Source organism: Alkalibacterium sp. AK22 (assembly GCF_000585255.1).
GTDB lineage: Bacteria > Bacillota > Bacilli > Lactobacillales > Carnobacteriaceae_A > Alkalibacterium.
Window position 1 is genome coordinate 1 of sequence record NZ_JANL01000024.1, and the last position, 57671, is coordinate 57671.

General features: G+C 46.0%; 46 protein-coding genes and 1 other annotated feature. Of the genes, 5 read left to right on the top strand and 41 right to left on the bottom strand.

Annotation, left to right across the window (positions count from 1 at the left end):
• Positions 1 to 433: 433 nt before the first annotated feature.
• The 14 genes from ADIAL_RS05080 to ADIAL_RS05145 form a co-directional block, all read right to left on the bottom strand.
• Complete coding sequence (locus ADIAL_RS05080; RefSeq protein ID WP_081757677.1) at positions 434 to 1729, bottom strand: AI-2E family transporter; 1296 nt, start codon at positions 1727 to 1729, stop codon at positions 434 to 436.
• A gap of 227 nt (positions 1730 to 1956) precedes the next feature.
• A complete protein-coding gene (gene lysS / locus ADIAL_RS05085) occupies positions 1957 to 3462 on the bottom strand; it encodes a lysine--tRNA ligase (protein WP_034300849.1) in 1506 nt (501 codons plus the stop codon).
• Positions 3463 to 3587: 125 nt separating this feature from the next.
• Complete coding sequence (hslO, locus tag ADIAL_RS05090) at positions 3588 to 4466, bottom strand: Hsp33 family molecular chaperone HslO (RefSeq protein ID WP_034300852.1); 879 nt, start codon at positions 4464 to 4466, stop codon at positions 3588 to 3590.
• A gap of 93 nt (positions 4467 to 4559) precedes the next feature.
• A complete protein-coding gene (gene ftsH / locus ADIAL_RS05095) occupies positions 4560 to 6677 on the bottom strand; it encodes an ATP-dependent zinc metalloprotease FtsH (RefSeq protein WP_034300854.1) in 2118 nt (705 codons plus the stop codon).
• A gap of 177 nt (positions 6678 to 6854) precedes the next feature.
• Positions 6855 to 7391: a hypoxanthine phosphoribosyltransferase gene (gene hpt / locus ADIAL_RS05100; RefSeq protein ID WP_034300857.1), complete on the bottom strand. Its 537-nt coding sequence runs from the start codon at positions 7389 to 7391 to the stop codon at positions 6855 to 6857.
• 29 nt (positions 7392 to 7420) lie between these two features.
• Positions 7421 to 8845 (bottom strand): tRNA lysidine(34) synthetase TilS, encoded by a 1425-nt coding sequence (tilS, locus tag ADIAL_RS05105; RefSeq protein WP_034300860.1) that lies wholly within the window; start codon positions 8843 to 8845, stop codon positions 7421 to 7423.
• A 98-nt stretch (positions 8846 to 8943) separates the two neighbouring features.
• Positions 8944 to 9384: a S1 domain-containing RNA-binding protein gene (locus ADIAL_RS05110; RefSeq protein WP_034300863.1), complete on the bottom strand. Its 441-nt coding sequence runs from the start codon at positions 9382 to 9384 to the stop codon at positions 8944 to 8946.
• A 92-nt stretch (positions 9385 to 9476) separates the two neighbouring features.
• Positions 9477 to 9947, bottom strand: a complete 471-nt coding sequence (locus tag ADIAL_RS05115; protein ID WP_051503730.1) for an FtsB family cell division protein — start codon at positions 9945 to 9947, stop codon at positions 9477 to 9479.
• A gap of 178 nt (positions 9948 to 10125) precedes the next feature.
• A complete protein-coding gene (locus ADIAL_RS05120) occupies positions 10126 to 10392 on the bottom strand; it encodes an RNA-binding S4 domain-containing protein (RefSeq protein ID WP_034300866.1) in 267 nt (88 codons plus the stop codon).
• Positions 10382 to 11440 carry a MazG nucleotide pyrophosphohydrolase domain-containing protein gene (locus ADIAL_RS05125; RefSeq protein ID WP_034300869.1) on the bottom strand — a complete coding sequence of 353 codons (1059 nt, stop codon included), beginning with the start codon at positions 11438 to 11440 and terminating at the stop codon, positions 10382 to 10384. Before ADIAL_RS05125 ends, ADIAL_RS05120 begins: the two co-directional genes overlap by 11 nt.
• A 77-nt stretch (positions 11441 to 11517) precedes the next feature.
• Positions 11518 to 15030, bottom strand: a complete 3513-nt coding sequence (gene mfd, locus ADIAL_RS05130) for a transcription-repair coupling factor (RefSeq protein WP_155849182.1) — start codon at positions 15028 to 15030, stop codon at positions 11518 to 11520.
• 87 nt (positions 15031 to 15117) lie between these two features.
• Positions 15118 to 15678: an aminoacyl-tRNA hydrolase gene (gene pth, locus ADIAL_RS05135; protein ID WP_034300871.1), complete on the bottom strand. Its 561-nt coding sequence runs from the start codon at positions 15676 to 15678 to the stop codon at positions 15118 to 15120.
• Positions 15679 to 15798: 120 nt separating this feature from the next.
• Positions 15799 to 16197, bottom strand: coding sequence for a hypothetical protein (locus ADIAL_RS05140; protein ID WP_051503732.1), 399 nt, complete (start codon positions 16195 to 16197; stop codon positions 15799 to 15801).
• Positions 16198 to 16321: 124 nt separating this feature from the next.
• Positions 16322 to 16876 carry a hypothetical protein gene (locus ADIAL_RS05145; protein ID WP_034300877.1) on the bottom strand — a complete coding sequence of 185 codons (555 nt, stop codon included), beginning with the start codon at positions 16874 to 16876 and terminating at the stop codon, positions 16322 to 16324.
• A 420-nt stretch (positions 16877 to 17296) separates the two neighbouring features.
• Here ADIAL_RS05145 and glmS point away from each other — a divergent pair, with 420 nt between their 5' ends.
• Positions 17297 to 19105 carry a glutamine--fructose-6-phosphate transaminase (isomerizing) gene (gene glmS, locus ADIAL_RS05150; protein ID WP_034300881.1) on the top strand — a complete coding sequence of 603 codons (1809 nt, stop codon included), beginning with the start codon at positions 17297 to 17299 and terminating at the stop codon, positions 19103 to 19105.
• A 274-nt stretch (positions 19106 to 19379) separates the two neighbouring features.
• Positions 19380 to 19862 (top strand): glutathione peroxidase, encoded by a 483-nt coding sequence (locus ADIAL_RS05155; RefSeq protein ID WP_034300884.1) that lies wholly within the window; start codon positions 19380 to 19382, stop codon positions 19860 to 19862.
• Positions 19863 to 19977: 115 nt separating this feature from the next.
• Here the strand turns inward: ADIAL_RS05155 and aspD are convergent, their stop codons facing one another.
• Complete coding sequence (gene aspD, locus ADIAL_RS05160; RefSeq protein ID WP_034300886.1) at positions 19978 to 21564, bottom strand: aspartate 4-decarboxylase; 1587 nt, start codon at positions 21562 to 21564, stop codon at positions 19978 to 19980.
• Between the two features lie 250 nt (positions 21565 to 21814).
• Positions 21815 to 23800, bottom strand: coding sequence for an alpha/beta hydrolase family protein (locus tag ADIAL_RS05165; RefSeq protein ID WP_034300888.1), 1986 nt, complete (start codon positions 23798 to 23800; stop codon positions 21815 to 21817).
• Positions 23801 to 23972: 172 nt separating this feature from the next.
• Between ADIAL_RS05165 and ADIAL_RS05170 the strand changes: the two genes are divergently transcribed.
• Complete coding sequence (locus ADIAL_RS05170; RefSeq protein WP_034300890.1) at positions 23973 to 24962, top strand: L-lactate dehydrogenase; 990 nt, start codon at positions 23973 to 23975, stop codon at positions 24960 to 24962.
• A gap of 99 nt (positions 24963 to 25061) precedes the next feature.
• On the opposite strand, the gene ADIAL_RS05175 is transcribed toward ADIAL_RS05170, so the two are convergent.
• From ADIAL_RS05175 to glmU, 3 genes are all read right to left on the bottom strand, one after another.
• Complete coding sequence (locus ADIAL_RS05175) at positions 25062 to 25505, bottom strand: NusG domain II-containing protein (protein WP_034300892.1); 444 nt, start codon at positions 25503 to 25505, stop codon at positions 25062 to 25064.
• 115 nt (positions 25506 to 25620) lie between these two features.
• Positions 25621 to 26595 (bottom strand): ribose-phosphate diphosphokinase, encoded by a 975-nt coding sequence (locus ADIAL_RS05180; protein ID WP_034300894.1) that lies wholly within the window; start codon positions 26593 to 26595, stop codon positions 25621 to 25623.
• Positions 26596 to 26703: 108 nt separating this feature from the next.
• Positions 26704 to 28077 carry a bifunctional UDP-N-acetylglucosamine diphosphorylase/glucosamine-1-phosphate N-acetyltransferase GlmU gene (glmU, locus tag ADIAL_RS05185; protein ID WP_034300896.1) on the bottom strand — a complete coding sequence of 458 codons (1374 nt, stop codon included), beginning with the start codon at positions 28075 to 28077 and terminating at the stop codon, positions 26704 to 26706.
• Between the two features lie 236 nt (positions 28078 to 28313).
• On the opposite strand from glmU, the gene ADIAL_RS05190 reads away from it, so the two are divergent.
• Complete coding sequence (locus ADIAL_RS05190; RefSeq protein WP_034300899.1) at positions 28314 to 28949, top strand: general stress protein; 636 nt, start codon at positions 28314 to 28316, stop codon at positions 28947 to 28949.
• A 113-nt stretch (positions 28950 to 29062) separates the two neighbouring features.
• Here ADIAL_RS05190 and purR read toward each other — a convergent pair whose 3' ends face one another.
• The 16 genes from purR to ADIAL_RS05270 form a co-directional block, all read right to left on the bottom strand.
• Positions 29063 to 29884 (bottom strand): pur operon repressor, encoded by an 822-nt coding sequence (purR, locus tag ADIAL_RS05195; protein ID WP_034300901.1) that lies wholly within the window; start codon positions 29882 to 29884, stop codon positions 29063 to 29065.
• A 187-nt stretch (positions 29885 to 30071) separates the two neighbouring features.
• On the bottom strand, positions 30072 to 33503 hold the full coding sequence (locus tag ADIAL_RS05200; protein WP_034300902.1) for a pyruvate carboxylase: 3432 nt from the start codon (positions 33501 to 33503) through the stop codon (positions 30072 to 30074).
• A gap of 143 nt (positions 33504 to 33646) precedes the next feature.
• On the bottom strand, positions 33647 to 34732 hold the full coding sequence (locus ADIAL_RS05205) for a GGDEF domain-containing protein (protein WP_051503733.1): 1086 nt from the start codon (positions 34730 to 34732) through the stop codon (positions 33647 to 33649).
• A gap of 173 nt (positions 34733 to 34905) precedes the next feature.
• On the bottom strand, positions 34906 to 35772 hold the full coding sequence (locus ADIAL_RS05210; RefSeq protein WP_051503734.1) for a metal ABC transporter permease: 867 nt from the start codon (positions 35770 to 35772) through the stop codon (positions 34906 to 34908).
• Positions 35709 to 36425, bottom strand: a complete 717-nt coding sequence (locus ADIAL_RS05215) for a metal ABC transporter ATP-binding protein (RefSeq protein ID WP_034300906.1) — start codon at positions 36423 to 36425, stop codon at positions 35709 to 35711. Before ADIAL_RS05215 ends, ADIAL_RS05210 begins: the two co-directional genes overlap by 64 nt.
• 120 nt (positions 36426 to 36545) lie before the next feature.
• Entirely contained in the window at positions 36546 to 37769 is a 1224-nt protein-coding gene (locus ADIAL_RS05220) for a metal ABC transporter solute-binding protein, Zn/Mn family (protein WP_051503735.1), read from the bottom strand.
• 167 nt (positions 37770 to 37936) lie between these two features.
• Positions 37937 to 38518: a hypothetical protein gene (locus ADIAL_RS11035; RefSeq protein ID WP_051503736.1), complete on the bottom strand. Its 582-nt coding sequence runs from the start codon at positions 38516 to 38518 to the stop codon at positions 37937 to 37939.
• A gap of 235 nt (positions 38519 to 38753) precedes the next feature.
• The gene (locus ADIAL_RS05230; RefSeq protein WP_034300910.1) at positions 38754 to 38987 is read right to left on the bottom strand and encodes a GHMP family kinase ATP-binding protein; all 234 of its coding nucleotides are present in this window, start codon (positions 38985 to 38987) and stop codon (positions 38754 to 38756) included.
• Positions 38988 to 39166: 179 nt separating this feature from the next.
• Entirely contained in the window at positions 39167 to 39424 is a 258-nt protein-coding gene (locus ADIAL_RS05235) for a Veg family protein (RefSeq protein WP_034300913.1), read from the bottom strand.
• 228 nt (positions 39425 to 39652) lie between these two features.
• Positions 39653 to 40159, bottom strand: coding sequence for an energy coupling factor transporter S component ThiW (gene thiW / locus ADIAL_RS05240; RefSeq protein ID WP_034300915.1), 507 nt, complete (start codon positions 40157 to 40159; stop codon positions 39653 to 39655).
• Positions 40160 to 40447: 288 nt separating this feature from the next.
• The gene (gene rsmA / locus ADIAL_RS05245; RefSeq protein ID WP_034300918.1) at positions 40448 to 41347 is read right to left on the bottom strand and encodes a 16S rRNA (adenine(1518)-N(6)/adenine(1519)-N(6))-dimethyltransferase RsmA; all 900 of its coding nucleotides are present in this window, start codon (positions 41345 to 41347) and stop codon (positions 40448 to 40450) included.
• Positions 41334 to 41909, bottom strand: coding sequence for a ribonuclease M5 (gene rnmV, locus ADIAL_RS05250; protein WP_034300920.1), 576 nt, complete (start codon positions 41907 to 41909; stop codon positions 41334 to 41336). Before rnmV ends, rsmA begins: the two co-directional genes overlap by 14 nt.
• A 5-nt stretch (positions 41910 to 41914) precedes the next feature.
• The gene (locus tag ADIAL_RS05255) at positions 41915 to 42685 is read right to left on the bottom strand and encodes a TatD family hydrolase (protein ID WP_034301000.1); all 771 of its coding nucleotides are present in this window, start codon (positions 42683 to 42685) and stop codon (positions 41915 to 41917) included.
• A gap of 129 nt (positions 42686 to 42814) precedes the next feature.
• Positions 42815 to 44854, bottom strand: a complete 2040-nt coding sequence (gene metG, locus ADIAL_RS05260) for a methionine--tRNA ligase (RefSeq protein WP_034300922.1) — start codon at positions 44852 to 44854, stop codon at positions 42815 to 42817.
• Between the two features lie 109 nt (positions 44855 to 44963).
• Entirely contained in the window at positions 44964 to 45788 is an 825-nt protein-coding gene (locus ADIAL_RS05265) for a Cof-type HAD-IIB family hydrolase (protein ID WP_034300924.1), read from the bottom strand.
• A 170-nt stretch (positions 45789 to 45958) separates the two neighbouring features.
• Positions 45959 to 48376 carry a glycoside hydrolase family 31 protein gene (locus ADIAL_RS05270; RefSeq protein ID WP_034300926.1) on the bottom strand — a complete coding sequence of 806 codons (2418 nt, stop codon included), beginning with the start codon at positions 48374 to 48376 and terminating at the stop codon, positions 45959 to 45961.
• Between the two features lie 190 nt (positions 48377 to 48566).
• Positions 48567 to 48763: a binding site (T-box leader), on the top strand.
• A gap of 134 nt (positions 48764 to 48897) precedes the next feature.
• Here ADIAL_RS05270 and tyrS point away from each other — a divergent pair.
• Positions 48898 to 50163 (top strand): tyrosine--tRNA ligase, encoded by a 1266-nt coding sequence (gene tyrS / locus ADIAL_RS05280; protein WP_034300932.1) that lies wholly within the window; start codon positions 48898 to 48900, stop codon positions 50161 to 50163.
• Positions 50164 to 50254: 91 nt separating this feature from the next.
• Here tyrS and ADIAL_RS05285 read toward each other — a convergent pair whose 3' ends face one another.
• The 6 genes from ADIAL_RS05285 to ADIAL_RS05310 all read right to left on the bottom strand — a co-directional run bounded on the left by ADIAL_RS05285 (position 50255) and on the right by ADIAL_RS05310 (position 57556).
• A complete protein-coding gene (locus ADIAL_RS05285; RefSeq protein ID WP_034300934.1) occupies positions 50255 to 51220 on the bottom strand; it encodes a DUF1002 domain-containing protein in 966 nt (321 codons plus the stop codon).
• A 197-nt stretch (positions 51221 to 51417) separates the two neighbouring features.
• Complete coding sequence (locus ADIAL_RS05290; RefSeq protein WP_034300937.1) at positions 51418 to 52071, bottom strand: SDR family oxidoreductase; 654 nt, start codon at positions 52069 to 52071, stop codon at positions 51418 to 51420.
• Between the two features lie 100 nt (positions 52072 to 52171).
• On the bottom strand, positions 52172 to 54463 hold the full coding sequence (locus tag ADIAL_RS05295) for a glycoside hydrolase family 65 protein (RefSeq protein ID WP_051503737.1): 2292 nt from the start codon (positions 54461 to 54463) through the stop codon (positions 52172 to 52174).
• A 341-nt stretch (positions 54464 to 54804) separates the two neighbouring features.
• Positions 54805 to 56499 carry a DUF2207 domain-containing protein gene (locus ADIAL_RS05300; RefSeq protein WP_034300939.1) on the bottom strand — a complete coding sequence of 565 codons (1695 nt, stop codon included), beginning with the start codon at positions 56497 to 56499 and terminating at the stop codon, positions 54805 to 54807.
• 150 nt (positions 56500 to 56649) lie between these two features.
• Entirely contained in the window at positions 56650 to 56832 is a 183-nt protein-coding gene (locus tag ADIAL_RS05305) for a hypothetical protein (protein ID WP_034300941.1), read from the bottom strand.
• Between the two features lie 19 nt (positions 56833 to 56851).
• Positions 56852 to 57556, bottom strand: a complete 705-nt coding sequence (locus ADIAL_RS05310) for an NAD(P)H-dependent oxidoreductase (RefSeq protein ID WP_034300943.1) — start codon at positions 57554 to 57556, stop codon at positions 56852 to 56854.
• Positions 57557 to 57671: the final 115 nt, after the last annotated feature.

Sequence of the window (57671 nt, forward strand, 5' to 3'; positions counted from 1 at the left end):
ACTTCAAACGGAGTTAAAAAGCTGTTTAGCAGCAACTTTTATATCATACCATCGTCTCGATTGATTGTCAACAACTTTTTAAAAGTTTTTTAACTCCGTTTGAAGTTGGAAGCGTTACCTTGACTCGTATGACAGCTATTTAATTATAGCTCATTGCTTTATAGAAGTCAACACTAAATTTGATTTTATGTAAATCAATTTTATCGGCGTGTCTGTTCTATGTTTTGCAGCAACGAGATTAATAATATCAGATTTCTGACATGCCGTCAACAGTTTAGAGAAACTTTATTGAAAAAGGGAACGTAGTGAGATTGTTGACCGTCTTCACAAGTAAATATTCTTTTGAAACTGAGCATAAAAAAGTGGCCGGACTGTCCTCAACAACAGACAGTCCGGCCTTTTCATTCATTTCTGCTATATACTTTCCATTTGATTAATCTGCTTCATCAGTTTTTTCTTCTTTGTCTTTTTTGTCATCCTGCATGGCCTTTTTCTTTTCCTGCCTATTTTTCAGCCTAGCAATCTGAACACTTCTTTTCAGTTCTTCACTGGCTTCACCCTTGCCACTAACTGCAATTTCAATAGGCTTCACCTCGTATTCGCCGGATATATCCCCATAGTAACGGTTATAACGTTTTTTAAACTGCTGGAAAAAGTGCACAACAATTACTTTGAAAATGGCATAAATCGGCACACCGAATATCAGACCAAACAGTCCCAGGAGATCTCCCATGACCAGCAAAACGATAATGATTGTTAGCGGGTGGACATTCAGCTGGCGTCCCATAACGTTAGGTTCGATCAAATTACCGTCAATAAACTGGACCACTGCCCACACAAGCAACAGCTGAAGCACCATCCACCAGGAATCAATCAGTGCAATCACCAGTGCCGGAATAAAAGCAAGGGTAGGACCGATGTAGGGAATAATGGAAGTAAAACCAGCAATGATAGCTAGTACTCCACTGTATTCTAGGTTGATAACAGTAAAACCGATAAACATCATGACGCCAATGGACGTAGCAATGATCAACTGACCTTTGACGTAAGCCCCTACTTGACTGTTGACCTCGTAGGAAACTCTGATTAAGTCTTCCCTCCATTTAGGAGGGACCACACTCAGCACAGCATAAAAGAAGCGTTTTTCGTCCTTTAGCAAGAAGAAAAGGATAATTGGAAAAGTCACAATCGTTACGACAACATTGGTCAGACTCGACATCACCGAAGATAAGCCACTGAAGCCGTCAGTCATGTAACGGTCAATATTATCGGGTATTGAAGCGATAAAACTTTCTCCCTCTTCAATGAAGCCTTCAATTTCATCGCCAAAGGGTAGATTCTCGATCCATTCAGTCACTGAAGCAATGATAGCGTTGATAAATGCAGGAAAATTTTCTACAAATCCTGTAACCTGATCACGTAGCAAGGGGTAAAGCAGGCCAATCCCCAGAACAATCAGGCCAATTAGCAGTATAAATAAAATAGCGACTCCATATATCCTTTTGACTTTTCTTTTTTCCAGAAAATCGACAAAGGGGCTGAATAAGTAATAGAGAAGCAGCGCAATAACAAATGGCATCAGAATATTTGATACCAGCACCAGAATCGGCGTAAATAAATAGTCCACTTGATTGAAAAGGAGGAAAACAACCCCAAATAAAATTAAAGCCACTAGCGTAAAGAGGAGATCACTTCCTCCCATAAAATTAATCCATCTCGTTTTTTTCATATAACATACCCACTTTCTTATTCATTCACTTGTATCTTACAGTCTATATTATATAAAACTGAAGCTATTTACGAGAATTATGCGTCATACCTGCTAATTATTTCTGCCATAATGTACATTATTTTGAAAAAAGCCTGACCAGTCTATAGTAAGCCCAAAAAAGTTAGATTTTTTAGGTCTAACTTTTTTGGGCTCAGCTCAGACTGGTCAGGCTCTCTTTTTTCCCTTTAGTGTTCGATGTTTTTCATCGTTGGAAACAGCAGTACATCACGGATTGTGTGAGAATCTGTCAGCAGCATGACTAGGCGGTCTATACCGATTCCCAGTCCCCCTGTAGGTGGCATACCGTGCTCAAGCGCTTCGATAAAGTCCTCATCAATGTCGTGCGCTTCATCATTTCCTTGGGCCTTCTCTTCCACTTGGGACTCAAATCGTTCCCTCTGATCGATAGGATCGTTAAGCTCACTGAAGGCATTGGCGTATTCGTGTTTTGCAATAAACAGTTCGAACCGATCGGTAAAGCGCGGATCCTCCGTGTTTTTCTTGGCTAGAGGCGAAATTTCAACCGGATGACCGTATACAAAGGTCGGCTGAATCAGTTTCTCTTCTACGAAAGTCTCGAAGAACTCGTTAACAACATGGCCAAAAGTGGCATAGTCATCGATGTCGACATCATGCTTGTCAGCCAACTGACGCGCCTCTTCATCTGTATACTGCTTAAAGAAATCGATACCTGTTTCTTCTTTAATCAGATCCACCATGTGACGGCGTTCCCACTTCTGACCAATCTGAATCATGTCTTCGCCGTAAGGAATCTCAGTGGATCCGAGCACTTTTTCCGTTACAGACCGGATCAGGTCTTCAGTCAAATCCATGACATCGATATAATCATGATAGGCTGTGTAAAGTTCCATCATAGTGAATTCAGGGTTATGGGTCGTATCAATTCCTTCATTACGGAATACTCGTCCAATTTCGTAAACTTTTTCCATCCCTCCTACAATCAGGCGCTTGAGATGCAGCTCGATGGCTATGCGCAGGTACAGTTCCATATCCAAAGCATTGTGATGGGTCGTAAATGGACGAGCAGCTGCTCCACCGGCCAAGTTGTGCAGTAGCGGGGTCTCCACTTCAAGGTAGTCTCTTGCATTCAAGTAGTTCCTGATTTCCTGAATGATCTGGCTGCGCTTGGTAAAGCGGTCGTAGCTTTCATCATTAGCGATAAGATCCAGGTAGCGCTGTCGGTACTTCTGCTCCACGTTAGTCAAACCGTGGTATTTATCCGGCAAAGGTCTTAAAGCTTTAGACAAATAGGTTAGTTCCGTTGCTCGAATCGTCACTTCACCAGTATTGGTTTTCATGACCGCCCCTTCTATACCGAGAAAATCTCCAAGATCAGCTGTCTTGAAGCTTTCATACTGTTCGTCTCCTACTTCGTCTTTACGGATATAGATCTGGATTCTGCCTTCTTTGTCTTTCAGATGGGCAAAACCAGCCTTCCCCTTTCCACGCTTAGTCATGAGACGGCCGGCTACTTTTGCTGTCTGTCCAGCTTCCTCCAGCTCTTGCTTTGTTTTTTCATCATAGGCTTCATGCAGTTCCCGAGAAAAATGTGTACGTTCATAACGCCCACCAAAAGGGTCGACCCCACGGTCTTTCAAATCGTTCATTTTATCCCGACGAACAATCAGCTGGTCTGTCAATGTTTCCTGATTCTGTGCTTCTTGAGACACTCGCGCCACTCCATTCTTGTTCTGATAGTTATTTTTTCAGGTGTTATTCATTTTATTCTGCATTATATTACCATATCTTCACTCAGTCTTAAAGGTCCATCCTTGCCTCAGTTGACAGCTTTAAATCAACTTGCCTCAGAAACCAGCTGCTCAAGTTCACTCTCGTTAAAGTGATACTTTGTCCGGCAAAACTGGCAGACTGCTTCCGCTCCCTGGTCTTCATCAATCATTTGCTGAAGTTCTTCTGTGCCCAGAGTAACGAGCGCATTTTTGAACCGGTCCCTGGAACAGTCGCAGGTGAACGCTACCGGCAAGGTTTCAAGTACACGGGCAGACTCTCCACCAACCAGCCTGTCAAGAATCTGCTCCGGCGTTTCCCCTTGATCCATCAGCTTAGAAATCATAGGCAGGCTGCGAATGGTTTCTTCCAGTTTCAAAATGGTTTCCTCCGAAGCTTCAGGCAGTACTTGGATCATAAAACCACCCGCAGTTTTAACTGATTCATCCGGATTCACCAGTACGGACACCCCAATTGCTGAAGGTACCTGTTCGGAATTCGCCATGTAATAGGTGAAGTCGTCACCGAGCTCACCACTGACCAGTGGCACCTGGCCAACAAAGGGTTCCTTCATTCCAAGATCTTTACTTACTGTCAACATGCCCTCTGTTCCAACTGCTCCCTTGACATCAAGCTTACCTTGCGCATTCAATGGCAAGCTGACGTGTGGATTTTTGATGTAGCCCTTTGTTTCTCCCTTACCATTACTGTCCACTAGCAAGTATCCTACAGGCCCCTGTCCATCTATACGGACTGTCAGTTTTTCCTCGCCCTTTAATGTCGCACCCAGCAAAGTCGTCCCAATCATCGCCCGGCCCAAAGCAGCGGTAGCTGCGGACCAGGTATTGTGTTTCTCTTGCGCTGTCTGAACCATATCCGTTGCGTCCACGACATATATTCTAATCTGATCATCAAATCCCAGTGCTTTTATCAGTTTATCCGTCACTTTATTCACTATCCTTTTTTCAGTCTCTCTCTTTTAAGGGGCACATTACACGGAAAGAAGAGGAGAGCTGATCAGCCTCCTCTTCTTTGTCTGTTACTCTTCGGGTTCTTCAGGATCCGTTTCTGAGGAGGTATAGTCTCCATCAGTCACTTCTTTCTGTTCAAACTGTTTTTCGCGTTCCTTTTCTTTTTGTTCCCTGGCTGCTTTGATTTCCTCAAAGGATTTCCCAATATTTTCTTCCTCAGGGTCTCTCTCTGATTCTTCAACTTCACGCGGGAATTCTGAAGGGCTGGATGCTGACTTGACAGGCATCTCCCCTTCTTCAAACAGAGACTTGATTTGCTTCTCATCCAGTGTTTCAAACTCAAGGAGTTTCTGAGCAATCAGTTCATGCGCTTCTTTATGTTCTTCAATAATACGCTTGGCTTCCGCATGCGCTTCATTGAGGATACGCAGGACTTCCTGGTCGATTTGATAAGCGAACTGCTCTGAGTAGGCTTTGGACTGTGAATAATCTCTTCCCAAGAAGACTTGGCCGCCACCTTCGTACTGAACAGGTCCAAGCAAATCGCTCATTCCATATTCCGTTACCATGCTTCTGGCAATCTGAGTCGCCTGCTGGAAGTCATTTGATGCTCCACTCGACTGGGAGTTGTAAATAATTTCTTCCGCTACACGACCACCTAAAAGGCCAACAATCTGTTCAAACATCTCTTTTTTAGTCATCAAGAAGCGGTCTTCTTTCGGCAGCATAATAGCATAGCCTCCCGCACGTCCACGAGGAACGATTGTCACCTTGTGAACAATACGGGCATCACTTAAAACAAGTCCAACGATTGTATGACCAGCTTCATGATAAGCCACCATGCCCCGCTCTGTTTCAGAAATGACCCGGTCTTTCTTGGCCGGTCCGGCAATCACACGGTCATGCGCTTCATCTAGATCCAGTGCTTCGATTTCTTTGCTGCCTCGTCTAGCTGCTACCAGAGCCGCCTCATTCAGCAGATTCTCCAGATCGGCACCGGCAAATCCTGGCGTTTGTCTCGCAATGATTTTCAAATCAACATCCGGCGACAGCGGTTTGTTTTTGGAGTGTACCTTCAGAATCGCTTCACGGCCTTTAACGTCCGGTCGTCCGACCATGATACGTCGGTCGAATCGGCCCGGTCTCAGAAGCGCTGGATCCAGAACATCCTGACGGTTTGTTGCGGCAATAACAATGATTCCCTCGTTACCGGTGAACCCATCCATTTCGACTAGCAACTGGTTCAGTGTCTGTTCACGTTCATCGTGTCCACCGCCCATACCAGCACCACGCTGACGCCCTACGGCATCAATCTCGTCGATGAATATGATTGCCGGAGCTGTTTTCTTGGCATTCTCAAACAAGTCACGTACTCGGCTTGCTCCTACCCCGACAAACATTTCCACAAATTCGGAACCCGATATAGAGAAGAACGGTACGCCAGCTTCTCCTGCAACTGCTTTGGCCAGCAAGGTCTTACCTGTTCCTGGAGGTCCCTCAAGCAGCACACCGGCGGGTATGCGTGCACCAAGATTTGAAAAGCGTCTTGGATCTTTAAGGAATTCAACAATTTCGACAAGCTCTTCTTTTTCCTCGTCTGCACCCGCTACGTCTGAAAAGCGGACCTTACTTGTCTTAGCATCACTTTCTTTGGCTTTGGACTTCCCGAAGTTCATTACACCACGGCCACCCCCGGCACCGCCGCCTTGTCCAGCTTGTCCCATCATGAAATAAATGAATCCGACAAAAAGGATCAGAGGCAGGAATGAAAAGAGCAGGCTTGTCCAGACACCTGTGGTTGGTTCTTCAACTGATACAATATTGACGTCATTGTCTCTTGCCAGCGTAAATATTTCATCGACGACAATGTCATTTCTAAGAATAAAGGTCGTAAACCGGGTCGTCTGCTGCTGATCCAGTCCACCAAAAAGCGTGACGCTTTCTTCTTCTTCAAGTTCTACTTCCTGTCCTTCACGAAACCGGCCGCGGACTTCGTATACTCCAGCCGTTGGCTGAATTTGAAATTCTTCTATTCGATCATCTTCAAGGAATTCAACAAAATCGGTTGAACTTACGCCTTCTGAAGCCTGATCATTACCGCCACTCGTCGCCCAGCTTGCAATTCCAATAACTGCAAGAAAAACGATGACGTAGAAGAGGCCACTTTTGAAAAATCCGTTTTTCATGTCATCCTCCATCTGTCAATAAACTTTTATTTTATTCATTTTAAGGTCATTATGCTTAAAATAATATACCTCATCATGTTAACATATTTGACTTTTTTTGACTATGAATTTTGTTTGATGATCGGGTATTTGCTGCATATCTTCATATAATATACATAATTTCCTCTTATTTACTGTTTACTGATAGATTTCAGGTTTGAGGATGCCGATGAAAGGTAGGTTCCGGTAATTTTCAGCAAAATCCAGACCGTATCCGACGACAAATTTATGTGGGACTGTAAATCCGACCCAATCCGCCTCTATATCGATTTTTCTCCCTGTTGGCTTGTCCAGCAAGGTAACGATTTTAACAGAAGCTGCTTTTCTGTACTTAAACAAGTCTTTCAGATAGGCGAGTGTACCTCCCGTATCGATAATATCCTCAACAAACAGTACGTGACGCCCCTCAACATTTGTATCAAGGTCTTTAAGAATTTTGACTTCTCCTGAAGAGACAGTTTTGTTTCCATAGCTGGAGACATCCATGAAGTCAATTTCCAGATACATGTCCATCTGCTTGATCAAATCTGCCATGAACGGCAGAGCTCCTTTAAGTACACCAACCAGCAGCGGGTTCTTACCATCATACTCTTCCTTCAGCAGGGTAGCCAGTTCCTTGACTTTCTCCTGCAGCTCTTCTTCTGAGATCAAAATACTTTCCATGTCTTTTTTCATTTTTTCTTCTCCTTTTTATAGAAAACATATCAGACGCCTTTTGATAATGGATCTGTGTAAACAAGTACGTAGCTTATTGTATCAGTTATAGGGTCTAGTGACAATGCAGACTCTTTATAGTCTACGAGCCAGATCAGCTCTCCATGGTGGTCAGTGACCAACCACGCTTGCTCCCTGTCAGCTAAAGGTACTTTTTGGTCTATAAAGATATCCTTAACCTTCTTCGTTCCGTTCATGCCTTTGACTTTTAATCGGTCCCCCTGCTGACGATGTCGGACCTTCAGGGGCAGCTGGTCTGGTTTCAAATCCAAATAAATATGACGGGCTTCTGGCCTTATAGATTCGTTCTGATACTGACTACTTGTGAACAGCTTTATCACTTTGCCTTCAGACAATTCAATGCTTGTGCCTGGTTCCAAATCATAAACCAGGGCATTTCGGCTTTCAAGATAAGCTGATGGCGCTTCTTTTTCTTTAAGGCGAACGATGCAGAAATCATAACTTCTCACAGCTTCCAGTCCAGATGGCAGATTGAGGCTCGAATTAGGCTTGCCTGAATCAAGCCAGTCCCTCAACAGTGTCAAATGCACTCGTTTGATCATAAAGTCTTGTCTGATTGCCCATTCGCTGAATGCTTTCGCCAATACTTTAAGCTGCAGCACAGGGGCGCAGTCCAGCAGCTGGCGACGGCTGATGACCATTTTCTGCTCTTGAAAATCGACAATCTCTTGCATCTGTGATGAAATCAATGGATCGAGCAAATCAAGCAGGCCCTGAAGTTCTTCTGAAAATTGGATTACATGCTCTTCAAGCATAGGGTTCTCTTTTTTAAGCAAGGGAATAATGCTGTGACGGAAACGGTTGCGCGTATACCGGTTTGATGCATTACTTTCATCTTCACACCACTTCAGCCCATTTTGTTCAGCGTAGGCAATCAGCTCATTTTTGGCAAAGGGCAATAACGGCCGGTAAATGTCGAATCCTGCATCCGCCCGGACTGCTTGAATACCGGCAAGTTCGTGAAGTGAGTTGCCGCGGACGAGCCGCATCAGAACGGTCTCCACCTGGTCATCCCGGTGATGGGCAGTCAACAGTTTACTGGCGTGGCAGTTAGCTGCAGCTTCTTTAAAAAAAGCATATCGGATCTTTCGAGCTGCTGCTTCAAAGCCGCTTGTCGGATGATCTTTTTTAGACCAGCGTCGAACCAGGCAGTCTGCTCCGTAACTTGAAGCCAGCTCTCTGACAAAGGCTGCTTCTTCCGTAGACACCTCTCTCAGCCCATGATCCACGTGGAGCACTGTCATGGCTGGCCTGCACCTATCTGGCAAGTGACTAATCAGATCCAGCAAGACGACCGAGTCCACTCCGCCAGATACAGCTACCAAGACATGCTCGCCTTTTATCCAGTAGCCTTTTTCTTCAACATGAGCAGTAAAGGTCCTCAGCAAGTCCATATTCTGCTCCTCCTCACCTGTAGCCTTCTCGTTTTTTTGAATAATGACAATGAAAAAAGGCTCAGGGATTTCCCTAAACCCTTTCACTATTTTAAACTTTAACTTTTTCGTCCGCCTCGTCCGCCTCGCTTACCTTCCGTGTTGCGTTTCAGAGAAGTCAGGCGATCTTCGCTGTCTTTCAGGAATGAACTCATGAGAGAGTCAAAGTCCTGTTTTTTAGGCGCTGGAGAGCTATTTCGTCTGCTGGGAGTATTCGAACGCTCACGACTCTGTGGCTTTGGCTTCGGTGCTGATTCAGCCGGCTTGTCCTGTGCCTTACGAATCGACAGGCCGATTTTGCCATCATCCGCTATGGACAGAACCTTAACAGTAACAGTCTGACCTACTTCCAGTTCTTCGTTGATATTTTCTACGTAACTGTCTGATACTTCACTGATGTGAACCAATCCGGTCTTGTTGTTGCCTAAATCGATAAACGCACCAAAATTAGCAATTCCCGTGATCTTGCCTTCTACTTTACTTCCAACTTCAATTGACATATTTCTATGTTGCCTCCTAAATGATTTGTGACAATTATACCATGCAGTTTTTTAAGAATAAAGGTTTATATTGAAGAATAAAGCACAAATGTCTACTCTTGTTCGGATTTTGCCTCATCTTCATCCTCATTCTGGCCCAAATCTTCGTCCCCTAGATCCGGTCCATCTTCCGTAGCCTCCACATGATCCGGACTCCGGTCATCCGGGAAGCTGAAGACAATCTCATTATCTCTAGTTAGATAATATTCACTTCTGGCCAGCTTAGCGACATACTCTTCATCTTCCAGCAGACTAATATAAAAATCCAAATCTTCCTGGTGCAGCTCCAGCGTTTCAAGTTCTTGACGAGCCACGACTCGCTGCTCCTCAAGTTCCTGCAGCTTGAAATAACTGCGCACGAGATTTGCGCCTATAAGCAGGACAAGCAACATGCCAGCCACAAGGATAAACTGCATGCGCCTTTTAAGTCTTTTCCGCCTTTTTTTCTCACGAATATTTTCCAGTGTCTTTTCTTCAGTAAAACGATTGTTCAGACGAGCAATACGCGGTTCTTTTTTTGCCATGATTTTTGCTCCCTCTATAACTGTCAGTCAGTCGGTAAACTTGATTGAGTAAAGTATACCAAGAACCTACGCACTTTAAAAGAAAGAGAAAGCTCTTCAGGCTTTTTCTTTTCTGCCGTTCACTTCCCGGCCATATCATCCTGCAAGTGGCTTCCCAAACCGCTGTATCAGTCTGATCTTACTCTGTATCGTCTTTATAAGTCTCGTCCAGTACTCTGTACAAATCCTTGGCTTCATCTTTTTTCGTCGTGTCTCTGATGTTCTCTACTTTCACAGTCAGCGTCTTATTTCCAAACTGAATCTTCACTTCATCTCCTATGGCCACCGTACTGGATGATTTAGCTTTTTTCCCATTAATCAAAATCCGGTCCTTGTCTGCAATTTCCTTGGCTACTGACCGTCTTTTAATAATACGGGATACTTTCAAAAATTTATCAAGTCTCATCTTTCAGCCTCTTTTCTTCTTTTTTTATTTTCTGCCAGAGTACATCGACTTCTTCAGGGGTAGACGCCTCCACACCGTCAAATACATGAGGATGGCGTCTTCTGATTTTACGGTTGACGTTTTCCAGCACCTCTTCAAAGGTGAACACCCCGTCTTTTTCGGCTATGCCAGTCTGATAAAGGATTTGAACCAGAACATCTCCCAGTTCTTCCATCCAGTTATCTGTATCCTCTTTCTCAATGGCGGCAACCAGTTCCGTTGTCTCTTCCTTCAAATAAGGAATTAGTGACCGTGCTGTCTGCTCGTTGATCCAGGCATCACCCTCCGGTGCAGTAATCTGGTCAATGTAGTACTGAAGGGTCGACAGCGATGTAACTTGCTCATCCTGTTCTAGAGGCGGTACATAAAGCGACCGCAGGTTATGCACGCCTTGGAAACGGTCCATTTCGTACAGGGGCATCCAGTCAACTTTTTCTGCTTCAGTTCCAGCAGCATCAATGAGGGCAACCGGATGGTCGTCGGGATATTTATCCATTAGGGTCAGTTTGACTTCTCCTGCCATAAGCGCATTGAATACCTGCATGACAATTACGTGTTGTCCGGTCTGAACAAAATCCGCATGCAATTCAAAAGAATCCAGCAGTTGAAATCCTTCTACCGGATCAATTTGTACAGCGTTAAAAAAATCATCCAAGAAGCTTTTACCATCCAAAATATCGACCTTATCATACTGATCAAGTAAAAGCTTGACCGATTTTTCTGCCACCATGGGATGGCCGGGCACAGCGTAAACCACATTTCGGGTCTGTGCTTCTTGTATAAGCCGACTGACAATATGGGCATAGACGGAGTCAAAGTCATCCGTTTGCTCTTCATAAAGTGAATCAAAGGATTCAAACTTTAGCCCTTCTGCTGTCAGTTCCTCAACAACCGGATGCTGAGCCGTTCTGAGAAAAAGAGGGGCTGCTTTTCTAAGTGATTCATAAACATTGAGTGGCATCTGGGCCTTTTCTCCCGGGCCCAGTCCCACTACCGTAATCGTGTGCATCGTGTATTCCTCATTTCCTTTAAGTTGATTGCAGCTGACCTTTAAACACCTGACATTTCTGTTTTCAAGAAGCCAGCTCAGTTTTCTTTAGGGTCCTGCCAGCTCGATATTTCCAGACTATTCTGCTTTGCTTCTTCTATATCCTTTTGGAAATAGTCTGCTGTATTTTTTGCAAAGAGGATAAGGGAATCCAGCCATTCGTTGACCGACGTGCGCCGGGTCAGTCTGAAATCGACAGCCAGCTGTTCTTCTGCTTGCATGTCTGTCTTTAATTTGACCGACTTCAGTGCCTTGAATACTTCAGGCAGCGGAAGGCGGTTGGTTCCTGCCTTGGAAAAAGTGACTGTGATTTTTTTATCTTCCCGCTTGATGCCTTCAATCAAAGCTTGTTCACTGTACATTTTCAGCAGGCCGACAGAAAGCAAGTCAGAGACTTCCTGCGGGTACTCTCCAAAGCGGTCAATCAGCTCGCCCTGCAGCTCCACATAGTCGTCATCACTGGAAAATTGTCTTATCCGTTTGTATAGTTCGATTTTCTGCCTTTCATCTTCTACATATGCACCGGGTAAATAGGCATTGATAGACAAATCCATTTCGACCACTGTTTTATGCTGCGCTTTGTCCCCGCGCTTACGGGCTACAGCTTCTTCAAGCATTTGTGAGTACAGGTCAAAGCCGACACTGTCAATAAATCCATGCTGCTGCTGTCCCAACAGGTTACCTGCCCCTCTGATCGCCAGATCCCGCATAGCGATTTTGAAGCCGGAGCCGAGTTCGGTAAAGTCCTTGATCGCTTGCAGACGTTTTTCGCTGACTTCGGTCAGTACTTTGTTAGGCTGGTGCATAAAGTAGGCATAGGCAATTCTGCTACTTCGGCCGACCCGTCCTCTGAGCTGGTACAGTTGAGACAGCCCCATATGATCAGCATCTTCAACAATCAGGGTATTCACGTTAGGAATGTCTACTCCCGTTTCAATAATGGTCGTCGTCACCAGCAGATCATACTCTCCTTGTACAAACTGGTAGAGAACCGACTCCAGCTGAACTTCGGTCATCTGACCGTGTGCATATCCAATCCGGGCATCCGGCACAAGTTGCTGGAGCTCATCAGCCCGCTGCTCAATTGTGCTCACACGGTTATGCAGATAAAACACTTGTCCTCCCCGGGCCATTTCCCGCTGAATCGCCTCGCCGACGACGCCTCCGTTCATCTCCATGACATAAGTCTGCACGGGGTAACGGTTAGCAGGAGGGGTTTCGATTACAGAAAGATCTCTGACGCCAAGCATCGACATATGCAGCGTTCTGGGAATCGGTGTGGCTGTCAGCGTCAGAACATCGACTTCGTTTTTCAGCTGCTTCAGCCGCTCTTTGTGTTTTACCCCAAATCGCTGTTCTTCATCTACGACTAGCAAGCCGAGATCCTGAAAGACGATATCTTTGGACAGGACCCGGTGCGTTCCGACAACGACATCGACCTGTCCTTTTTTCAGTCCATCCACGGTTTCCTTCAGCTGCTTGCCTGTGCGGAACCGACTCAGAAGGCCGATTTCAACTGGAAAATCCCCGAAACGTTCCAGCATCGTCTCATAGTGCTGCTGTGCCAGTACAGTCGTCGGCACAAGGAAAGCAACCTGTTTACCGTCCTGTATCGCCTTAAACACTGCCCGCATGGCAACTTCAGTCTTTCCGTAGCCTACATCCCCTACGAGCAAGCGGTCCATTGGTTTGTCTTTCTCCATGTCTTTTTTTACTTCTGTGATTGACCGGAGCTGATCATCCGTTTCTGTATAAGGAAAGGCGTTGTCAAATTCCAGCTGGTAATCATTATCCTTCGAGAAGGCATAACCTGTCTTTCTCTCTCTTTCTGCATACAACTCAACCAGCTCGTCAGCAATATCTTCAACTTGAGACGCCACTTTACGTTTCGTCTTAGCCCAGGCAGTCCCGCCTAGCTTGTTCAGCTTAGGAGACTTGCCTTCAGAGGACACATACTTTTGCAGTAGATTCAGCTGAGTCACAGGAATAAAGAGCTTGGAAGAGTCCTTGTAGACCACGCTGAGGTAGTCCTGATGCACCCCTCCAATATCCATAGTCTCCATACCTGTAAACTGACCAATTCCATGATTGACGTGAACCACATAGTCCCCTTTATTAAGTTCCGAATAACTTTTGAGACGCTCGGCATTGGAGAGATTCTGACGTCTCGGTTTTTTCTTCGGTACCCGGTTAAACAGTTCTTTTTCTGTCAGCACAGCAATTTTCTCATGAGGCAGTTCAAAACCCGTCTGGACACTTCCAGCGATAACTTGCACTGCTTTTTCTTTCAGTTCCGCTTTATGTGACAGGACACCCGCAATGTCAAAATTAGCCAGCGTCTGCTGCACTTTTTCCGCTCTCTCTTCGCTTTCCGTCATGACGACCACTGTATACTCCTGTTTGATCCAGCGATCCATTTCCGTTTTTACCAGACTCATTTGCCCAAAAAACTTCTGCATCGTCCGGTACTGAAAAGGATGGATACTATTTAAACGTAAACCTTTCATGCCTTTTTGAAAAAGAGAAAAATACAGCTGGTTGTGCGCGGAAGCTTTCAGTTTTTCCCGTAAGGAAAGCGAAAACTGCTGATTAAGCATCAGTAAGCCCTGATCCAGTTGACTGGTGACCCACTCAGCTTCCTCTTCTTCCAGACGGCTTTCGTTTTCAAGAATTCTAGGATACTCGTCCATGACAAGGGTTGCCCCTTCTCCCAAATAGTCCAGTAGCGTCGACGGATTAGCATAAAGCACATCTGCAAAGCGGATCAAACCTTCAGCATACTGCTCCTTTTCAACTGCTTCAACCAGTCGGGATATAGTCTCCTCTAGCTTTTTTTTGCGTTCTTCATCCTTTATTTTCTGAAGCGACACTTTCAAATGTAAGTGGAAGCGGCGAACAATCTCATCTTTCTCATTCACGTCCAAAATCATATCCGTCGCCGGTATTAAATCGACCCGGTCCACATTTGCCTGAGAACGCTGAGAGTCTGCGTCAAAATAGCGAAGTGAATCGATTTCGATATCAAATAGCTCGATTCGGACCGGATTGTCCTCCGTAAGCGGGTAGACATCAATAATTCCTCCCCGAATACTGAATTCACCCGGAGCAGACACTTTTTGCTCTCTTCTGTATCCCATCTCTGTCAGCTTGAGTCGAATCGTTTCAAGCTCTACTTCTTCTCCCAGCACAAAGGAAAGCTCGGCTTCCTTGAACACTTGGGGCGGCGGAAGCAGCTTACGTGCACCGGCCAGCGGCGTGATGATAATCCCCGGTCGATTACTCAAAATGAAATCCAGCGCCCTGACCCGTTCAGCCCTAGATTCAGGCGAAGACACAGCCATTTCTGCATGAATCATGTCATCTACAGCAAACAAAAACAGCTGATCATCCGGCACAAGGTCCGTCAAATCTGTCAGCAACTGATTAGCATGGTAGACATTCTGCGTCACAACCAATATCTGCTGGTCCTGTTCTTCGTAAAGTGCTTTTAAAAAGAGAGTTCGTGCTGAGCCTGCTAGTCCGGTGACCAGCTGCTTCTGCTTAGCTCCCATGTTATCAAACAGTTCTTTCACAGTGGGTTTATCACTGAATAGTGTGTGTAAGTCGGCCACTTTCTTTTCTCCTTTACTGAAGCTGTGTCAGTTGTATTTCGTCATTGTATCGGTATATGTGTTGCCCTCAGTCCAGTAATGTATGGCATCAGCTGCCTTTTTTACGGCAAACAGCATGTCTTCATGAACAGATTTATGGAAAGGACTCAGTACATGGGACACAACCGACTGTTTTTCATGCGGGCGACCGACTCCGATCCGAACCCGATTAAAGGATTTGGTCCCCAAGTGGTCAATCAAGCTTTTGATGCCGTTGTGTCCTCCGGCGCCGCCTTTTTGACGCAGACGAATCTTGCCAGTTGGCAAATCCATGTCGTCATAAATCACCGTTAGATCCTCTACTTTTATATCATAATAGTCCATCCACTGCCGGACAGAGCGTCCCGACTCATTCATGAAGGTCTGAGGCTTAACAAGCAGAACTTTTTCTGTTCCAATCATTCCTTCTGCATAAATAGATTCAAATTTCGAACGATCAAAATTCCAATGATTTTGATAGGCCAGTTCATCCAGGGTAATGAACCCGATGTTGTGTTTTGTCTGGGCATATTTGGCTCCCGGATTACCCAGTCCCACGATTAATTTCATAAGCAAACTCCTTGTATATGTTTTCTACATGCAAAAAAGCTGAACGATGGCGTCGTCCAGTTTTCTTTTTTATTATAGCATAATCAAAGGGCTGTACGCGCGCATCTCTGTTCAGCTAGCTTACGTCTTTTCGACAAAGGAATGCCGGCAGGACGGACAGGTGATTCGAATTTTACGACCTCTAGGCACGCGGATTTTTTGATGGCACTCCGGGCACTTCAGTATCTTGAATGCCTTTCTTTGAATCCAGCGATTCCGCGTTCTTCTATAGACATGCTGCAATTTATGTTTTATTCTCAAATACGCTTGTAGTTCCCGCCTCCGGTTGGTCTGCTCCTTGGACAGAACCCGCAACCCACCAAAAGCAATGAGCGCCAGTCCAAGGGCGGAGACCCCTGTGCCCCCGACAAAATTAGCTGCAACCCCGAATAGTAAACCGGTAATCAGCAGAACTTTAGAAAATTCATCGTAGCCATAGCGACCATTCATATAAAACAGTATCTTTTGTATCCAGTGCATGTGAGTCATCCTTTATAGCTTTTCTCTCATTATACCTTATTTATGCCTCTAATGTCTGATGCTTTCTGTAAAATGAAAAGGGCTTCTTTCCTGACTGGAAAGAGCCCCCTGATAAAAATGTCAATTATTCTCCGTCTGCTGGGGAGATAACAACATTTTCATATCTGACCAATTCTTCTGTATCCGCTTCGTCTCCGACTTCATAGAGTTCCTCATTGGCTACGCCCACTTGAAAGACTTCGCTTTCTCCGGATGCTTCCGCTGTGAATGAGAATGCACCTTCCTCAACTTCAGGCGTCTCAATTACTTCACCGTTTTGGATAACAAAAGCATACACGTCTTCTTCGGATACCGCTGTTGCGTTCACCGTAGCTTCGCCGTCTTCAGGCATAAACACATAGCCGTCTTGTGACCAGCTGCCCCCCAAAATTTCCAGTTCAATGGCTGCTGTAAAACCCAAGTCTCCTTCGATACCGTCAATGACATCATGGGCGCTTTGGCCGTTTCCGTTATCGGCACCTTCGTCTGCGTCAGTATCCTCAGCTGTATCCTCTACGTCAGCAGACTCTTCGTCCTCCACTTCTGTATCGGTTGTCGTGTCCTCTTCTGTATCTGCATCACATGCCGCTAGAGCAAATGTCGATACCGCCAGCAGGCTTACCAGTTTTTTGTAATCCATTGATGTTTCCCCTCCCGTTGTCTGTCTCCCCTTCAAGGAAGAACTATGAAAAAAACTCCATGTCTCAGTAGTTTCTTTCGAAACAATGATAACACAATTGGAAAATCATGACAATTTATTTACATTTCTCGTCATAATGATGCTATTATTCTGTAAACTTCCTTTGGCGTCCGGCTCAACCTATGCCTGTTTTCTTCTACATAACGCGGTCTGCATGAAAGAGTTCCGGTTTTCACCCCCAGATGAGCCTCTTCAACTATACCAATTTATAAAAAACTGCAGGATAAAAGGGTTGACTTTTAAAAAGGTTGCCTATAATATTATTATGCTTGTAAAGATTATACTTAACAGGGCATCAAATCGTAACTATACCACTTCAAAAGTGGTCTAACTTAAATCAGAAGAAAGCAGGGATCAACTATGTGTGGAATCGTTGGATACATCGGCGCAAAAGACGCCAAGGATATTTTGCTGAATGGATTGGAAAAACTGGAGTATCGGGGCTATGATTCCGCCGGTATTTACGTGATGAGTAACGAGCAGAGAGGTCATCTTTTCAAAGAAAAAGGACGAATCGCTGCACTGAAAGACAGAGTGGACCATTCAGTTGAGGCGAATGCGGGAATCGGCCATACCCGCTGGGCTACTCACGGCGAACCCAGCGTGCGTAATGCTCACCCGCACCAGTCCACAAGTGAACGTTTTACTATCGTGCATAATGGTGTCATTGAAAATTATCAGGAAGTTAGAGATGCTTACCTGGAAGATATCGAACTGGTCAGCGATACAGATACAGAAATCATCGTTCAGCTTATTGCTTGGTTCGCTGAAGAGGAAGGCTTGGCAACTTTGGATGCTTTCAAGAAAGCAATCGTTGCCCTTGAAGGTTCTTATGCCATCGCTTTGATTGACAACACGAATCCCGATATCGTCTATGCGGCTAAAAACAAAAGCCCGCTGCTTCTAGGTAAGGGAGACGGCTTCAACGTAATCTGCAGCGATGCCATGGCTATGATAAAGGAGACCAACCAGTTTGTCGAACTGATGGACAAGGAAGTCGCCATCGTTTCCAAGGACAGCCTGAGCATTGAAAATTATGCTGGTGACGTCATTGAACGCGATCATTATATTGCTGAGCTGGATTCAGACGATCTGGAAAAAGGCACCTACCCTTACTATATGCTCAAAGAAATTGATGAGCAGCCTGCGGTGATGCGTAAACTGGTCCTGAAGTATCAGGATGAAAACGATCATTTATCCATCGATCCCAAAATTATCGACACTCTGCTTGCTTCTGACCGCGTCTATATCATCGCCGCTGGGACTAGCTACCATGCCGGTCTGGTAGGTAAAAAACTGATTGAAGAAGTAGCTCAGATTCCGACTGAAGTACACGTGTCCAGTGAATTCGGCTACAATACACCTTTATTGTCAGAAAAACCTTTCTTTATTTTTATTTCCCAAAGTGGAGAAACCGCAGACAGTCGACAGGTTCTGGTTAAAACAAATGAAATGAAGCTGCCGTCCCTCACTGTGACCAACGTCGCCGGGTCGACCCTTTCAAGAGAATCAGACTTTACCCTGCTTCTTCATGCGGGGCCTGAGATTGCAGTGGCGTCAACCAAGGCCTATACGGCACAAATTGCTGTTCTAGCTATCCTCGCTGAAGTTGCCGGCCTGAAAAAAGGAACAATCAAAGAGTCTACACTGATTCATGACTTGGGTATCGTAGCCAATGCTATGCAGACACTGGTTGACGACAAAGACCGCATCGAAGAGCTGGCTTCTGAATATCTCAGTATCTCAAGAAATGCCTTCTACATCGGGCGTGGAATGGATTATCACGTGTCTCTGGAAGCAGCCTTGAAACTCAAGGAGATTTCTTATGTTCAAACAGAAGGTTTTGCTGCTGGAGAATTGAAACATGGTACAATCGCGCTGATTGAAGACGGTACACCAGTGATTGCTATTGTAACTGAAGGCAAGGTCGCCGGCCATACCCGCGGAAACCTGCAGGAAACCAAAGCCCGTGGGGCTCACACTATGGTTATCTCTATGGATGGGTTGAACCGTCCGGATGACCAGATTGTCATCCCAAAAGTCAATCCACTACTTTCTCCACTGGTCAGTGTTATTCCGACCCAGCTGCTATCATACTTCTGCAGCTTGCACCGTGGAAACGATGTGGATAAACCGCGTAATCTGGCAAAATCTGTTACAGTGGAATAACCTTTCCCTGAAGCAAACTAAGACAAACAAAAGCAAGTCATCTGTCCGTAATAAGACAGATGACTTGCTTTTATTTCAGTGTTCACCTACATCTGTTTGCCCCTGCCCCAAACATATGACCCGTTCCCACAACATAAACTGGACCGTTGGTGCAGAATTCAGCAGACAATTATGTTACACTGACGAAGAGGTAATTATGAAAAAACAATCAGCTTTTGGTCATCCGAATGTAAACGGGTCCGAACCACCAGCTGACTAGAGGAGACTGACAAAGATGACTACTGCCTATGATTTTACCGTGCATTCCCCTAAGGGCGAGCCTGTTTCTCTGAGCCAATACGAAGGAAAAGTTCTGCTGATTGTCAATACAGCTAGTCACTGCGGTTTTGCCAGCCAGTTTGATGATTTACAGCAACTTCAAAAAAACTACAAGGACCAGCCCTTCTCCGTGCTAGGATTCCCCTGCGGCCAGTTTAAACATCAGGAATTTGACGATATGGATCAGACAATAGAATTTTGTCAAATGAACTACAACGTGACCTTTCCTATGTTTTACAAAATAGACGTCAATGGTCCGGACACCCATCCCCTATATCAGTTCCTGAAAAGTCAGAAAAAAGGCCTGCTGTCAGACAACATAAAATGGAACTTCACAAAATTTCTTGTTGATCAGCAAGGGCAGGTCATCAAGCGCTATGCTCCTGCGACTAACCCGCTTGATATTGAAAAGGATATTCAAAGACTGCTCGACTTGTAAGCCGCAGGCTTTGTTTTCTCTCTGACAGCCATTCAAAAAAACCGGGCTTCCCTTGCAGAGGGAAGCCCGGTTTTTTGCTATATTTCTTATTCACTGTTCTTTGCTAGTACTTTACTTAGTAGCCACCAGATTGAAATTTTTGGTGTATCCTGTCCATAAGACTAACGATACGGTTCCCTACTTCCTTATAAGCTTTCGTATCTAAGTTAGCCAGTGATACCCGTACGGTCCATTTACTTGATCCAAAAGCTTCCGATTTCAGCAGCATCAGCCGCTCTTCTTCTGCTAGCTGGGTAACAATCTCCGTCATAGTCCAGTTGAGTTGGACATACTCTTTAAACTCCTTACCGTAACGCTTAGTCAGCCACCATTCAAAGTCGATTTCACAGTAATAAGCTGTACTGAGCTCTTCTGCGGGAACCGTCAGCCCGAGTGAGTCATACAGGAGCTGTCCCCGCTTGCGGCAGACCTTAATCACATCTTGCTTGTACTGGTCCTGCTCATCCAGCAAGGCATATAGACTAAAAAGCGCCATCATGGCCTGCTGAGGGGCTGAAAGGCCAGCTGCATGGTTGAGAGCTACAGAGCGGCTGTCAGCGACCATCCGGTCAATAAAGGTTATTGAGCGCGGATCTGAGGTCAAGGTCGCATACCGTTCATCCAAAGCCTGCTTGGTGTCTTCCGGCAGGTTTTTCAGGCGCTGATCAAATATATTATCCTGGGCCAGTGCGATTGTTCCGACTCGCCAGCCTGTTGCGCCAAAATATTTGGAATAGGAATAGATGCAGGCCGTGTTGTAGGGAAGGGCTGAAAACAAGGAAGTAAAAGCATCCAGAAAGGTGCCGTAAACATCATCCGAAAGAATCATCAGCTCAGGATTATCCTCTGATACAATCGCTTGAAGCTGGTTGATCGAGTCTCCATAGATAGCGTTTGCTGTAGGATTGCTCGGGTTGACCACAAATACTGCTTTAATTGCCTTATTGCGCAGACGGTCCAGCTCTTCAGGCGGAAACTGGTAACTGCTGTGTCCGTCAATATCCGTCAATTCTGAGCGGATGTATTCCACCTGAAAGCCGTATTCCGGCAGTTCTGGAATTTCCATATAAGGAGCAAAAGTCGGAATCATCAGAGCAATCGTATCTCCCGGCTCGAGCAGATGATTGTTGACCAAGGACTTGAAGGTATAGACGATTCCCGCCGTTCCCCCTTCTACAGCAAAAATATCGAACGGCTCAGTTTGACTGGAAAAGAGCTCGTGATGGAGATACTGCTTGACTGGCTGCTCACAGGCGGCCAGGATCCTTTCCGGGTGAGGATAATTATCCCCGATGATATGGTCCAGCATCTCATTCAGCCACTCTTCCTTCGGCAGCCCCAACAGATGTGTGCCTCTGTTCCAGATAGCTTCAAGAAGTCTAGCTCCATCGGAATCATGATCCTTTAAAAAGGACTCGAAACGTTCCGGCCGTCCATCTTCTTCCTTGATCATTGTTCCTAAAGAGGCTTTTTCTTCAATGACCGTCTCATCAGCAGCAAATTCTCCCAGTAGAAAATAGGCTTTACGCGGAATAGGGGCCGTCCAGTTCGGATTACCTCTACCGGCATTCAGCCATTCTTTGTCTTCTTCTTTTCTGTTCATTCGTTTTTCCAAATACAAAGATAATTCAAACGGACTTAAATTTTCTAGATCTTGTTTCAAAATGTCACTCCTGTTTTATACTTCATCATTAATTGCAAAATGCAACAACCGTAGATGAGTATAACAGAAGCTTGAATCATTTATGCTCATTACACAGGAACCTTAGCATACACTTAGTTATTTTTAATCTCGCTATCATTTATTTTGTACACAAGTAAACTTTTTTATCTTAGACTACTCTGGCCCTTTGAAGATAAACCAGTCTAGTTAAAAGGAGTGAAGCCGCCGCTTCACTCCTTTTATTTTGATATCATGTGCAGTACTGATCCAGCCAGGATCTGACTTCATTCAGGCGTTCCACTCTTAAATGCGGCAGCCCTTCACGCGACAGCCCATGACTCGATTGAGGGTACAGTACCATTTTCGTCTCAACACCATGCTTTTTCATGGCTGTGTACATCTGTTCTGCTTGCTCCTGTGGACAGCGCAGATCTTCCTGCCCATGTATGATTAAAATAGGTGTCTTCACCTTGGCAGCATGAGCCAGTGGAGACATGCCCCACAGCTCATGCATGCTTGAAAGGTCTCTTTTCAGCTGAAACTCCACAAAGAATGCACCGACATCACTGGTACCATAAAAACTGATCCAGTTAGAGATACACCGCTGAGTGACTGCTGCCTTGAACCGGTCTGTTCTACCCACAATCCAGTTGGTCATGAAACCACCATAGCTCCCTCCGGCAACAAAGAGCTGATTTTTGTCAATTTCCGGATGTACACTAAGCACATGATCGGTCCCCAGCATCAAATCTTCATAGTCCTTGTTCCCGTAATCTCCTAAAATAGAAGCGACAAATTCTTGGCCGTAACCATTGCCGCCTCGTGGGTTAAGCATGATGACTCCGTAACCTTCTGCTGCCAGCTGCTGCATTTCATGAAAAAAGGTCTCCCCGTAGCAGACTTGCGGTCCGCCATGAATATAAAGGACGGCTGGGTGTCCGTCTTTGGCATCCAGCGGCTTGACATACCATCCCTGGATGTCCCAATCATCCGCTCCTTTATACCAAAAACGTTCAACTGGAGCCAAATCGAGCTCAGCGGTCTGTTGTCTATTCGGATCGTAAAGTACTTCCAGCTGCCCGTCAACTGCATTTAGCTCAGCCAGAACACTAGGCGTAGTCAGGTCTGAGTACGTCACAGCAAAATTATTTTCTTCCAGAAGATCCCCGTCAGTGATATGCAGCGGCTGGTCAAATAGGCATGCTGTAGTGCCGTCTACATGGCCCTTGTAAATCAGTAGCTTACCTTTTTCAGTTACCGGGTAGACAAAGCTTTCGTTATCCAGCCACTTGACAGGGAAACCTTTCGTTTTCTGCTGAAAATCTCCAATGATTAGGTCACCGGCGTACTTGTCTGCTACAGACAGGCATCTGAAAGTGTCTGTCTGCCTGTCCCAGCCATAAATACTGTTCAGTGTCACGAAGGCATAGCTGAAGTCATTGCCCGAAAACAGGAAAAAATCTTCTTTATCGTTGACTGCTTCAAAGGAGAAGCTGCCTTCAGGAACGGACTGGGTAATCAGCCTTGCTGTCTCCTTTGCGATATCGTACTCGTATACGCTCGCACCATAAACCCATTCATTTTCAGGATCCAGCTTGTCGGCATATAGCAAATAGCTTTCGTCTCTAGAGACATACTGCAAGCGAAACGGGCGATCCATGACCAGAACATCTGAAACGTCGCGCTTGGCAATGCTGATCCGCCTGACGGCATGTTTTCGCTCGGTTTCTGTGATTCCCTGACCGTCCATCTTGTACTGAAGTTTACTGATATTTACCGGCTGAACACGCCGATTCTTTTCTTTATCAGATTTCTCACCGGCGTCTCCGTCTGTAGGCGAATTTTTTACAGCCGTACTTGTCTGGTAATAAATCGCAGCACTGTTGCTGGTCCACTCATAGGAACGGACTCCTTCTTTTTCGTCAGTCAGCGTAAAAGCCGTTCCTCCGTTCATAGGCATCAAATAAATCTGGCTTTTTGCTTGCTCACCTTGACCCTTGGCCAGAAAACTCAACCAGTTCTGATTGGGAGAGACTTTGATATCCGAAGGATTGAGTTGCTCATCTACCCACAATCTGCGTTCTTTGCTTGTCCGATCCAGGCACCAAAGGGAAGAAAGATACGTGTTCTTCTTCTGGTCTGTCCTTGTCTCCAAATAGAAAATCCTGTCTTCCACTACTAGAGGTTGGGACACATTTTTTAAATCAAAAAGACTTTCGCTGCTTATGTTCTGCATAGATCTAGGGCTCCTTTGCTTCTTATCTTAAATGTTCATGAGAATAACATAACCAGTTTCTCATTTAAAACAGGCAGCGTCAATATACAGATTTCGATCCTTGTACAGTTTCCAGCCCTTAGTTTTCTCTTTCACTTGTGTTATAATGAACGAGTAAAATTCTGAAAGGATGATGACAATGACAGAGTCAAAAAAACAGCAGAAAATTATACTGATCGGAGACGGCGCCGTAGGATCAAGCTACGCCTATTCCATCATTAATCAAAACATCGGACAAGAATTGGGAATCATCGATATCGACAAAGATAAAGCAGAGGGCGATGTCATGGACTTGAACAGCGCGCTTGCCTTTACAGCTCCAAAAAAAATATATGTAGCTGATTATGCAGACTGTCATGATGCTGACCTAGTCGTGTATACAGCCGGGGCATCTCAAAAGCCTGGAGAAACACGACTGGACCTGACAGAAAAAAATCTCCGCATTACTAAGCATGTTGTTGAGCAAGTCATGGCCAGTGGTTTTGACGGCATTTTTCTGGTTGCAACCAACCCGGTCGATATCCTGACTTATGCTGTATATAAATTATCCGGCCTGCCCGCTCACCAAGTGATTGGAACCGGAACGTCACTGGACAGTGCCCGCTTCCGACAGGCAGTCGCTGATCTTCTAGATGTGGATGTCCGTAATGTACACGGCTATATCATCGGAGAACACGGGGACACAGAATTTCCAGTCTGGTCACACGCCAATGTTGCCGGCCTGCAGATCAACGAATGGATCAACAACAACCCGAATACTGATGAACAGGCTCTCGTTGAGATTTTCTTCTCTGTACGCGATGCAGCTTATGAAATCATTAAACGTAAAGGTGCAACCTTTTATGGTATCGGGGTTTCTCTTGCTCGTATCACACGGGCAATCCTCAATAACGAGCATGCGGTTCTGCCGCTGTCGGTTTATCTTGAAGGCGAATATAATCAAAATGATATTTATATCGGTTCCCCGGCCATCATAAACCGCAACGGTGTCAAAAAAATCGTTGAGATTCCATTGAATGACTCAGAAAAGGAAAAGATGAAGCATTCTGCTGATACAATTCGCACCCACCTGAAAGAAGTCCTGGAGCAAAATCCGGATATCGGTTTCACCATTTCCGATTAACAATGATAATGTTCAAAACGCTCAGGCAGCATTATGCACACAAAAAGAGGCCGGTAAACCGGCCTCTTTTTGTGTGCGCTAGACTATTTCATCTGGCTGCTACATGGGTATGATAATATCTTCTTCTTCATAGATTTCCTGTCCGTCCTGATTTTCTGCATGAATTTCAATAATTAGCTGATGCGGCAGGACGACAGCTGTTTCTCCCGGCTGACTGATCCAGCCGCGTCTGACACCCAACTGATCCGGACTATTGTCTTCCCGATTTCTGATGCGAGTACCTTCGACTTCGATAATGTTGTACTTGCCTTCTCCCGGTTCCAACCTGAATTCCTCGTGCGGTGTCTCTTCGCTTAATTCGACCCTGTAGAGCTCCTCGCCAGACACTCTGACCGTCGCAATAATGACGGCATCATCATCGATATTTCCGAGCTGGATTCCATAAACGATATGAGGAATAAAGGAAGCTATAAATAAACACACAATAACCACTATATCCAGAGGCTTCATATTCCTCAAATGGTATTTGATTTTCTCACTCATATCATCCCTACTCCTTTGTCTCCTTCACAAAAACGCCCATTCCACTCAGCTGTCTGTAGGCCTTGAATACTGAAAGGCTGGACTGAGAGAATCAGGCGTCTGTGCAATGAATCGTTTACCCTTTAAACTGTTTTTCAAACAACGGTGAGACCGAACGGTTTTCGTGAATACGTTTGATGGCATGCCCCATCAGTTCGCCTACACTGACCTGAACGACTTTATCTATCTGCTTGTCTTCTGAAAGCATGATGGAGTCGGTAACAATCATCTTTTTGATCGGAGAAGCTGCGATACGCTCCATCGCAGGTCCCGAGAAGACAGGATGAGTCCCACAAGCATACACTTCCTTGGCTCCTTTTTCAATCAGAGCATTTGCAGCCAGGGTAATCGTTCCAGCCGTATCGATCAGGTCGTCGATCAGAATAGCTGTCTTCCCTTCCACATTACCAACAATATTCATGACTTCTGCCACATTTGCCTTGGGCCGGCGCTTGTCTATAATCGCTAGCGGACACTTAAGGAATTCCGCCAGTTTTCTCGCACGGGTCACACCCCCATGATCCGGAGAAACGACAACGGTATCCTCTCCACAAAGTCCTTGATCCAGGAACCAGTTCGCCAGTAATGAAGCCCCCAGCAGATGATCCACAGGGATATCAAAAAATCCCTGAATCTGAGAAGCATGTAAATCAAGCGTCAGCATGCGGTCTGCCCCAGCCTGCGTGATCATGTTGGCTACCAGCTTCGCTGTGATTGGCTCACGAGATCTCGCTTTACGGTCCTGACGGGCATAGCCATAGTAAGGCATGACGATATTGATTGTTTTGGCGCTTGCCCGCTTCAGAGCATCAATCATGATCAGTATTTCCATCAGATGATCGTTAGTTGGGGCGGATGTGGACTGTACCACGTAAACATGATCTCCCCGGATACTTTCTTCAATATTGATGCGGATTTCTCCGTCACTGAATTTGTTGACAGACACCTGTCCCAGTTCTACACCGACATCAGCAGCAATCTTTTCTGCAAGCGGCTTGTTGGAGCTTAAAGCAAATATTTTCAGTTTTGGATCAGAATAAAGTTCGGACATGTGGGCCTCCATAGTTTATCAATCTTTTATTATCTCTTTATAGTTTATTCCTAAGAGTCAAATAAATCAACTCCGCCGGTCAGTTTATCAGCTGTTTTATAGAAAATTCTAATTTTTGTGCGGCATTTTCTTGAAGTATCCATCTTTGTTTACCTGACGGGCACGGGCAATCGCCATGGATTCACTCGGTACGTTGTCTGTGATGGTAGAGCCTGCTGCGATATAGGTATTTGAATCCACTTTTACCGGTGCAATCAAGTTGGTATTACAGCCGACGAAAGCATTGTCCCCAATTTCGATATGGTGCTTTTCCTTGCCATCGTAGTTTACAAAAACTGTTCCACAGCCCAAGTTGATATTTTCACCCAGAGTAGCATCTCCTACATAGGTCAAATGCCCGACTTTGGTATTCTTGCCGAGAGTCGCTTTTTTGATTTCCACAAAGTTACCGACATGGGCCTTTTCCTTCAGTACTGTTTCCGGTCTCAAGTGACTGTTTGGACCGATTGTACTCTGTTTCTCCATTACTGACGATTCAATCAGGGAACTTTTGACTTGCACCTCATCACCAATCTGACTGTCTTCAATGATTGAATGTGCGCCGATTAAAGCATCCGTCCCGATACTTGTTTTCCCTTTTAGGTAAACACCCGGCTCAATCACCGTATCCTGTCCAATCACAATATCGCTCTCGATATAGGTCTGGTCCGGATCGACCATTGTCACGCCGTTACGCATATGCAGCTCATTGATCCGCTGCTTCATCAGTTTATTGGCTTTGGCCAAGGCAACACGGTCATTAACTCCCAGCGCCTCCTCCTTGTTGTCGAGTTGATAAGCTGAAATCAGCTCGGCCTGATTTTTAAGGATTTCCATGACGTCCGGTAAGTAGTACTCGCCTTGGGAGTTGTTATTGTCAACTTGTTCAAGGGCCGCAAAAAGGGCCTGATTGTCAAAACAGTAGGTTCCTGTATTGATTTCCTGAACAGCCTGTTCTGACTCGTCTGCATCTTTTTGCTCGACAATTTTAGCGACTGATCCATCTTCAGAGCGGATAATACGGCCATAGCCGAAAGGATCATCTGCATGAGCTGTCAGCACCGTTGCCTTCGCCCCAACTTTTTCATGGTGTGCCATCAGACTGTTAAGTGTTTCGGTTGTCAGTAGCGGAGTATCTCCGCAAATAACAAGGGTCGTCCCAGCTTCGTTTTTAAGTATCGGTGCGGCCTGATCGACGGCATGGGCTGTTCCCAACTGCTCTTTTTGCAAAACATACTCACTTTTGTCTCCCAGGTAATCCTGAACCGTTTCCGCACCGACACCCGTAACGGTTACCACTTTGTCCATATCTGCTTTTAGAGCCTGGTCAACGACATGTCCGACCATTGGCTTGCCCATGACTGGATGCATGACCTTGTATAGTTTCGACTTCATGCGCGTGCCTTGACCTGCTGCTAGTACCACTGCAAAACGTTTAGTCATTGTTTTCTCCTTGTCTTCTACCATTATTTTATAAGCTGTCATGTGTTTACAAACTGCCGCGTGTCTATACACGCAAACCACCTTACATGATACTTTATGCCCGCTATGTTTTCAAGCTGGATAAGCTTTATTATTTGTCCTATTTATTACAGTTTCCTATAATGGGATTAATATCGTATGAAGTGAAATCAAACAGAAGCGGAGAATTTTGACCCGGCTTCAAGGAGGAAAATGAAATGAACAAGAACCAGACTGTCATCGGCAGCTATCCAACAGAAAAAGAAGCAGAGCTTGTAGTCAGGCGCCTGCTTAGTGAAGGTCACAGCAAAGAGGAACTGATTATCTTTACCAATCAAGCTAAAAGTCAAAATTTGGATAATCCTGAGAATATAGATGTCGCCTCATCTGATATGAGCGGAACGCATATCGATCAGGAAGACGATAAAAGCTTCTGGGAATCACTGAAGGATGCTTTCCGTATAAGAGACGATGCGTACTATGAACGTCCGAATTATGTCGTTGAAGATGATCTGCTGCACATGTACCGGGAGGATCTAGAAAAAGGACATGTCATTGTGGCTGTAGAGAAGCCAGACTCCTCTTCTGCTCAAGAGGAAGGCCAGAAAGGTGATATCAGCAAGACGGAGCAGACAGCCGCTGACAGCAAGACACTTGATACCCTCGGAACTACAGCGGGCTTTCCCAATGAAGGCAGTGTCCAAGGAATGGGCGACGGCGGACAGCCTCCTATGGAACCGGCATCCAATGACGGCACACCGCCTGAACTGGAAGATACGCACGGGGAAGCCGATGCCGATGCGGCAACGAAAGACAGGCTAGATCAAAATCGCAGTGAAGGTTTAGACAGCTGACTTAGCAGACAAAAAAACATTCTCTTCCAAATACGGCTAAGCCGAAAGGAAGAGAATGTTTTTTTCAAATAGAGCAGTTGGAAACCTTGCATGTCTCCTGTTAGCCGTTGATTTCAGCTGATTGAAAAATTGCCTGGAGACACTTCAATTGTGCGGTCCTGGGCGTTCGCTTTTTCAACTTTCAACAGAGAGGTATAGTCTTTAACAGAACGCTCACCGTTGAAAATATTTTCAGCAATGACGGTCGCTCCAACCACTTCCGAATCAAATTCCTCAATTAAACTGATCATCCCGTTGACGGTTCCGCCCCCTTTAAGAAAATCATCGACGATGACAACTTTAGAGCCCATATCCAGACTTCTTCTCGACAGTTCCATCTTTTCGACCCGGTCAGAGGATGAGCCTGATACATAATTGATGCTAACGGTTGACCCTTCGGTAACTTTTGAGTCACGACGGACAATTACAAAAGGCACATTCAAGTAGGAAGCCACTGATTGAGCAATAGGCACCCCTTTAGTCGCTACCGTCATGACACTGTCTACTTCCTTGTCCATGTATTTCGACGCAATCACCCGGCCGATTTGCCGTAGCCATTTAGGATCTCCAAGCATATCGGACAGATAGACGTATCCACCTGGAAGCAGACGCCTGGAATGATTCAGTTCCTCACACAGTTTGCGGATAAATTCCTCAACGTCTTCTTCTTTCATTTTAGGAATGTACTTCACGCCACCCGCTGCTCCGGGGAGTGTTTCAAGAAAGCCGATTCCTCTTTTGGCGAAAGTTTCTTTTACGATAGTCAGATCTTCACTGATACTGGACTTAGCCGATTCGTACCGGTTGGCGAACAAGGTCAGCGGGATTAGCGTATGCGGATGTTCAATCAGGTAGTGGGTAATATCGATCAGCCGTTCACTTCTTTTTACTTTCATTCTTACACCTCATCTTATACGTACATTTCTTTGTCACTTACAAATATTCTACCTTTTTTGTTCGCTAATGACTAGTATTTTCTGCTCAAAACAAGCCTAACGTTCGTTTTTGCCCAGTCTACTGCCTAAAAATCTCCTGACCACCGGCTGATTTCCCGGTAATCAGGAGATTGATGGTTCAGACTGCTTACTTGGTTTCGATTTCGACCAGCAAATCGTTGGCCTGGATCTGATCGCCTTCTTTGGCGTATAGATGCTCGACCCGGCCGGCAATCGACGAACGAATCGTTGTTTCCATCTTCATCGCTTCTGTAATGACAATCGGATCGCCCTTTTCAACCTTGTCTCCACGCTTCACAAGAACCTGCAAGACGGAGCCCGGCATAGTCGCACCGATATGCCCCTTATTCGAAGGTTCCGCTTTTTTGCGGACAGCCTTGGTCGTGGTGATGGTTTTGTCCTGGATTTCGATTTGCCTTCCCTGACCATTCAGCTCAAAGTAAAGCACGCGGTTTCCTTCCAGATCCGGATCACCAATCTGGTTCAGCTTAATAATAAGCGTCTTGCCTTTTTCAAGGTTGACTTCAATCTGTTCCCCCATCCGCATTCCATAAAAGAAAGTTGGTGTATCGAACTTGTTGACTTCTCCGTACATGTTATAGAAGAAAGTATAGTCGAGGAAAACCTGCGGATACATGATATAGCTGATCACTTCTTCCCTGTTGGGTTCCCTGTCCAGGTGCTCGGCGAGTTCAGCTTTCACTTTGTCAAAGTCAAGCGGTTCTTTGTACTCTCCCGGCCTGCGGTCCAACGGCTGTTCGCCTTTAAGCACAATGTGCTGGAGTTTTTCGGGAAAGCCGCCTTCCGGACGGCCCAATTCGCCTTTAAAGAAGCTGACAACTGATTTGGGGAAGTCGATATCTTCTCCTCTTTCGTAAATATCCGCTTCAGAAAGGTCATTTTGAATCATAAAAAGAGCCATGTCTCCAACTACCTTGGAAGACGGAGTCACCTTGACGATATCCCCGAACATTTTGTTCACGAGTGTGTAGGCTTCCTTGATATCGTCCCAGCGTTCTTCCAAGCCAACACCCTTGGCCTGCTGCTTGAGGTTAGTGTACTGCCCTCCAGGCATCTGGTGCGTGTATACTTCCGTAGAGGCTGCCGGCATGCCTTCTTCAAAATCAGCATAGAATTTGCGGGTATCTTCCCAGTAGCGGTTCAGCTGTTCGACATTTTTGATGTTGAACTTAGGCGCATGAGAAGTCCCTTCCAGTGCATAATAGAGAGAGCTGATGCTTGGCTGACTTGTTTTTCCACTTAATGCACTTTGAGCGACATCGACCACATCAACCCCTGCTCTGATAGCCGCCCCATAGGTATAGACACCATTTCCACTGGTATCATGCATATGCAGGTGAATCGGAATCGATACGGCATTTTTCAGTTCACCAATCAGCCGGTAAGCTGCATGAGGCTTGAGCAAGCCGGCCATATCCTTGATTGCAAGAATATGAGCTCCCAACGCTTCCAGTTCTTTTGCCATTCGTTTGTAGTAGTCGATTGTGTATTTAGTCTGTGAACTGTCATTGAGATCACCTGTATAACAAATTGCTGTTTCAGCAATTTTATTCTGATCTCTGACAAACTGAATACTTTTTTCCATCTGCGGTATCCAGTTCAAGCTGTCAAAGATTCTAAAGACATCGATGCCGTTTTCTGCAGCCAGTCGGATAAACTCTTCCAGCACATTATCCGGCAAGTTCTCGTAGCCGACACCGTTTGATCCCCTGAAAAGCATCTGAAACAGCGTGTTCGGCATTTTTTTGCGCAGTTTTCTCAGACGCTCCCACGGATCTTCTGTGAGAAAACGGTAGGAAACATCAAAGGTCGCTCCGCCCCACATTTCAAGTGAGAACAATTCCGGCAAGGCTCTTTCCGTTTCTTCAGCAATGGCCAGCATGTCTTTGGTCCGCATGCGGGTAGCCAGGAGACTCTGATGGGCATCTCTTAAAGTGGTGTCCGTCATCAAGACAGAATTCTGCTCCCTCAGCCATTTAGCTACCGCATCGGGCCCCTCTTTATCCAGGATATGCTTAGGATAAACAATCTCTTTCGTGGGCTGAATCAGCTTTTCAGGCATACGGGGTTCTTTGAAGGCCCTTTTCTCCACTTTTCCGATGCCCGGGAAACCATTGACCGTGACATTTCCGATATATTTCAGCGATTTGTTTCCCCGGTCTCTCAGCTTGGAATACTCAAACAGTTCCGGTGTCTCATCGATAAAGCGTGTCGATGCCTTGCCTGATGAAAATACCGGGTGCTTCAGCACATTGATCAAGAAAGGAATATTGGTTTTGACGCCTCTGATCCTGAATTCAATCAGGGAACGAGTCATCTTCTGAACTGCTTTTTCATACGTCAGAGCCTGTACAGACAGCTTGACCAGCAGCGAGTCAAAGAAAGGAGTGACGACAGATCCCTGGAAGCCATTTCCTGCGTCCAAACGGATCCCAAAACCTCCTGGTGACCGGTAAGTATTGATCTTCCCTGTATCCGGCAGGAAGTTGTTCGCAGGATCTTCTGTTGTGATCCGGCACTGAATCGCAGCTCCGTTCAACTGAATATCTGCCTGCTCCGGCAGGCCGACCTCGTCAAACAGATGCTTGCCCTGAGCAATAAGAATCTGACTTTGAACAATATCGATTCCCGTCACCATCTCGGTGATGGTATGCTCTACTTGAACCCGTGGATTGACTTCGATGAAGAAAAATTCACCGTCTTCCAGCAGAAATTCGACTGTCCCGGCATTGACATAATCCACATGCTTCATCAGACGAACAGCTGTTTCACACAGTTCTTCCCGGATAGCCGGGTCTAAATCAACACAGGGAGCGACTTCTACTACTTTCTGATGTCGACGCTGGACTGAGCAGTCCCGTTCGTAGAGGTGGACGATATTTCCATGGGTGTCTCCCAGGATCTGGACTTCGATATGCTTGGGGTTGGCTACATAGCGTTCAACATAAATATCTGCCCGTCCAAAAGCGGCTTTCGCCTCACTTCTGGCCCGTTCAAAGCCTTCCTGAGCTTCCTCTTCGGTATGGGCGACACGCATACCGCGTCCGCCTCCGCCGAGTGCAGCTTTCATCATAATCGGATAGCCATAAGCTGCTCCAAAGGCCTTGACCTCTTCAACTGTTTCGACCGGCCCATCTGTTCCAGGAATCGTTGGAATCCCGGCTTCCTTGGCTACTTCTTTAGCTTTAAGCTTGTCTCCAAATACATCCAGGTGTCTGGACTCCGGTCCTATGAAGGTAATGCCTTCTTCTTCACAGCGCTGCGCAAAGGTCAGATTTTCAGATAAAAAACCGTAGCCCGGATGGATGGCTTCGGCACCTGAGTCTTTTGCAATATCAATAATGCTTTCAATATCCAGATAGGCATCAATCGGCTTCTTGCCCTTCCCCACAAGATAGGCCTCATCTGCCTTGAAACGATGCACACTCGCTTCATCTTCTTGGGCATAGATACCGACGGTGCTTATGTTCAGTTCATGCAGTGCCCGAAATATGCGAATGGCGATTTCGCCTCTGTTAGCTACCAGTACTTTTTTCATTCCGTTTCACCTCAACCTTATCTGTTTCTTCTATTTATTCTATCTTTTCTCTCTTAAATCCCATTTTACCAGAGTTTGACCGTGAACGAAAAATTATTTTCATGACAGGCCCATGACACTAGGTTTTCCGAAAAAACGCCGTCTCAGCAGACGACGTTTCGGCCCTTCTGTTTAGCTCGGTAGAGTTTCTTATCTGCTAAAGGCATCAACTGGTCCAATTCGGCTACTGTCAGAGGATATTGACTGATCCCTGCTGAAATGGATGTATAGATCTCTGTCTGATCATTGATTCCGAAAGCATGCTGTTCGACTTTGGCCCGGCAGGCTTCCGTCAGCACCCACGTCTCTTCCAGAGTCTTGTCTGCCAGCAGAACAACAAATTCTTCTCCACCCTTTCGAAACACATGAGCTTGCTTGCCAAAGGCTGACTGGAGCAGACCGGCCAGTTCAATCAGAATGAAGTCCCCTGCCGCATGGCCGTAGCGGTCGTTGATTGACTTGAAGTGGTCGATGTCAATCATGATTAAAGACAATTCTTTTCTTTCAGGACCAATCTGCCTTTTCAGCTGACTGAAGGTTTGATTAAAGGTTCGGACATTTTTCAGTCCGGTCAGGTAGTCCACAGAAGCTTCTATCTGATACTTTCTGAGCAAATACTCTGTTGCACGAATATAGTTCATAAAAAACACAGCAAACAAACCGCCCGAAAGCGAAACAATCCAGTAAACGACATACAGCGGATAGTAGAGAGTCAGCCATTGTACCCGGAATATAAACACCACTGTATACAAAAACGTTGCATAAAGAATCATCACTGACGATTTGATTGCCAGCCCGCTATGGTCTTTCATAAGGGCATCGATACTCACCAGTCCGATGTACAAAACAGCAACGGCTGCCAGTGCCACGTAGGCCATAGTATCCACGCTGTAAAGAAAACGTCCTGCTCCAATTAATGCCGTGCTGATCAGGGCTTGACGGCGACCAACAAACAGAACCATCAGAATAATGGGCAGATGGCGGAAATCTGCTATGGTCTCACCGGCAAGTTCAATAGAAAAACGCATCAGAATTACTCCCATGATCCCTCCACTCAGGCCGTCCAGAAGCATTTTGCTCCAACCCGGCAGCCGGCTTTCATCATTCCTCCATCTGAAATGCATAAATATAAAAATCAGCGAGATGACCAGGCTCACATTAATAACCAAATCTTCCAGCAGGCTTGACATCCCCTCACCCTTTCATAATTTGAACGTATCTGCCTGATCTTTCTTCAGTTTATCACCTGCTTAGATAATCAACAAACCTTCTATGCCGGCAAAACTATTTTTGATAACTAAAGTGACAGGAATAGTACAAAAAACCTCAAAAGCATCTGACTGCTCTTGAGGTTTTCGCCAATTTATTTTGTTTGTGAAATATCTCCTGTAAGGTCTCGTCGTCCATTTAGACGTTCCTGCCTCACTCTAGAAAAAAGCTTTTTCCCTAGAGATGTCAAAGCAAAAATACTGATAAAAATTAAAGTGATGGATGCACCAGGCGGCGTGCCGTACTGATATGAGCCTATCAGTCCGCTCAGCATGCCGACAATGGCAATGATAATCCCAATTAGGATCACGCCATTGAAGCTTTTACTCAAGCGCATTGAAATGGCTGCCGGAAGGACAATGATTGCCGATACCAGCAGAGCTCCAACGATCGGCATCACGACAGCAATTGTCACGCCCGTCAGCACATTGAACAGAATCGACATGGTCTTGACCGGCAGACCCGCTGTAAAGGCCGTATCTTCATCAAAAGTAAGAATGTACATCGGCTTTCTAAAAATAATGTACAGCAAGCCGATGGCTACTGTCAGCATAAGCAGCAGCCAGATTTGCTGCTGACTTATAGTTACGATGGAGCCGAATAGAAACTGGTTGATGCTCATGTTCGCTCCACTCTCGTTCAAACTCATCAGCACTAGGGCTACAGCCATTCCACCGGACATCAGCATGGCTATGGAAATCTCCGAATAAGTCCGGTAAACCATTCTCAAGTACTCCAGTAAAACTGCCACAATCCCCACAACCAAAATATTTGTCCAGGTCGGATCGACACCGAGAAGCAAACCTAAAGCCACTCCTGCCAGTGACACATGCGACAGCGTATCTGCCATCAGTGACTGACGTCTTAAAATCAGAAACAACCCGAGGATAGGTGCAATTAGCGAGATGAGGAATGATGCTTGGAAGGCTCTTTGCATGAATCCATAGAAAAACATCTCCACGGCGAATCCTCCTTTCTGATTAATTCAATATGCTTATTGGCATAGTGACGGAGTTCCTCATGGTCGTGGGTGACCATCAAAATCCCTTTCCCGTGCTCTTCGCTGTTATGTTTGAGTAATTTGTAAAATTCCTCTCTGGAATGAATATCCATACCCGTCGTCGGTTCGTCGAGTACAAACAAATCCGGATCGGTAGCAAAAACTCTGGCCAGAGAAATCCGCTGTTTCTGACCGCCGGACAATTCACCAATTTTTTTGTGGCGCATGTCCCACATGCCGACCGACTCCAAAGATCTCCGAACATGTTCCTTGTCTTCCTTATCTAACTTTTTAAACCACTTGCCTCGCGGATAGCGTCCGGACTGGACCAGTTCCAAAACGGTGCTGGGAAAGCCGGCATTGAAAGAAGACACTTGCTGCGGTACGTAGCCAACAACCAGGTCTGTCCCCCAGCGATTTTCTCTGGAAAGCGAGACGGATCCCCGTGAAGGCTTTAGTAGACCCAATATATTTCTAAGCAGCGTCGTTTTGGCTGCCCCATTTTCTCCAGTAAGCATGACAAAATCTCCCGAATTGACTTCGAAAGATATGTTTTCTAGCACCGGTTCATCTTCATAGTGAAACGCAAGATCATCTACTTTGATGTACTGCATGTTTTATCGACCTTTCTAAACTATCATCACTTTATTATAACCGATTTCAACCGGAATACCACCCCTCAGTCTACAAACAGACGAAAAGAGTGCCATGTTAGGGCACTCCTGTTTTTTGTCTTAGTAGATACTTTGCTGCAAGGCTTCAAGATTCTCGCGCATGGCCTCAATATAACCTAAATCATTGGCCTGAAGCTCTTCTGACAGTGTTTCCAAGTCGTGCAGTACAGCTGTTTCTGTTCCCGTTTCGTTAGCTACGGTCTGAGCAATAGATGAATTAGCCCCTTGCTGATAGAAAATTACAGGCACGCCTGTATCTTCGACAATCTGGTTAATTTCAGCTATACGGGATGGGCTGGGCTCCACTTCTGTCGACAGTCCTCCAATAGCTACTTGCTCTAGATTATACCGGGCTGCAATATAGCCAAAAGCCTGATGCTGGACAACAAAGGTCCGGTTTTCAGCTTCTGCAAAGGTTGATTCAAAGTCCTCATGTAGGGCCTGCAGTTCAGCAATGAAGCGCTCCGCATTCTCTGAATAATATGACTCATGTTCCGGATCGATTTCGACCAGCGCTTCTTCAATCATGCGGACCTGGTCCTGAGCAAGAACGGGATCCAGCCAGATATGCGGATCTTCTCCTTCGTGGTCATCAATGTGGATATGAGCGATTTCGGACTGTCCAACGGGTTCTCCTGCCGCATCCAAAGCCACAGCCTGGACAAAAAAGTCTTCTCCGTCAGACACCTTTTCAAACCGGTCGTCTGTGAGTTCACTCATCAGCTCCCAGTTCCCGGAAGGCTCCTTGACGTGCCATTCCCAGTTCCCGGCTTCTTCATTCTGTGCTCTTAAGGTCACCGTATCCCCCGTATGATAATGGCCGGCTACGCCGATCACTGTGACGTTTTCAGGTTCATTACTGACTGGCTCCACTTCTGACACATCCAGACGCTCGCCAGCAGCCGGTGCCTCCCGGTGATCAGCACTTTCCAGTCCGTCAGCCAGTCTGACAACGGTCAGCTCATCATTCTCGACTGTATTCAGTAGGCTCTCTGCCCAGAACTCCATATCTTCACTGGAGAAGGCGAACATATCCGCATTGCTGACCGCCGTAACGTCTCTAGCACTTGGCTCATAAGTATGCGGATCCGCCCCGCTTCCGACCATCAACGATACGTCAGCACGTTCTCCGGCAACCTGCTGAGTAAATTCATAAACCGGATAAAAAGAAGTGACAATATTCAGCTGGTTCTCATTGCCCCCTTCATCTGCTGTATCTGCGCATGCACTTGCAACTGAAGCTGACGCTATCAGCAGCAGAAGCCATCCTATTCTTTTTTTCATGACCATAAACTCCTTTTAATACGTCCTCTTATCTTTTCGCTATTATTTGTGCTCTGTAAATCGTAATCATTACGACAGATAAACTACCACGTCTGTGGCTCTTTTGTCAAGCCTCTCTCAGCCTGCAAAAAAGCGGCGAACCTAGTCGCCGCTTCCCAAACAAATGCTTAATGATTGTCTACTTCCAATTCAACGGCTGCTGACTGGGCAAAGGCATCATGTGCATCATCATATAGTACTGCTTTAATTTCCATTGATTCTTCTGGTGCTTCAAAGACCAGTTCTTCGCTATGCTGTCCGGAAATCATTTCCCAGTCCGCAGAGTCATCCGCTCTCATGTACCAGTGCCAGTCATCATATCCATTGTCATCTTCAATGACAGCAGTCCACTCAACTAGTTCACCTGTATGATAGTGGTGAGAGATTCCTTCGATTTCAACAGTTTCCTGCACATCAGCCTCGCCGTGCGCATGATCATGGTCATGATCTTCGTCGTCGTGATCGTGGTCGTGATCTTCATCGTCATGATCGTGGTCGTGATCTTCGTCGTCATGATCGTGGTCGTGATCTTCGTCGTCATGATCATGGTCGTGATCTTCGTCGTCATGATCATGGTCGTCCGCTTCTGAAGAGTCATCCACTACCTCTACAGTTTCCTCATCCGCTGTTTCTTCTTCTGCTGCATCACATGCTGCTAAGTACAGGCTAAGCAGGGCTACGCTTGATAACTTGATCCATTTGCTATTCATTACTATCTCCTCCATTACTTTTCGATACAAATCGTAATCTTTACGGTTTACATTAAACCATGCCCCGGCTTGCCTTGTCAACAGCAAAGTCTAAAAAATCAGTTTTGCTCTGCTAAAACTGTATCCTGACTTGCACTCGGCGTTTCTAGACCCATGAGCCCTACAAAAAAAGTCGGACCTCTAAGTCGACTTTACATTCTTGAGTTCTTATATTGTGCGGACCAGATAAACTTCCTCACAAAACCCCTTCAAGCCGTTCACTACTTCCGTCTCCGAGTCCTGCAGCAATAGGTATATTCTTTTCAATATATATGTCTGCTCCACAACTGACATCAGATGACTGCCTCAGCAAGTCAGCTAAGTCGACCGGAGTCATAAGCATTTCCATTTCATAAAAATTGTCTGTTCTTTTTCCTAAAACATTCAGACAGACATTGACTTTAGCTGAGTCTTTCTCGTAAACTTCCATCGCTCTCCTCCTTTGCCTTGAAATGTGTCTTTATTTTAAAACAGATTAGCCAGATTAAAAAAGATAACCCCTGCCAAAACTGTCATGTTAATGAGAGCAGACTTAACACGTTTAATTTATCCAGTTTTGAGCGCATAAAAAAAGTAGCATAATGTGACATTATACTACCGGCCGATATTTTAGTTCATTACTGCTTCTTTTTCCTCATCAAACATGATTGCCACTGAGTTTGTCAGTACATCAGTGTAGCTGTATGACACTCTTTCCACTGCATTCTCTTCCTGATCCAGTTCCACGATAAAAACAGCGGGATAAGTTTCAGTCAGTATTCCTTTGCGTTCTGTCGTCTTCTTTCTTCCGACTTGGGCAATCAGCCTGATCTCGTTTCCGATTTGACTGTCCAAGGTTTTCTTGATGCTCGCTAAAGTAGTTGGCATTTTCGATTCACCTCACAAAGTGTTACATATACTATAACACAAAAACCCGAAAATTCAAACCTTGATTTGTAAAGAAAGATAGGATTTTCTGTAAAGATTAAAAGAAAATAAGCTTTAAAAACGCTGCAACGAAAAGAATGACATAGTTATCCCTCTTGTTCATCCTCATCATACATTAAGGCTCAAAAAAGCAACGTTCGTGTTTCAACCGTTATTATATAACAGCTTTTACGATTTGTGCTTGTCTTCAAGCAGACGGCTGAATGCCTGGCGGTCTTTGAGCTGATAAGCTAGGGTAATGCCTCCCAGAGCCCCTAAAAGTGCGCTGAAAAAAAAGACTGGGACAAAGCCGAATAAGGCAGCATCTGGACTTAAAAACAGACGTGCCAAAGGATAGCTTGCCAAGGCACCGAAAAGTCCGCTTCCTATTATTTCACCTAAGGCAAGAAGAGAAAATTTTCTGCTTTTTTTGAAAAGATAGCCGGACAGAAAAGCCCCAATCATACTTCCCGGGAAAGCCAGAAGTGAGCCCGTACCGGTCATATTTCTGAGCAATGAGACTCCAAAAGCCTGAGCCATGCTGTACCAAGGACCAAGCAAAAAGCTGACGATAATGTTCATGAAGTGCTGAAAAGGAGCCGCACGAACAAAACCAAGCGGGATAATAATCAGACTGCTTCCAATGTAGCCAATGGCGATGCACAAAGCAGTAAAGACGAGTGATCGTGTTTTCATAAATATCTTCCTTCCGTATAAAAACTCCATTTTGGATACTGGTGCCTAAACGGAGTCAAAAAGTAGAGGGCTGTTACAGAACGGCTTACAGACCCTATCAATATTTTACGGCATCTGACTGTTCTGACTCCCCTCCCGATGCCTCCGCCGGTATCATCCGGTTCTGGTCGTGTCAAATCAGTGTAATCTGCTGGGGCTTCAGGCTTATTAGCCATTTTCCGGACGACTCATGACTTTTCAGCCAACAGTAACTCTTTCGGGCTTAGTCCATAGGGTTTTAATTACTGCTTACCGGTCCTTGAAAGACACATTCAGTGCGACAAGTATATTGGCCAAAGCAGCAAACTCTTCAATCGCAAGGGTCTCTCCCCGACGTTTAGGATCGATATCCGCCTCTGTGAGCGCCTGTTCAAGAAGTGTTTTCGTCTGCTCTTCCTTGCCGAAGGCGACCAAGAGGTTGTTCCATAAGGTCTTGCGTCTCTGGACAAAAGCAGAGCGAACAAGTCTGAAAAAGAAAGCTTCATCTGAAAGCTCAACAGGTTTGCTTTGCTTTTCACGTAAGCGGATAATGGCAGATTCTACATTCGGTTGAGGCATGAAAACTGTTTTAGGTACTGAAAAAGCGACTTCTGCATCCATGTAATACTGAACCGCGACGGAAAGCGACCCGTATGCTTTGGTTCCTGGCTGAGCAGATATACGGCTGGCCACTTCTTTTTGCATCATCAGAACCATCCGGTCGATAGCCAGGCCCGCTTCCAGAAAGTTCATAATGATGGGCGTGGTAATATAATAAGGTAAGTTCGCCACCAGAACCACTTCTTCTGCTTCTGCCAGATGCTTCTCTGCAAAAGCTGGCAGATCCACTTTGAGTACATCTGAATGAATTATCTCAATATTATCATAGGGTGAGAGTGTATCCTTTAGTACTGGGAGAAGGCGATCGTCGATTTCAAATGCGAGAACTTTTCCGGCTTTTTTCGCCAGTTGTTCAGTCAGCGCACCAATACCAGGACCGACCTCGATAACGGTCGTACGCGCGCTGATTTGACCAGCTAAAACAATCTTTTCCAGTATATTGGTATCGATAATAAAATTTTGTCCCAGACTTTTCTTGGCTGATAAGCCGTATTTGTTCAGGATTTCCTTGGTACGTAGAGGTGTTGCGATGTCTTTATAGCCTGTCATGTGGTGTTTCCTTTCTAATTTGAGTCATAGCCTTACTGACTTCTTTTTCACTGATTCCAAACATATTCAGCCTTTTCTCCAGCTGCTTGCCATTAGTATAGCCGATACGCAGCTGGTTCCCCAGCTGTTCTCTAAGGGCCGCTGCTTTCGGTGTGCCAATCAGGCCTTGACGAATTAGAAAAGCCTTACTAACTGTCGGCTCCTGATCAAGCTTTTCTTCCGAAACACGGCTCAGTGCCTGACAAATCACCGCCGGTGAGGCATGTTCGATTCCGATACTTTCCTTAGTGCGGTTGATTCGACGGGCTTCCTCTTTTGTGAGAAAAGCGTGTTTTACACCCGGAACAGCCCGGGAAATGATTTTCCGGATCTGTTCGCCTGGGCCATCCGGATCTGTAAATACGATCACACCCCGTTCTTCCTGTGCCCGTTGAACCTGATCCAGTATCGCCTGGTCGATGGCAGAACCGTTTGTTTCAATTGTGTCACATTCAACTGCTAAAGCCAGCCGCCTGGTGTCATCCTTGCCCTCAACAACAATGACTTCTTTAATTTTCTCCATTCCTTTTACTCCTTCAGCCCGAACAGTTTCAGGGCGTTGGCTGTTGTCTGCTTGGCTACTGCTTCGTAAGACTGGTCTTTCAGTCGGGCAATTTCTTCTGCGACATACTTGACGTAGGCCGGTTCATTTCGTTTGCCGCGGTTAGGCATGGGTGCTAGGTAAGGCGCGTCTGTCTCGATCAGCAGCCGATCTTCCGGAGCTCGACAGGCTGCTTCTTTCACTTCCTGGGCATTTTTAAAGGTTACGACCCCACTAAATGATACATGCATATTCAGGTCCAGAAACTTCTCCATCCAGTAGGTATCCAGATTGAAGCTGTGCATGATGCCGCCTGTATCCCCGGCGTGCTCTTCTTTCAAAATTTTGTAGGTATCTTCTGTCGCATCCCGGTTATGGATACTGATGGGAAGCTTCAATTCTTTAGCTACTCGAATCTGACGACGGAAAACATCCTGCTGGACAGACTTAGGTGCCGTATCCCAGTAATAATCCAGTCCCATTTCTCCCATTGCCACGACCGTTTCATCCGATAACTGCTCCCTCAGTTCTGCTTCAATCTTATCCGTATAGCTTCCTGCTTCTGTCGGGTGCCAGCCAATGATTGTATACAGCCCCTCATGGGCGTGTGCCAGCTCAAAGGCCTTATCAATCGTTGGATGATCAAAGCCAACCAGAGCCATCCGGCTTACTCCACTAGCTTGAGCACGCGCAATGACCTCATCCTCTTCTCCCTTGAACTTATTTACGTTTATATGTGTATGCGTATCAAATAACATGCTTGAATGTTCCTTTCCTGTATCTTTGCCTGCTTCATCCTGTTCAGAATACACTATCGGTTAAAAAAATTCCAATAAAGAAAGAACGATGAACGCTCTCTCCTTATTGGAATCAGACAAACAGGCAGCTTAAGCAATACCCGATCCATTAGGCATCCCCTGTGGTGCTTCAACAATCGACAAATGACCTTCTGTATCTTCAGCCGACAGGATCATGCCTTGGCTGATTTCACCACGCATTTTTCTCGGTTTAAGGTTGGCGACAATGACGACTTTTTTGCCGACTAGCTCATCAGGTTCCGGATAAAAGGCCGCAACGCCCGACAGGATTTGACGGTGTCCGCCGACATCTCCAGCATCCAGACGGAATTTCAATAGTTTATCTGCATTCTCGACTTTGCTGACAGATATAACTTCAGCAACCTTCAGCTCTATTTTATCAAAATCATCGTATTTAATGGCTTTATCCTTTACCGATGTCAGCTCTGTATCTTCAGGATCAAAACTGACCTCTTCAGCTTCTTCACTGGCACTGCCCTGTGTATCGGCCATCCAGCTTTGAATCTCTGCCACTTCAGCTTTCACATCTAGGCGGGGGAAAATCGGCTGCCCTTTGGACGCAACCTTGCGATTTTCAGGGAACTGGCCAAATGTCACCTTGTCGAAGGACAAATCACCTGCCTCTAAGCCAAGCTGATCAGCCATAGCCGTTGCTGTATGCAGCAGGATCGGCTGAAGCAAGACTGCCACAACCCGCAGACTTTCTGCGAGATGAAGCATAACGCTCTGCAGCTGTTCTTTATTGTCTTCATCCTTCGCTAGCATCCAAGGCGTGGTTTCATCGATATACTTGTTTGTACGGGAAACGAGTTTCCAGACTGACTGAAGAGCGGAACTGAACTGCATCTGCTCCATATTCTGCTCGTACTCAGTGACTGTTTCCAGTGCCTGTAGCCTGAGCGACTCGTCAAAAGCCGTGACATCTCCCTTGTATTCAGGAATGTCTCCCTTGAAATACTTGTTCATCATAGCAACCGTACGGTTGAGCAGATTACCCAGGTCATTCGCCAGATCATAATTGATCCGAGATACAAAATCCTCAGGGGTAAAGACACCGTCACTGCCGAACGTTACTTCTCTCATTAGATAGTAGCGAACCGCGTCGACGCCGTAACGCTCAACCAGTTTTTCAGGATAAATGACATTCCCTTTGGATTTAGACATTTTTCCGTCTTTCATCAGCAGCCAGCCATGGCCAAAAACCTGCTCAGGCAATGGAAGATCTAAAGCCATCAGCAGAATCGGCCAGTAGATAGTATGGAAGCGGACGATTTCCTTACCAACCATGTGCACATCGGCCGGCCAGTATTTTCTGAAAGCCTCCGGCTGCTGGTCAAAGCCTCCTAGGTCAGGATCATAACCTAGAGCCGTAATGTAGTTGGTCAAAGCGTCTATCCAGACATAGACTACGTGCTTGGGATTAGACGGGACTGATACGCCCCAGTCAAAGGTCGTCCGGGAGACTGCCAGATCTTCCAGTCCCGGCTTGATAAAGTTATTGACCATTTCTTTTTTACGGGACTCGGGCTGAATAAATTCCGGATGCTCCTCATAGTACTGCAGCAGGCGATCTGCATATTTGCTCATGCGGAAAAAGTAAGATTCTTCCTTGACCCATTCGACTTCATGTCCACTCGGTGCGATCCCGCCAGTAATATTGCCGTCAGCATCTTTAAAGACCTCTGTCAGCTGGGTCTCCGTAAAGAATTCTTCATCGGAAACTGAATACCAGCCGGCATAGTCTCCGAGATAGATATCTCCCTGATCCAGAAGCTTTTCAAATATTTTAGCTACAACCGTTTTGTGTTCCGGCTGCGTTGTCCGGATAAACTGGTCATTAGAGATATCCAGCGTTTTCCAGAGCGACTGGATCCCTTCCGCCATTTCATCGACATACTGCTGCGGTGTCTGATTTTTTTCGAGCGCTTTCTTCTCAATCTTCTGACCATGCTCGTCTGTCCCAGTCAGGTAAAAAGTATCGAACCCTTTCAGGCGCTTGTACCTGGCCAGCACATCACAGGCAATGGTTGTATACGCATTGCCGATATGCAGGTTTCCACTTGGGTAATAAATAGGGGTAGTTATATAAAATGCATTTGCTTCAGACAACTGCATGTCCTCCTTTTGTCATTTGCTCGCTCATTCACTCTTTAAAAGCGAAAGTCATACTGCCTTATTATAGCACAGCTTGAATAGTCTAAAAAGTTCAGCTTCCTTCTCAGATGATATTAAAATGCTTAAGTGCCTTGTGAATGCCATCCTCATGCACAGATTCAGCGACATGATCAGCAATTTCCTTGATTTCATCCCAGCCGTTGCCCATGGCGACTCCCACTTCAACATACTGCAGCATTTCCAGATCATTGGGACTGTCCCCGAAACCAAAAGTCTGGCTCTGCTCATAGCCGTTAACTTCCAGAAACTTCTGAATCCCGACTGCCTTGGAAATCCCTTGGCTGATGACGTCCACGGTATAAGTATTGGACCGGGCAAAATGCAGATCTTTGAATTCTTCTTTGTAAGCTTTCTCTTCGTCTATCGTTGTTTCCAGTATCACCTGATAAATCGGCTTCCCGGCATATTTATTGGGATTAGGTGGCTTGCGGATTAGCCGTTTGAATAGAGACAGCTGCATATGACCGGGTACGATTTTCCCGATCCCCTTAAGGATTGTCCATACTGAGCTACGCTTGGCCAAGGAAACGATTGAGTTGCTATAAATATCCTTGCCCCCACACAAAATAATTCCATTACTGCGCTCAACAGCCTTGGCCGTCAGCCGGTCGACCGTCTGCTTGTCAATCGGGTTATGAAAAATCACATCGCCTTTATGCACGACCAGCTGGCCGTTCATTGCAATGTAGCTGTCAATTTCAAGTTCCTTTCGGATTTCTTCGATAAGAAGCGGTGCTCTGCCGGTTGCAATAACCGGGATGTGTCCGTTAGTCTTGAGTTTGCGGATTGCTTCTTTGGTAGACTGTGGGATCGTATTATATTTTGTTACCAATGTTCCGTCAATGTCAAAAAACACTATTTTTGTCATGTAAACTGCTCACACTCTTTTCCACATATTTGTTATTGTATCATGATTCGCTTCTTGCATATATGAAAAAGGAAAGAAATCCAAACCGGGTTCATCGGCATATAAGCCGATGAACGCAATTTTTATTCTTCCCCTTTTCTGTTATTCAGTTAGTCGGTTGACATCAACTGTCAGGCTACGTCATCAGGGTTTGCCCAGACGATTTCACTGATAGCATCCATCAGATCCGGATCCAGATCCAGTGCCAAGAGGGCACTGATCACACGGGCACTGGTCTTCCCTTTGACGATTGTATGATAAACCTTCTCTTTCAGACTGGCTGGCAACTGTGCCCGGTCAAGAAAGCTGAAAAGTTCTGCATGCATGTCATTTTTCTTCACTTTTACACCTTTAAAATTAATAGTGTACGTCGTGTCAATCGGCTGTTCAGGAATGACAAGCCGGGTCTCCTTGCCGTCTTTTGAAATCTCATAGTCCAGGATTTGATCATTAGCGTATACTTCAGGCATATCCTGACACTTAAAGCCGACCAGAGACAGGTTGAACTGGCGCTTGTCAGGCAGAACATCGGTATTGCCTTCCGGAGCCTGGATATGCAAAACAGCCCACTGATCAACATATTCATTCCATTTAAAGGACAGTTTAGTTGTGACTTGCTCGCTTCCCTGCCCCAGTCCGTCATCTTCATAAAGAGAGAAGCTGCCGTCTTCTCCAGCATATACCTTAATTTCCATCGCTGCAGGATTGTCAGTATGATTACGGTGGTTCTGGTCAAGCGGCAAGATCCCCCCAGCTTTTACAAAGACCGGGAAAGTCGACAGCGGACGGAAAACATCAATCATCCGGTCTCCTTCATACAGTCGGTTATTGAAAAAGTCATACCACTTGCCTTCAGGCAACCAGACTTTGACTTTACCCAGACGCAAGTCGGTTATTGTCGGTGAAGTGATGGGTGCAACAATCATTTGAGTACCAAAATAATACTGATTCGGCACATCATAGGCTTCTTCTTTCCACGGATAATGATAATACATCGGACGGACAAGTGGATAATCATCCACATGATTGAGCACATTCATCGTATAAAGGTAAGGAATCATCCGATGTCTCAGGCGCATGAAATCTGTTACAATGCGTTCAGCCTTCTGTCCGTACCGCCATGGCGCCTTGCCGCTAAATTCCCCGTCTTGACTGTGCAAACGGTGAATCGGCGAGAAAACACCAAACTGGACCCAGCGGACAAACAGCTCATTGTCCTTGACGCCCCCCATGTGCCCGCCGATATCATGACTCCACCAGCTGTAGCCAACATTGGAAGCTGTCGATGTAAAGTAAGGCTGGAAATCAAGCGAATCCCAGGTCGCTGCCGTATCTCCTGAAAAGCCAATTGGATAACGATGAGATCCTAGTCCTGCATAGCGAGAAAAAATCAATGGACGATTGCCATTTCGGCCGTGGTCCAGGAAATGATAGTGGTTCAACATCCACAAAGGATCCAGACCTTCCACTTTTGTGACACTTCCCTGCTGCCAGTCAATCCACCAGAAATCTACACCCGACTCTTCGTGTGGATGATGCAGGTACTTGAAGTAGGCATCCAGAAAGTCCGGATTAGCAATATCAAATTCGATTGGATCATCATTTTCATAATCGACGCCTAGTTCCTTGGCCATCGGTTCATACATTTCTTCATAAGGCTGCACACCATTCGCCGGGTGCAGATTGAGCGTTGTCCGCAAACCGTGATCGCTTAGCCACTGCAGAAATCCTTCCGGCTCGGGAAACAGCTCCTTGTTCCACGTATAGCCGGTCCAACCAGAACCGTATTCAGATGGCACATCAGTCACATGCCAGTCCATGTCGATTACAGCAACAGAAAGTGGAATCCCTCTTTTTTCAAATTCAGTCATCAGTTCAATATAGCCTGACTGGGAGTACGCATAATACCGGCTCCACCAGTTCCCCAGTGCATAGCGCGGCAGCAGGGGAGTCTTTCCGGTCAGGTAGTGATAGTCTTTCAACGTACCCAAATAGTCCCTTCCGTAACCCAAGAAGTACATATCGGTCAGTTCACGGTCACTTTCGCGTTTCTCTACCCAACCGTCTTCCGTAAGCGTCATGGACTGGCTGTCATCAATAACGGCGTAGCCGTTCTTGCTCATCAGACCTTCATTCAGTTCAATCGATCCATCTACAAAGTCAAGGGTACGGGCTGTCCCTTTGAGAGTATCAGGACGATCGCCAAAATACCAGGTGCTGTGATACAGGCTGTAATTACCGATTGCTTCTATATTTAGATTATGTTTGGTAAAGCCGCCCTCTTCCTTATAAAACATCAGGTGGACATGAGAAGTGATGATTTCAATATATTCGTCTGTATCTTTCAAATCGAAGTCAGGTGTCGGAAAATTCCGGTTCAGAATTGTCTGAGTCGCTTCATCTTCAAATAAGCCATCCGGATGATACTCCAGACGGATCATTGCCGGTGTAAGGACAGTGAACCGGTAGTTTTCCCATCTGATCACCGATTCCTCAGGTGCTTGAGGATGTGTTTCAAGTTTAAATGTCTCTTTTCTCTTTTTAACCAAACTCAATCATCCTTTCGTGTAATGCATATGTATATATTATCACACCGATAAAGAAGTGACACAGATAAGCGTTATTTATTTCCACCCGGGGACTTCAAAAGCCTTAATCAGATAGACGACATTTGGGAAAGCTGACATTTTGATTGTGTTTGACTATTATCTACGCGTCACTTATAATGACGGATATAATAACAGAGTGATGAACAGGCGCAGTAGTCTGGCTGATTTATTTATAGAGAGCAGGTGGCTGGTGAAAACCTGTATGATCAGACAAGACGAATTACACCTTGGAGCTGCCTTCACAGGCGCGACCCGGCGTTATGGGTATAAGCGAAGCAGTTTTACTGCTTTAATTTGGGTGGTACCACGGCACTGTTCGTCCCGACAGAAAGCACAGCTTTCTGCGGGTCTTTTTTTATGCAAGCTAAGCGTCATAGGGTTTACAGCAGACGTTGTCCTGCTGCAACCTCAACCACTAAGGTGTGCACGGCCAAAGAGACAAATAAAAAAGGAGAATCAGCATGAATATATTAGATGAACTGGAGTGGCGCGGAGCCATCAACCAGCAGACAGACGAAGAAGGATTAAAGGCACTGACTCAGGAAAAGAGTGTTGCCTTATACTGTGGGATTGATCCGTCAGGCGACAGCATGCACGTGGGACACTTAATCCCTTTCATGATCCTGAAACGCTTCCAGCTAGCCGGCCACAAACCGGTCATTTTGATTGGCGGCGGGACCGGCTCGATTGGTGATCCAAGCGGACGTCATTCTGAACGCGTCCTGCAGACCATGGATCAGATCCAAGCTAATGCCGATAAACTGAGCAAGCAGATGCGTAAACTGTTTCAAGCCGGTTCGGACGAGTCCGGCATCAGGCTGGTCAACAACTATGACTGGCTGAGTGGCTTGTCTTTTCTCGACTTTCTGCGGGATTACGGTAAGGAGTTCAACATCAATACTATGCTGGCCAAGGATGTCGTCTCTAGCCGTCTGGATACGGGCATTTCCTTTACAGAATTCAGCTACCAGATCATCCAGTCGGTCGACTTCCTGCACCTTTTCCAAAATGAAGAGGTACAGCTGCAAATCGGCGGATCTGATCAGTGGGGCAATATTACTGCCGGCCTGGACCTTATCCGTAAAAAAGAAGGCTCAGCAGCCAAAGCTTTCGGCCTCACCATCCCACTGCTTCTCAAGGCAGACGGCAGCAAATTTGGTAAATCGGCAGACGGAGCTATCTGGCTGGATCCGGAAAAGACGACTCCCTATGAGTTTTACCAGTTCTGGTTCAACCAGGATGACCGTGATGTCGTCAAATACCTTAAATACTTTACTTTCTTGTCTAAAGATGAAATCGATGCTCTAGAAGAACAGGTCAAAAATGAGCCACACAAACGTGCAGCTCAAAAAGCTTTGGCAGAAGAAATGACCCGCTTTGTTCACAGCCAGGAGGCACTCGACGAGGCCATTATGATTTCCCAGGCCCTGTTCTCAGGCGACATACAGCAGTTGACTGCAGACCAGATTGCTTCGACTTTCAAAGATGTTCCGTCATCCGAAGCGGCCAAAGGTGAACACAACCTGGTCGAATTCCTAGTCGATTTGACCGGCATCGAACCGTCCAGGCGGCAAGCCCGCGAAGACATCAAAAATGGCGCTATTAGACTGAAAGGAATCCAGATCAAAGATGTGGAGCATACAGTCAGTGAAGCTGACAGCTACGACAACCGCTTCATCATTGTCCGAAAAGGGAAAAAGAAATACTTCTTGGTCAACTTAGCCTAAAGCCTTTCTATAGAAAAACCGCCGGTCTCCTTAAGGAGACCGGCGGTTTTTTACAAGCAGAGACTTTAACCTGCTGCTCTTTTCTATTTCCTCAGTTGAAGAGTCCTCGAATGGCTTCCCATAACTGACGGAAGAAATTGCCGACCTGATCAATGAGGCCGCTGTCTTCAGCCTGCTGCCAAGCATCGCCGAAACGGTCGCGCAGGTTTCCGGACAGCTGTTCCAGCTGCTGTCTGACCTGATCTGAATCGATTGCTCCCGTCTGCTGGTAACGCTCGAAGAATGCCAATAGCCGGTCGATTTGATCTTGAGATATTAGCGTCTGCAAGTCATTATTGGCCAAAGCATTATTAATGATTTCTTCGATCTCTTCGCGTGTAGCCAGTTCGCCCTGGCGTTCTCGTAGTTCTGCCAGCTGTTGTTTGATTTCAACCATCGCCTGATCTAGGCGGGTCGATTCAAATTCTTCATCATCCGCATTTTCCTGAGCAATCTGATTGGTTGTTTCCAGCTCTTCCTGAGCTACTTCCATGCGATCCTGATCCAGATCCTCACCATTGACATCAAACGCCTTATAAATTCCTGTTAGCGCACTTTCCCCCGTAACCGGACGGATACTAGCCACCATAATCGTCGCATCCTCCACACCAGCTGTGATGGCAGCATTGGTGTATTGCTCTTCCGTGATTTGAGTGATATTGTCCGGTGTCTCATTGATCACGGTGACCCCTTCACCTTCATTTTCCCGCTGAACCAGTACAGATGAAATCATGCTAGCCGTACTACCTGACCCTCTGCCCAGGTAATTCTGCAGGTCTTCTCCCGTCACGCCCACACGGGCAACATTGTTCATATCATCGATACCCAGCAGATCTGCAGTTTCACTGATTTGTGCCTCGTTCAAGCCGCCTCCATGGACAAAAGTCGGCAACCCCCAGGCTTCGTTGACCACGCTGGTATCGATCCCTTCAGATGCCTGGACTCCTTGAACAACGGTACCAGACAGCAGTCCAGCAGCCAGCCCGGACAGCATCAATTGTTTAAACCATTTTCTCATGTTATTTTCGCTCCTTTAATATATCAGACAGTATTTTACATAAAGATCTTTTTACAGTATACCACCCTCCAAAGCTTTTGCCTACATAGCTGAAAGCCTGGATAGGCTAAACCGGTCAAGGTCAGCACAAAAAACGCCCGGCCAGAAGGCCGGACGTCTGTATTCACATGTCTTCAGCTGGTCTTTACTATGGGTTTTTACAGTTTATTCAGTGCTTCTTCAATCGTATCGTCACCCGTTACCAGGTCAAATACTTTTCTGTAGGTCGTATCTTTTTCAAGACTGTCAGCAATCACCTGAGCTACATCTATTCGTGGAATAGAAAATTTCTTTGGCTTGGCCGTGTCAGCACCTGCTGCCACTTTTTTAATGGCATCCTTGTTTTCCAAATTTCCAGGCCGCACAATCGTATAGTTCAGACCGGAATTTTTGAGCCACTCGTCTGCATAATATTTAGCGGCAAAGTACGGTTTCATATCCTTGACCCACTGTCTACGGTTATCTGAACGGAAAGCTCCGACCATGACAAAGCGGTCGATTCCACTGGCTTTAGCTGCTTCAACCGTTTTGACCGCACCATCCAAGTCAATCATAAGCGTCTTGTCATAGCCTGTTCCTCCTCCGGATCCGGCAGTAAAGACAACGGCATCGATATCTTTCATACGTTTCTTGATTGCTTCCACTGACTCTTCTAAGTCCCCAAGCCTGGCTTCTACTCCCTTGTCTTCGAAATAGTTAACCTGCTCTTCTTTCCTTACAAAGGCCACCGGCTTATGTTTGCCTTCTTTTTTCAAAATGTCAATCAGGTGCTTACCTATCTGTCCATTTGCGCCAACGATCAGTACATTCATTCAACTCACTCCTTATAAGGTTGGGTACTCTTTTACCATAGCAGATTCGTTTTTTTTCTTCCAAAGATACGCTTACTTTTTAAAGTTCCCTTAAGCCGCTTTAAACGACAATCTGTTCATCATCTGTCTGAATTGCAATCGGCTCACCTTCCAGCCGCTCATAATGAGCAGTATCAGGGGTCAGCTTCACTCTAATCAGCCGGCCTCGGAATTTCAGAGAAAAAGACAGACTGGACCAGGCTTTCGGACAACGAGGTGAAAAGGTCAGTTTGCCGTCGTGCAGCCGCATACCAGCAAAACCCTGGACCAAGCTCAACCAAGTCCCGCCCATATTGGCTGCATGGACGCCATCTTTTGTATTGGCCTGGAGATCAGTAATATCCATCAAAGCGGTATCCATAAAGTACTCATAGGCTTTTTCGTCCTTGCCGATTCGGCTGGCCATCATCCCAAATACTGAGCGGGACAGAGAAGAGTCGTGAGTCGTCACCTGTTCATAATAGTCAAAGTCTCTTGCTTTCTGCTCTTCGGAAAAATCATCCAGAAAGAGGAACTGTGCCAGAACAGTATCTGCTTGCTTGCATACCTGGTGGCGGTAGATGGTCAGCGGGTGGTAATGTAAAAGCAGAGGATACTTGTCCTCTGGCGTTCCTTCAAAATCCCAGACTGCCTTGTGGAAAAAACTGTCGTCCTGCATGGTCAGCCGGTGTTTCTCGTCATATGGCAGACACATCAGCTCAGCAGCGCGCTCCCATAACCTCTGTTCCTCTTCACTGACATCAAGCTGTTTAAGACTGCTGTCTGTTCTGTTCTCGGCCCGCTTTATGAGCTCAAGAGCATACAGCAGATTTTTTTTCGCCATATAGTTTGTATAAAAATTATTATTGACGATGGCCGTATACTCATCAGGCCCTGTCACATCATTTAGTACAAAGGCACCCTTTTGCTGATCATCAAAGTGTCCCCAACGGACCCAGAAACGAGCCGTTTCAACCAAGATTTCCAGACCTTCCTTTACCATGAACCGCTCGTCACCCGTTATCTGACCGTAGGAATAAACAGCATGGGCAATATCAGCATTGATATGAATCTGTGCGGTCCCAGCCGGATAGTAGGGACTAGCCTCCTCGCCGTTAATGGTCCGCCAGGCAAAAAGAGCCCCCTTATCGATGCCCATGATCCGTGCACGCTCACGAGCCTGAGGCAGGATACTGTGCCGGTAGGAAAGTAGGGCCCGGGCAATCTCTGGCTGAGTATACAGAAAGAAAGGCAGCATATACAGCTCTGTGTCCCAGAAATAATGCCCTTCATAGCCCTCCCCAGTCAGTCCTTTGGCAGACATGTTCCGCTTCCCGTCTCGTCCGGCTGCCTGATTTAAATGGAACAAATTAAAACGAATCCCCAATTGAAGGGCAGGATCCCCTTCAATTTGGATATCACTGGTCTCCCAGAAAGACTGCATCCTGTATATATGTGCTGATTTCAGCTTATCGTACCCTTCTGAATCAACCCTTTCGAGCGTCTCCTCCAGCTGCCTTGACTGGTTTATTACGGCCTGATCGTTTGTAAAAAAAGAACTGTAAGCTGTAAACCGGTCGATCCTTACTGGCTCGCCGGCTTTGGTCCAAAAAGACAGGGCGGTCTGGTTCCCGTAACTGGACAAAGCGGCTTTGCTTTTATCCGTTTGAATGACACTGCCAACCAGGGCATGTAAGTCGGATTCCTGTGTCTTGATGTGCAGCAGCAGGATTGGTGAACGAGAGAGCCGTTGAGAAGTGAAGCGCCGGCGAGTCTGTTCTTTTTTTCGAGGATCCAAATCTTCTGCCTGTTCTTCGCCAGCTGCTTTACCCATAGCTTCAAGATCATCCAGTTCAAAGGTTACTCGAACTTCATGCCCTGAGGTATCTGGAACTAAGGTCATCCTCTGTGCAAGGATTTCCGGATAATCATAGGAGACAAAACGTTCGATGGTTATATCGAGCTTAACTCCTTCCCGTGTCTCCCACTGGAAACTCCGGGTTAGGATCCCCTCCTTTAAATCAAGCACACGTTCGTGATCACTGACATTCGCTGACTTTAAATCGAACACTTCATCGGCTGTACGAAGCTCCATCCACTTGCCATCAGGAACAGGAATAGTGGTCTGGTGGTGTGTAGCGTAACCGTATGCCCATTCTCCGTAGCTGATTGGGTCTGTATCATAATAGCCATTGATCAGGGTACTTCTACTGTAACTATACTCCGGTGTCCGGTGTACTTCCTCCAGGCTTCCCCGCGTTCCAAAGTGGCCATTGGATAAAGCAAAAAGGGTTTCGTTCTGTCGAATCACAGCGGGATCATTCCCAGTTTCCCTCAGTATCCAGGGGGTGCCGTTTTGAATCAGTTCATGCATGCGCTATCACCTTTCTTTCTTTTTTTATATTTTGGCAATAACGATCCCGTAATGCAAGGGAAAGCGCTGCCTGTAAAAAGGGAGCACAGATAGCAGCAGAAAAAAACTGGGGCTGACTCTTGTCCTCAGGACTGCTCCTAGGACTGTAATTTTTTGATGTCTGTTTTTTCTCTGGAAAAGCTGAGCACATAAAAACCGCCAATTCAGGATCCAGACACCTGTATTGACGGCTTATAAAATAACTGATCGAACCGAAACCCGCTCAGGCCGGCCTGGATTGTGAGCGACACGTACAGAGTGGACGCTGTAGAGGTGAAGGGGGCAGCTGAATGGTGTCTGCTCTAGCGCACCCCGCCACCTCCACCACCAACGGCTCCTCCGCCGCCACCTACTGAAGCCGAGCCGCTAAAACCGCTGGCGGAAGACTGGCCGCTGTTCACATATCCGCTGTGCATGCTTGAAGAGAAGGTATGCAGACCGCTATAGCTGAAAAAGTAATGCGGCAGCACTTCCTCGTCCTGCCATTCGGGCATCAAGGTATCCAGTCTGCTAATGACTTCCTCTTCCTTTCCGAACAGACTAGCCCAGATGAGAAAGGACTCTTCGGGAATAAGCTGTCTATAACTTAATTCCTTATTTTTTTTCAGTGCTGAAAGATGCTGGTCGAACTGAGTGAGCCGGTCATAAAGACGCTGACCTTTTTTCGTGATCCCCACATAAGGCAGGCGCATCCAAATAAATGAAAGGGTCTCCTCTGTAATGTAATGTTCTGCTGCCAGATAGTCCATTGAGTCTTTCTCAAGTTGCTGCTCGATTGCCGTGATTTGATCTGCCTGCTTCTCTGCCCACTTTTTCATTTCCTTATTGCTTAAGTGCTGCTGTTCATTGGATGCTTCAAGCAAACTAGACCAGAGTGTCTGTTCAACAGTAGACTGGCGAATAGCCTTTTTCTGCAGTTGGTTGAAGGATTCAGGAAGAAATACAAGTCGGGGCTGTTTTCTTTTTCCTTCCACTTCATCTATTCTTAAGCAGCCTTCTTTGGCCCATTTAAGCAGAAAGGCACTAAAGTAATGTTCGAAGCCGCCTTTACCCAGTTGTTTCAACAAGAAAGCTATATCTGTCATTTCTCCATCCTTATATGGGATTTCTGTATAATACATGCCTTTGTTACGCTTATCTTGCTCATACTTGTTGGGCATTTTGCCTGCTTCCTTTTTCAGTGACTCAATTTTGATCAGCACACCAAATAAAGTCAGAAGCAGCGTAACAGCACCGCCGACTATCAGCGCAATCATACTTGTAGCGATACCGCTGCCTCCCCCTCTACCCGGATCTTCCTGTGCTTCATTCACTACCTGCTCCATCGTTCGGTCCTGGTAGAAGGAGGTCAGAAAAGGCACATCGAGAAATTGGACCAGGACTGTAAACCGCTGGTCGGCGTACAGTGGCTCCTCGCTGTAGGCCAGCACTTCGCCTTCAGACCATTCGACTCGTCCATCGTAACCAAAGCCCCATATTCGTGTACTTTCCCCATCAAGAGAAAAAGGACCACGGATGCTGACTGCCATTTCCTCAGGCGGCAATGTCCCGTAAGTATTAAAATCCCAGTGCATGGACTGCCCATCATGTAACTGAGTAACCACATTTGAGACTACATAGGTCAGCGTGTACTGATTCCGGCCGTAATCTCCTATGCCCCACACCAATTCCACACCATCTTCCCTGTCCAGTATAGTATAATGACCCTCTTTTTCTTCTCTGGACTCCAAGCTGTCCCAGTCAGATATTTCGGTCATTCCTTCAACATGAAAATCAATCACCTCTATACCCATTTTCTCTTCTATGTAGATAAACAGCTCAGTTCCTTCTTCAAGGCTTACGTCACGGTGCTCCACAATAATGGCTGTCCCGTTCTCCAAAAGCTCCATGTCAACTGTCAACTCATGCAACTCACTGCCCGAAGCCTCTACTGGCTGAATACCAGCCAGACTTATAAACAGAAGTATCCCCGCCCAAATCCCTATTATCCTTTTCATATTTCACTCCCCCTAGTGATCTTTATCCCAGTATATACAAGACAAAAGAGAAAAAACACAGTCTTCCGACCGATTTTTTCTCTAAAGGGTGATTTTATTTAATTATTATGAATAAATAAATATCAGCTGTATATAAAATACATTATTGTATCAGTTGCTCCAGTTACCCGGGCTCCACAAGGTGCCATCGAGTTCTCCTTGAAGCTGCTCCTTGCGGATTTCCTGCTCCCTGATAATTTCAGCAGCTGCTTGCATCAAGGCTTTTTGCTTGTAATCCTGGCTGGCGTGAAAGAGCCGGTCCAGTTCAGTCACTACCCATTCCTGTTCATCCATGGTTATCGTCTCCTTCTTGTTAGTCGTGAAAATTGTCAATATGCATGCGCAACTCATCCAGTTCCATCCGGTTGTCTTCAATCTGGTCAATGGTCTGGTTGATAATAAATTCAGCATTATCCATTTTTAGAGTGTCTATTGCAGTGGTCTTCAATTCCTCAATCATCCATTTTTCTCTCGTTTTTAGAGAGTCCGGACGTTTGAGTGTCACATACTGCTGATAACGGACGAGCAGCCGCCTTTTTTCCTGTTCAGACTGGTAGGCGAACTGGAAAATAGACAGCGGCCGGATAAAACTCATTTTCGTTTTACGTGCCAGCGCTTGATATGGCTTAGTCAGTTCACTGATACTGTACCCTTCCTGTCCTCCCGTCTGGTACTCTTTTTCTGCGATGCCGATGGAGAGCACCAAGCCAAGCTCCTTACCTGCCAGCTTGTCCCCTCTGTAGCCGAAGGCAAAATGTTCGGTCAGCACCTCGTCCTGCCATTTTTTGAGGAGTGGCGGCGATGAGTACCAGTAAAACGGGAACTGAAACAAAATCCGGTCATGCTTTTTCAGCAACGCTTGTTCATAAGCACTGTCGATTTTGCCATCCGGGTAAGTCTTTTCCAATATATGCACGGTTACATTTGTGCGCATCGTATCCGATATCGACTGGATCAGAAACTGCTGACTGGATGACTGATCCACCTCCGGATGACTGATAATGATTAATGTTTTCACAGTCATTCTCCTTCTATTCGAACTTTATAGTATAAGTATAGCAAAACGAGGAAAGAAATGTGAATGATTAGAAGCAGACAATGAAAACGTGTACAATAAAGGTGTATGAGCGCTA

Coding starts and splice junctions, on each gene's coding strand:
- glmU (WP_034300896.1), bottom strand. CDS start 28,077: ATGACTAAACGTTTTGCAGTGGTACTAGCAGCAGGTCAAGGCACGCGC.
- ADIAL_RS05215 (WP_034300906.1), bottom strand. CDS start 36,425: ATGCAGTACATCAAAGTAGATGATCTTGCGTTTCACTATGAAGATGAA.
- ADIAL_RS05140 (WP_051503732.1), bottom strand. CDS start 16,197: ATGCACTGGATACAAAAGATACTGTTTTATATGAATGGTCGCTATGGC.
- purR (WP_034300901.1), bottom strand. CDS start 29,884: ATGAAAGTAAAAAGAAGTGAACGGCTGATCGATATTACCCACTACCTG.
- ADIAL_RS05180 (WP_034300894.1), bottom strand. CDS start 26,595: ATGTCCGAACTTTATTCTGATCCAAAACTGAAAATATTTGCTTTAAGC.
- ADIAL_RS05080 (WP_081757677.1), bottom strand. CDS start 1,729: ATGAAAAAAACGAGATGGATTAATTTTATGGGAGGAAGTGATCTCCTC.
- ADIAL_RS05205 (WP_051503733.1), bottom strand. CDS start 34,732: ATGTCAAGCCTGCTGGAAGATTTGGTTATTAATGTGAGCCTGGTCATC.
- ADIAL_RS05155 (WP_034300884.1), top strand. CDS start 19,380: ATGACTACTGCCTATGATTTTACCGTGCATTCCCCTAAGGGCGAGCCT.
- glmS (WP_034300881.1), top strand. CDS start 17,297: ATGTGTGGAATCGTTGGATACATCGGCGCAAAAGACGCCAAGGATATT.
- ftsH (WP_034300854.1), bottom strand. CDS start 6,677: ATGAAAAACGGATTTTTCAAAAGTGGCCTCTTCTACGTCATCGTTTTT.
- ADIAL_RS05235 (WP_034300913.1), bottom strand. CDS start 39,424: ATGCCAACTACTTTAGCGAGCATCAAGAAAACCTTGGACAGTCAAATC.
- ADIAL_RS05265 (WP_034300924.1), bottom strand. CDS start 45,788: ATGACAAAAATAGTGTTTTTTGACATTGACGGAACATTGGTAACAAAA.
- rnmV (WP_034300920.1), bottom strand. CDS start 41,909: ATGGAGAAAATTAAAGAAGTCATTGTTGTTGAGGGCAAGGATGACACC.
- ADIAL_RS05145 (WP_034300877.1), bottom strand. CDS start 16,876: ATGGATTACAAAAAACTGGTAAGCCTGCTGGCGGTATCGACATTTGCT.
- mfd (WP_155849182.1), bottom strand. CDS start 15,030: ATGGGAGCTAAGCAGAAGCAGCTGGTCACCGGACTAGCAGGCTCAGCA.
- ADIAL_RS05125 (WP_034300869.1), bottom strand. CDS start 11,440: ATGCACACGATTACGGTAGTGGGACTGGGCCCGGGAGAAAAGGCCCAG.
- ADIAL_RS05295 (WP_051503737.1), bottom strand. CDS start 54,463: ATGCATGAACTGATTCAAAACGGCACCCCCTGGATACTGAGGGAAACT.
- tyrS (WP_034300932.1), top strand. CDS start 48,898: ATGAATATATTAGATGAACTGGAGTGGCGCGGAGCCATCAACCAGCAG.
- ADIAL_RS05190 (WP_034300899.1), top strand. CDS start 28,314: ATGAACAAGAACCAGACTGTCATCGGCAGCTATCCAACAGAAAAAGAA.
- ADIAL_RS05165 (WP_034300888.1), bottom strand. CDS start 23,800: ATGCAGAACATAAGCAGCGAAAGTCTTTTTGATTTAAAAAATGTGTCC.
- pth (WP_034300871.1), bottom strand. CDS start 15,678: ATGAAATTAATCGTGGGACTGGGTAATCCGGGAGCCAAATATGCCCAG.
- hpt (WP_034300857.1), bottom strand. CDS start 7,391: ATGAAAAAAGACATGGAAAGTATTTTGATCTCAGAAGAAGAGCTGCAG.
- ADIAL_RS05285 (WP_034300934.1), bottom strand. CDS start 51,220: ATGAGAAAATGGTTTAAACAATTGATGCTGTCCGGGCTGGCTGCTGGA.
- ADIAL_RS05255 (WP_034301000.1), bottom strand. CDS start 42,685: ATGTTATTTGATACGCATACACATATAAACGTAAATAAGTTCAAGGGA.
- ADIAL_RS05220 (WP_051503735.1), bottom strand. CDS start 37,769: ATGAAAAAAAGAATAGGATGGCTTCTGCTGCTGATAGCGTCAGCTTCA.
- thiW (WP_034300915.1), bottom strand. CDS start 40,159: ATGAAAACACGATCACTCGTCTTTACTGCTTTGTGCATCGCCATTGGC.
- ADIAL_RS05175 (WP_034300892.1), bottom strand. CDS start 25,505: ATGAGTGAGAAAATCAAATACCATTTGAGGAATATGAAGCCTCTGGAT.
- ADIAL_RS05120 (WP_034300866.1), bottom strand. CDS start 10,392: ATGAGACTTGATAAATTTTTGAAAGTATCCCGTATTATTAAAAGACGG.
- ADIAL_RS05110 (WP_034300863.1), bottom strand. CDS start 9,384: ATGTCAATTGAAGTTGGAAGTAAAGTAGAAGGCAAGATCACGGGAATT.
- ADIAL_RS05200 (WP_034300902.1), bottom strand. CDS start 33,503: ATGAAAAAAGTACTGGTAGCTAACAGAGGCGAAATCGCCATTCGCATA.
- ADIAL_RS05230 (WP_034300910.1), bottom strand. CDS start 38,987: ATGGAAGTTTACGAGAAAGACTCAGCTAAAGTCAATGTCTGTCTGAAT.
- ADIAL_RS05115 (WP_051503730.1), bottom strand. CDS start 9,947: ATGGCAAAAAAAGAACCGCGTATTGCTCGTCTGAACAATCGTTTTACT.
- rsmA (WP_034300918.1), bottom strand. CDS start 41,347: ATGACAGGCTATAAAGACATCGCAACACCTCTACGTACCAAGGAAATC.
- ADIAL_RS05290 (WP_034300937.1), bottom strand. CDS start 52,071: ATGAATGTACTGATCGTTGGCGCAAATGGACAGATAGGTAAGCACCTG.
- tilS (WP_034300860.1), bottom strand. CDS start 8,845: ATGGACTTGCTGAGGACCTTTACTGCTCATGTTGAAGAAAAAGGCTAC.
- ADIAL_RS11035 (WP_051503736.1), bottom strand. CDS start 38,518: ATGAATAGCAAATGGATCAAGTTATCAAGCGTAGCCCTGCTTAGCCTG.
- ADIAL_RS05170 (WP_034300890.1), top strand. CDS start 23,973: ATGACAATGACAGAGTCAAAAAAACAGCAGAAAATTATACTGATCGGA.
- ADIAL_RS05300 (WP_034300939.1), bottom strand. CDS start 56,499: ATGAAAAGGATAATAGGGATTTGGGCGGGGATACTTCTGTTTATAAGT.
- ADIAL_RS05305 (WP_034300941.1), bottom strand. CDS start 56,832: ATGGATGAACAGGAATGGGTAGTGACTGAACTGGACCGGCTCTTTCAC.